Origin of the sequence: Micromonospora sp. NPDC047620 (assembly GCF_043205005.1) — a bacterium.
In the GTDB taxonomy this organism is placed as follows: Bacteria; Actinomycetota; Actinomycetes; order Mycobacteriales; family Micromonosporaceae; genus Micromonospora.
On the sequence record NZ_JBIDDG010000037.1, the window covers coordinates 1 to 57,425 of the forward strand.

Annotated in this window: 51 protein-coding genes and 2 pseudogenes; 32 read left to right on the forward strand and 21 right to left on the reverse strand. The window is 72.4% G+C overall.

The annotated features are described in order from the left end of the window. The first annotated feature begins 371 nt into the window (after positions 1-371). From ACGF5C_RS30080 to ACGF5C_RS30090, 3 genes are all read left to right on the forward strand, one after another. Positions 372-1,264 (forward strand): IS5 family transposase gene (locus ACGF5C_RS30080; RefSeq protein WP_393307064.1). Its coding sequence is split into 2 segments (ribosomal slippage): positions 372-738 and positions 738-1,264, totalling 894 coding nucleotides; the frame shifts between segments, so codons are not numbered across the junction. Between the two features lie 59 nt (positions 1,265-1,323). Continuing rightward, positions 1,324-1,725 (forward strand): PadR family transcriptional regulator, encoded by a 402-nt coding sequence (locus tag ACGF5C_RS30085; protein ID WP_393307066.1) that lies wholly within the window; start codon positions 1,324-1,326, stop codon positions 1,723-1,725. A 185-nt stretch (positions 1,726-1,910) separates the two neighbouring features. Continuing rightward, a complete protein-coding gene (locus tag ACGF5C_RS30090; protein WP_393307068.1) occupies positions 1,911-2,360 on the forward strand; it encodes a hypothetical protein in 450 nt (149 codons plus the stop codon). A gap of 707 nt (positions 2,361-3,067) precedes the next feature. On the opposite strand, the gene ACGF5C_RS30095 is transcribed toward ACGF5C_RS30090, so the two are convergent. The 3 genes from ACGF5C_RS30095 to ACGF5C_RS30105 all read right to left on the reverse strand — a co-directional run bounded on the left by ACGF5C_RS30095 (position 3,068) and on the right by ACGF5C_RS30105 (position 6,032). After that, the gene (locus ACGF5C_RS30095; RefSeq protein ID WP_393307070.1) at positions 3,068-3,958 is read right to left on the reverse strand and encodes a DUF4184 family protein; all 891 of its coding nucleotides are present in this window, start codon (positions 3,956-3,958) and stop codon (positions 3,068-3,070) included. Between the two features lie 627 nt (positions 3,959-4,585). Then, on the reverse strand, positions 4,586-4,999 hold the full coding sequence (locus ACGF5C_RS30100) for a nuclear transport factor 2 family protein (protein ID WP_393307071.1): 414 nt from the start codon (positions 4,997-4,999) through the stop codon (positions 4,586-4,588). Between the two features lie 61 nt (positions 5,000-5,060). Beyond that, entirely contained in the window at positions 5,061-6,032 is a 972-nt protein-coding gene (locus tag ACGF5C_RS30105; protein ID WP_393307073.1) for an NADP-dependent oxidoreductase, read from the reverse strand. 85 nt (positions 6,033-6,117) lie between these two features. Between ACGF5C_RS30105 and ACGF5C_RS30110 the strand changes: the two genes are divergently transcribed. Further along, positions 6,118-7,116 carry a GlxA family transcriptional regulator gene (locus ACGF5C_RS30110; RefSeq protein ID WP_393307075.1) on the forward strand — a complete coding sequence of 333 codons (999 nt, stop codon included), beginning with the start codon at positions 6,118-6,120 and terminating at the stop codon, positions 7,114-7,116. A 133-nt stretch (positions 7,117-7,249) separates the two neighbouring features. Here the strand turns inward: ACGF5C_RS30110 and ACGF5C_RS30115 are convergent, their stop codons facing one another. Next, a complete protein-coding gene (locus tag ACGF5C_RS30115) occupies positions 7,250-7,858 on the reverse strand; it encodes an NAD(P)H-binding protein (protein ID WP_393307077.1) in 609 nt (202 codons plus the stop codon). A gap of 34 nt (positions 7,859-7,892) precedes the next feature. Here ACGF5C_RS30115 and ACGF5C_RS30120 point away from each other — a divergent pair, with 34 nt between their 5' ends. Continuing rightward, on the forward strand, positions 7,893-8,513 hold the full coding sequence (locus ACGF5C_RS30120; protein WP_393307079.1) for an AraC family transcriptional regulator: 621 nt from the start codon (positions 7,893-7,895) through the stop codon (positions 8,511-8,513). A gap of 73 nt (positions 8,514-8,586) precedes the next feature. Beyond that, positions 8,587-9,348 carry a hypothetical protein gene (locus tag ACGF5C_RS30125; protein ID WP_393307081.1) on the forward strand — a complete coding sequence of 254 codons (762 nt, stop codon included), beginning with the start codon at positions 8,587-8,589 and terminating at the stop codon, positions 9,346-9,348. A gap of 83 nt (positions 9,349-9,431) precedes the next feature. On the opposite strand, the gene ACGF5C_RS30130 is transcribed toward ACGF5C_RS30125, so the two are convergent. After that, positions 9,432-9,767 (reverse strand): YnfA family protein, encoded by a 336-nt coding sequence (locus tag ACGF5C_RS30130; RefSeq protein WP_393307083.1) that lies wholly within the window; start codon positions 9,765-9,767, stop codon positions 9,432-9,434. After that, positions 9,764-11,029, reverse strand: a complete 1,266-nt coding sequence (locus ACGF5C_RS30135) for an RNA-guided endonuclease InsQ/TnpB family protein (RefSeq protein WP_393307085.1) — start codon at positions 11,027-11,029, stop codon at positions 9,764-9,766. Before ACGF5C_RS30135 ends, ACGF5C_RS30130 begins: the two co-directional genes overlap by 4 nt. Positions 11,030-11,052: 23 nt before the next feature. Here ACGF5C_RS30135 and tnpA point away from each other — a divergent pair. After that, a pseudogene (tnpA, locus tag ACGF5C_RS30140) lies at positions 11,053-11,452 on the forward strand (IS200/IS605 family transposase); the annotation flags it as partial. Positions 11,453-11,628: 176 nt separating this feature from the next. Here the strand turns inward: tnpA and ACGF5C_RS30145 are convergent. Then, positions 11,629-12,504, reverse strand: a complete 876-nt coding sequence (locus tag ACGF5C_RS30145) for an alpha/beta fold hydrolase (RefSeq protein ID WP_393307086.1) — start codon at positions 12,502-12,504, stop codon at positions 11,629-11,631. Positions 12,505-12,949: 445 nt separating this feature from the next. On the opposite strand from ACGF5C_RS30145, the gene ACGF5C_RS30150 reads away from it, so the two are divergent. Continuing rightward, complete coding sequence (locus ACGF5C_RS30150) at positions 12,950-22,624, forward strand: calcium-binding protein (RefSeq protein WP_393307088.1); 9,675 nt, start codon at positions 12,950-12,952, stop codon at positions 22,622-22,624. 261 nt (positions 22,625-22,885) lie between these two features. Next, complete coding sequence (locus ACGF5C_RS30155; protein ID WP_393307090.1) at positions 22,886-23,392, forward strand: MarR family winged helix-turn-helix transcriptional regulator; 507 nt, start codon at positions 22,886-22,888, stop codon at positions 23,390-23,392. Here ACGF5C_RS30155 and ACGF5C_RS30160 read toward each other — a convergent pair. Genes ACGF5C_RS30160 through ACGF5C_RS30170 form a run of 3 tightly spaced genes read right to left on the reverse strand, consistent with a single transcriptional unit; the run spans position 23,314 to position 26,161 of the window. Then, positions 23,314-24,108, reverse strand: coding sequence for an ABC transporter ATP-binding protein (locus tag ACGF5C_RS30160; protein ID WP_393307092.1), 795 nt, complete (start codon positions 24,106-24,108; stop codon positions 23,314-23,316). The genes ACGF5C_RS30155 and ACGF5C_RS30160 overlap by 79 nt on opposite strands. After that, entirely contained in the window at positions 24,105-25,187 is a 1,083-nt protein-coding gene (locus tag ACGF5C_RS30165) for a FecCD family ABC transporter permease (protein WP_393307094.1), read from the reverse strand. Before ACGF5C_RS30165 ends, ACGF5C_RS30160 begins: the two co-directional genes overlap by 4 nt. Then, a complete protein-coding gene (locus ACGF5C_RS30170; protein WP_393307096.1) occupies positions 25,184-26,161 on the reverse strand; it encodes a FecCD family ABC transporter permease in 978 nt (325 codons plus the stop codon). Before ACGF5C_RS30170 ends, ACGF5C_RS30165 begins: the two co-directional genes overlap by 4 nt. A gap of 184 nt (positions 26,162-26,345) precedes the next feature. Between ACGF5C_RS30170 and ACGF5C_RS30175 the strand changes: the two genes are divergently transcribed. Beyond that, a complete protein-coding gene (locus ACGF5C_RS30175) occupies positions 26,346-27,311 on the forward strand; it encodes an ABC transporter substrate-binding protein (RefSeq protein WP_393307098.1) in 966 nt (321 codons plus the stop codon). Between the two features lie 125 nt (positions 27,312-27,436). Here ACGF5C_RS30175 and ACGF5C_RS30180 read toward each other — a convergent pair whose 3' ends face one another. Together ACGF5C_RS30180 and ACGF5C_RS30185 are read right to left on the reverse strand one after the other, a co-directional pair. After that, positions 27,437-27,814 carry a hypothetical protein gene (locus tag ACGF5C_RS30180; protein ID WP_393307100.1) on the reverse strand — a complete coding sequence of 126 codons (378 nt, stop codon included), beginning with the start codon at positions 27,812-27,814 and terminating at the stop codon, positions 27,437-27,439. Further along, positions 27,811-28,335 carry an alpha/beta hydrolase gene (locus ACGF5C_RS30185; RefSeq protein ID WP_393307101.1) on the reverse strand — a complete coding sequence of 175 codons (525 nt, stop codon included), beginning with the start codon at positions 28,333-28,335 and terminating at the stop codon, positions 27,811-27,813. The genes ACGF5C_RS30180 and ACGF5C_RS30185 overlap by 4 nt, the downstream gene beginning before the upstream one ends. 189 nt (positions 28,336-28,524) lie before the next feature. Between ACGF5C_RS30185 and ACGF5C_RS30190 the strand changes: the two genes are divergently transcribed. The 4 genes and pseudogenes from ACGF5C_RS30190 (at position 28,525) to ACGF5C_RS30205 (ending at position 31,081) form a co-directional block, all read left to right on the forward strand. Then, positions 28,525-29,298: a TetR family transcriptional regulator gene (locus ACGF5C_RS30190; RefSeq protein WP_393307103.1), complete on the forward strand. Its 774-nt coding sequence runs from the start codon at positions 28,525-28,527 to the stop codon at positions 29,296-29,298. A gap of 138 nt (positions 29,299-29,436) precedes the next feature. Beyond that, complete coding sequence (locus tag ACGF5C_RS30195; protein WP_393307104.1) at positions 29,437-30,066, forward strand: DUF899 domain-containing protein; 630 nt, start codon at positions 29,437-29,439, stop codon at positions 30,064-30,066. Next, a pseudogene (locus ACGF5C_RS30200) lies at positions 30,067-30,177 on the forward strand (ionic transporter y4hA); the annotation flags it as partial. Between the two features lie 169 nt (positions 30,178-30,346). Then, positions 30,347-31,081 carry a neutral zinc metallopeptidase gene (locus tag ACGF5C_RS30205; protein WP_393307106.1) on the forward strand — a complete coding sequence of 245 codons (735 nt, stop codon included), beginning with the start codon at positions 30,347-30,349 and terminating at the stop codon, positions 31,079-31,081. A gap of 7 nt (positions 31,082-31,088) precedes the next feature. Here the strand turns inward: ACGF5C_RS30205 and ACGF5C_RS30210 are convergent, their stop codons facing one another. Beyond that, entirely contained in the window at positions 31,089-31,388 is a 300-nt protein-coding gene (locus tag ACGF5C_RS30210) for a hypothetical protein (RefSeq protein WP_393307108.1), read from the reverse strand. 212 nt (positions 31,389-31,600) lie between these two features. On the opposite strand from ACGF5C_RS30210, the gene ACGF5C_RS30215 reads away from it, so the two are divergent. Continuing rightward, positions 31,601-32,254: an HAD family hydrolase gene (locus ACGF5C_RS30215; protein WP_393307109.1), complete on the forward strand. Its 654-nt coding sequence runs from the start codon at positions 31,601-31,603 to the stop codon at positions 32,252-32,254. 50 nt (positions 32,255-32,304) lie between these two features. Here ACGF5C_RS30215 and ACGF5C_RS30220 read toward each other — a convergent pair whose 3' ends face one another. The 5 genes from ACGF5C_RS30220 to ACGF5C_RS30240 all read right to left on the reverse strand — a co-directional run bounded on the left by ACGF5C_RS30220 (position 32,305) and on the right by ACGF5C_RS30240 (position 39,140). Beyond that, positions 32,305-34,854: an ABC transporter permease gene (locus ACGF5C_RS30220; protein WP_393307111.1), complete on the reverse strand. Its 2,550-nt coding sequence runs from the start codon at positions 34,852-34,854 to the stop codon at positions 32,305-32,307. After that, positions 34,854-35,621: an ABC transporter ATP-binding protein gene (locus ACGF5C_RS30225; protein ID WP_350704290.1), complete on the reverse strand. Its 768-nt coding sequence runs from the start codon at positions 35,619-35,621 to the stop codon at positions 34,854-34,856. Before ACGF5C_RS30225 ends, ACGF5C_RS30220 begins: the two co-directional genes overlap by 1 nt. 344 nt (positions 35,622-35,965) lie before the next feature. After that, positions 35,966-36,652: a response regulator transcription factor gene (locus tag ACGF5C_RS30230; protein WP_357697009.1), complete on the reverse strand. Its 687-nt coding sequence runs from the start codon at positions 36,650-36,652 to the stop codon at positions 35,966-35,968. Positions 36,653-36,736: 84 nt separating this feature from the next. Further along, entirely contained in the window at positions 36,737-37,933 is a 1,197-nt protein-coding gene (locus ACGF5C_RS30235) for a sensor histidine kinase (RefSeq protein ID WP_393307113.1), read from the reverse strand. Between the two features lie 295 nt (positions 37,934-38,228). Beyond that, positions 38,229-39,140: a RecB family exonuclease gene (locus ACGF5C_RS30240; RefSeq protein WP_393307115.1), complete on the reverse strand. Its 912-nt coding sequence runs from the start codon at positions 39,138-39,140 to the stop codon at positions 38,229-38,231. An 82-nt stretch (positions 39,141-39,222) separates the two neighbouring features. Here ACGF5C_RS30240 and ACGF5C_RS30245 point away from each other — a divergent pair, with 82 nt between their 5' ends. The 3 genes from ACGF5C_RS30245 to ACGF5C_RS30255 all read left to right on the forward strand — a co-directional run bounded on the left by ACGF5C_RS30245 (position 39,223) and on the right by ACGF5C_RS30255 (position 42,032). Beyond that, positions 39,223-40,374, forward strand: coding sequence for a M50 family metallopeptidase (locus ACGF5C_RS30245; protein ID WP_393307117.1), 1,152 nt, complete (start codon positions 39,223-39,225; stop codon positions 40,372-40,374). Further along, positions 40,371-41,378, forward strand: a complete 1,008-nt coding sequence (locus ACGF5C_RS30250) for a tRNA (adenine-N1)-methyltransferase (RefSeq protein ID WP_393307119.1) — start codon at positions 40,371-40,373, stop codon at positions 41,376-41,378. Before ACGF5C_RS30245 ends, ACGF5C_RS30250 begins: the two co-directional genes overlap by 4 nt. Positions 41,379-41,459: 81 nt before the next feature. Continuing rightward, positions 41,460-42,032, forward strand: a complete 573-nt coding sequence (locus tag ACGF5C_RS30255) for a hypothetical protein (protein ID WP_393307121.1) — start codon at positions 41,460-41,462, stop codon at positions 42,030-42,032. Between the two features lie 52 nt (positions 42,033-42,084). Here the strand turns inward: ACGF5C_RS30255 and ACGF5C_RS30260 are convergent, their stop codons facing one another. Further along, entirely contained in the window at positions 42,085-42,381 is a 297-nt protein-coding gene (locus ACGF5C_RS30260; protein ID WP_393307123.1) for a ferredoxin, read from the reverse strand. 177 nt (positions 42,382-42,558) lie between these two features. Between ACGF5C_RS30260 and arc the strand changes: the two genes are divergently transcribed. The 9 genes from arc to ACGF5C_RS30305 all read left to right on the forward strand — a co-directional run bounded on the left by arc (position 42,559) and on the right by ACGF5C_RS30305 (position 51,352). Further along, complete coding sequence (gene arc, locus ACGF5C_RS30265) at positions 42,559-44,340, forward strand: proteasome ATPase (protein ID WP_350685640.1); 1,782 nt, start codon at positions 42,559-42,561, stop codon at positions 44,338-44,340. Positions 44,341-44,516: 176 nt separating this feature from the next. After that, complete coding sequence (gene dop / locus ACGF5C_RS30270) at positions 44,517-46,034, forward strand: depupylase/deamidase Dop (protein ID WP_393307125.1); 1,518 nt, start codon at positions 44,517-44,519, stop codon at positions 46,032-46,034. A gap of 105 nt (positions 46,035-46,139) precedes the next feature. Further along, entirely contained in the window at positions 46,140-46,355 is a 216-nt protein-coding gene (locus ACGF5C_RS30275; protein WP_067366797.1) for a ubiquitin-like protein Pup, read from the forward strand. Between the two features lie 21 nt (positions 46,356-46,376). Next, entirely contained in the window at positions 46,377-47,063 is a 687-nt protein-coding gene (locus tag ACGF5C_RS30280) for an endonuclease VII domain-containing protein (protein WP_393307127.1), read from the forward strand. Further along, positions 46,982-47,821, forward strand: coding sequence for a proteasome subunit beta (gene prcB / locus ACGF5C_RS30285; protein ID WP_350704275.1), 840 nt, complete (start codon positions 46,982-46,984; stop codon positions 47,819-47,821). The genes ACGF5C_RS30280 and prcB overlap by 82 nt, the downstream gene beginning before the upstream one ends. A 62-nt stretch (positions 47,822-47,883) precedes the next feature. Beyond that, positions 47,884-48,714, forward strand: a complete 831-nt coding sequence (gene prcA / locus ACGF5C_RS30290; RefSeq protein WP_393307129.1) for a proteasome subunit alpha — start codon at positions 47,884-47,886, stop codon at positions 48,712-48,714. A gap of 312 nt (positions 48,715-49,026) precedes the next feature. Next, positions 49,027-50,385, forward strand: coding sequence for a Pup--protein ligase (gene pafA, locus ACGF5C_RS30295; RefSeq protein ID WP_350685647.1), 1,359 nt, complete (start codon positions 49,027-49,029; stop codon positions 50,383-50,385). 69 nt (positions 50,386-50,454) lie between these two features. Next, positions 50,455-50,640, forward strand: coding sequence for a hypothetical protein (locus ACGF5C_RS30300; RefSeq protein WP_350704269.1), 186 nt, complete (start codon positions 50,455-50,457; stop codon positions 50,638-50,640). Positions 50,641-50,803: 163 nt separating this feature from the next. Continuing rightward, a complete protein-coding gene (locus ACGF5C_RS30305) occupies positions 50,804-51,352 on the forward strand; it encodes a carboxymuconolactone decarboxylase family protein (RefSeq protein ID WP_393307142.1) in 549 nt (182 codons plus the stop codon). Positions 51,353-51,412: 60 nt separating this feature from the next. On the opposite strand, the gene ACGF5C_RS30310 is transcribed toward ACGF5C_RS30305, so the two are convergent. Next, positions 51,413-52,498, reverse strand: a complete 1,086-nt coding sequence (locus ACGF5C_RS30310) for a DUF3866 family protein (RefSeq protein ID WP_393307131.1) — start codon at positions 52,496-52,498, stop codon at positions 51,413-51,415. Then, positions 52,471-53,352, reverse strand: coding sequence for a cation diffusion facilitator family transporter (locus ACGF5C_RS30315; RefSeq protein ID WP_393307133.1), 882 nt, complete (start codon positions 53,350-53,352; stop codon positions 52,471-52,473). The genes ACGF5C_RS30310 and ACGF5C_RS30315 overlap by 28 nt, the downstream gene beginning before the upstream one ends. Before the next feature lie 124 nt (positions 53,353-53,476). Here ACGF5C_RS30315 and ACGF5C_RS30320 point away from each other — a divergent pair, with 124 nt between their 5' ends. From ACGF5C_RS30320 to tatC, 5 genes are all read left to right on the forward strand, one after another. Continuing rightward, a complete protein-coding gene (locus ACGF5C_RS30320; protein WP_393307134.1) occupies positions 53,477-54,475 on the forward strand; it encodes a helix-turn-helix transcriptional regulator in 999 nt (332 codons plus the stop codon). Continuing rightward, entirely contained in the window at positions 54,472-55,536 is a 1,065-nt protein-coding gene (locus ACGF5C_RS30325) for a YafY family protein (protein WP_357697036.1), read from the forward strand. The genes ACGF5C_RS30320 and ACGF5C_RS30325 overlap by 4 nt, the downstream gene beginning before the upstream one ends. Positions 55,537-55,546: 10 nt before the next feature. Further along, positions 55,547-55,795 (forward strand): hypothetical protein, encoded by a 249-nt coding sequence (locus tag ACGF5C_RS30330; protein WP_393307136.1) that lies wholly within the window; start codon positions 55,547-55,549, stop codon positions 55,793-55,795. Between the two features lie 198 nt (positions 55,796-55,993). Next, the gene (tatA, locus tag ACGF5C_RS30335; protein WP_393307138.1) at positions 55,994-56,281 is read left to right on the forward strand and encodes a Sec-independent protein translocase subunit TatA; all 288 of its coding nucleotides are present in this window, start codon (positions 55,994-55,996) and stop codon (positions 56,279-56,281) included. Positions 56,282-56,298: 17 nt separating this feature from the next. Beyond that, entirely contained in the window at positions 56,299-57,249 is a 951-nt protein-coding gene (gene tatC / locus ACGF5C_RS30340) for a twin-arginine translocase subunit TatC (protein ID WP_393307140.1), read from the forward strand. The last annotated feature ends 176 nt before the right edge of the window (positions 57,250-57,425 follow it).

Here is a 57,425-nt window from a genome sequence, read left to right on the forward strand (position 1 = left end):
GATCTTCGCCGCGGGCATGCTCTGCGCGGACAGCAGGATCATCTGCGCCCGTCGCCAGGTCACCACCGATCCGGTGCCCCGACGGATGATCCGCAGCAGGCGCTGCCCTTCGTCGTCGTCGATCTCCCGGACGCGTACTCGGTCTATCACCCGGACAGCCTGGCGACACCACGCCGTTCGAGCCAGCATCCGGACGGCGCGTCACGTCACGACAGGGCAAACGTTGCCTGATGCGGCACTAGGGCCTGTGTCGAAGTCGGGGCCAGGGCTTGAGCTGGCTTGAGGATCTTCGCGTGTCGGAGATCGAGATATGGCTAGGTCTCCGGTAGATGGTTTAACGACCAAGAAAACCGGAGACCACCGGAGACCTCGTGGACACCCTAGCGGTGACGAGGCGGCACGACCTGACCGACGCGCAGTGGGCGGTGCTGCAACCGTTGCTGCCGGCGCCGAAGCGGTCGGGTCGACCGTCGTTGTGGAGCAGACGGCAGTTGATCGACGGGATCCGGTGGCGGATCCGGGTGGGCGCCCCGTGGCGGGACGTGCCACCGCAGTACGGGTCCTGGTCGGCGGCGTATGCCGTGTTCCGCAGGTGGCAACGCGACGGAACGTGGCAGCGGGTGCTCACCGCGCTGCAGACCATTGCCGACGCGGCCGGCCGGATCACCTGGGACGTGTCGGTGGATTCGACCAGTGCCCGCGCCCACCAGCACGCTGCTGGGGCGAGGAAAAGGGGGATCTGCAGGTTGAACCACCCGGCGGTGTCATGGTTGAGCCGGCTGATCACGCGCTCGGCCGGTCCCGCGGCGGGTTGACCACGAAGCTGCACCTGGGCTGCGAGCAAGGACAGAAGCCCCTCGCCATCGTGCTGACCGCCGGACACCGCGGCGACAGTCCGCAGTTCATCCCGGTCCTGGACGCCATCCGCGTCCCGCGGCTGAAGACCGGACGCCCGAGGACCCGCCCGGACCGCGTCCTGGCCGACAAGGCGTACACATCGAAAGCCAACCGGGCCTACCTGCGCCGACGCGGAATAGCAGCAACCATCCCGAGCAAGACGGACCAGGACGCTCACCGGCGAGCCAAGGGATCCAAAGGCGGCCGACCACCAGCCTTCGACCCGCACCTCTACCAACAACGTCACGCCGTGGAGTGCGGCATCAACCGACTCAAGCGCAACCGCGCCGTGGCCACCCGCTTCGACAAGCTGGCCGTCCGGTACGAGGCAACCATCCATCTCGCCGCCATCAACGAGTGGCTATGACCGGCTTCTGGCGATGACCTACTAGACGACGCATAGTACCGGGCCGTATTGTGTGGCGCATGATAGCGGCAGCAGGTGGGTCGGATGTCGCTTCCGAGCGGCAGGCCCAGCTACTGCGCGGCTGCCTGGACATGTGCTTGCTTGCGCTGCTTGCCGGCGAGCCGGCGCACGGCTACGAACTCGTTCGCCGACTCGACACCGCCGGATTTGGAACGGTGAGCTACGGCACCGTCTACCCGTTGATCACCCGATTGCACCGCTTGGGACTCATCGCCAACGCGCTGCACCCCAGTCCCAACGGCCCACCCCGCAAGGTCTATCGGCTCACCGATACCGGCCACGATCGACTGCGCGCTTGGCGCGAGCAGTGGGTTCAGTTCGCCAGCGTCGTGAACGCAACACTCGCCGTCCGTCCACCGAACCCAGGAGACGACCATGAGCACGTCGACGTCGGCCGTTGACAACCTCCTCGACGCCGCAGACCGCGAGTGGCGCGCTCTCGGCATTCACCGTCGCGACCGGGTGACTCTGACGGCCGACCTCCGCGCCGAGCTCGAGGCAGCAGCCGCCGACGGGCTCGATCCCGCAGAGCTTCTCGGCGCTGACCCCAATCGAGTTCGCCCTGCGAATCGCCGAAGAAGCCGGCGTGAAGCGCACCCCACCGCGGTACGGCCAGGTACTCGGCGCTGCGACCGCAGGCGCGATGCTCTCCCTCGTCGTGGGCTACATCGTGGTCACTAGCCTGCACCAGGCATTCGTGGCGGCATTCGACCTGCCGCAAAGCATGCGCGTGCCGTTGTGGCTTGCCGCTGGTGTCTTCTACGGCGGCGTCGCAGCGGTTGTCGTCGCCGGCGCCGTCCTCGCCGTACGCATCGCCCTACGAGACGCGCCCCACATCCGACACACTGCGGCGCGAATGACACTGCTGCTGCCGCCCGCGATCGCAGCCGCGATCGCAGCCGCGGCCACATTCGCCTGGTCGCTCAACTTCCCGCTCACCCCATCGGCAATCGCGGCCGAGGCGGCAATTGTCCTCGCTGCCTTTCTTGCAGCAACGGCGCTGGCCCGCCGCTGGTCTGTGACGGCGGCGGGGTAATCCAGCCGGCACAACGGCCATAGTCTGAGCCAATCCTGCGCGTGGCCCCAATAAGAAGTGCTGGGATCGACTTCGACACAGGCCCTAGGTCCAGGCCGTCGGAGGCCGATCGTAAGCGACCAATGACGACCGCTGGTGACGACGTCTGCCCAGGTGACAAGGCCTGGTCGGCCCGCCGACTAGGCCGGCCGGGACCTCCTTACCTGTAGTTGGTGAACTGAAGTGCATGCAGAGCTTGCCGGCTAGGTCTTGTGGGGCCGTGGTCTACTGCAGGCGTGCATTGGCGCCGGCTCGCTTATTTCCTCTCGGCGGTGGCAGGCGGGCTGGTGGCTGCCACTGGACTGGCCTCCACCTGTACTCGTGGACACAGAGCTGGTCCTGGTGGCCATCCTGGTTGGCATTCCCACTGTCCATCGGCGGCGGTTGGCTGTTGGGCATAGGTATCCGGGGCATTCGAAGACTTCGCGGCCACGGCAGCGGACAGGTAAAGGCATGAAGCGGACGAGCAATGGTCATCGCCGACGGATGGGCCAAGCCCGCAAGCGGGCCGCGCCGACCCGACCCCGGTCTGCTGGCGGCCTCCGGCCGGCATCGGCCGGGCCGGCCAGCCACGCTTTGGGCCGCAAGAGCCGTGAGGACCGCGGCGCTCCGCCCCGAACCCCGGCCCTCCTCAGAGATCCGCCATTCACCAGCGCCGGCAGGGCCTGCTACAGCGATGAGGGTGGCGCTTCCGAATGACTCCCACGCGCCACCGTGCGTGTGTCAGCGGGGGCGGTTATAGCGTTCATTGCTTGCACTGCTGCGGCGGCGACGAGCAGCGCCCCGGCCGTGATACACAGCAGCCGCACTGTGGTCGCCCAGGGCAGTTCCTTGGCTGGCAGAAGCGGAGTCAGGGCGTACCCGATGATTGCAGCGGCGCCCGCGAGGGACCAGAAAACCGTCGGGCGGGTGTGGACCGGCGGTGGGTTGCCGTGCCAGGCGCGAAGGAGCCGGCGGCGGCCGACCACGACGGCGACGCCGAGCGTGACCAGCGCGCCCAGGAGGCTGCTGGGAATGTCGGACACGGTCCACCAGGCGACGTCGCTGACCTGGTCCCAGTCGATGCCGAATACGATGCGCAGCCACGCCACGGTGTGGGTGAGGTAGTCCCACGCGATGTGACTGGCCGCGCCGAGCAGCGCCGATCCGGCGGTGATCTGCCAGGGGTGGCGCACTGTGGCGAGCACCCCGTAGTCGCGCAGCGCGAGCGGGCCGAGGTGGGGTAGGTGAGCGGCGAGGGTCGCGACGGTGGCGCGGACGAGCCACGCGCCGAGCAGCGCCACTGGCAGGCACCACCACACCAGCGCGGTGAGGGTGTGGCTCTGCCAGTCCGGTCCGATCCCGAGGAACGCGTATTTGATGTCGGGTGCGACCGCGCCGGTAGTCAGCGCGACACCGTCGAACCATCGGGGTCGCCAGAGCTTGAGCGGGAGTGCCACACCTGGATGCGACGGAAAGGTGAGCGGCATCGGCGCATCTTCCCACATGCGATCAACAGTGGTTGTCTGACCGACGGGCTCGCCGAGGTCACGGACCATGTGCGGACCGATCTTGGCCACGAGGTTGCACGTATGACCCGTTGCGGCAGGTCAGAGGGCCGTTAACTGACTGAGCCAAACTCCATTCCGAGAACCGTGTGCCGCTGGCGTGGCTCTCCGGCCCGGCGTTGGTCCAGCTGTTCCGGACGTTAGGCTTCGAGCCGTGAGGTTCGCTGCCGGACCACCGACCCGCTGGGTCGTTGAGCTGCACTCTGGCGCGGTCGTCGAGTTGGCGGCCGATGGGTACAGCCGGACGGACGGCGACCTCGTGTTCTCCATCCTGGCTGACGCAACCCTCGCTGAGCAGGCCGAAGTGCGCGTGCTCGGACGGGCACCGGCTGACCCCGAGCGGGTGATGGTTCTCGTGGCACGGATCCCGGAACGCGAAGTGGCCGGTCTTCATGGCGGAGAGCCCTGGCCGGCTGCACGGCAGGGAAGGACAGCAGCCGAGCCAGCCGCAAGGGAGCAAACAGAGCCGGGTGCTGCTACTTAAGCGTGTACCGGATCGCTACCGGGCTGCGTCGATCGCACGGCGGTGCGGATCTCGCTGCTCGGCAACGGGTGGTGAGGCACAGCGTGCGGTGATCGGGATCCGGACAGTCGATTCCGATCACCGCACGGCTCAACCGTGGTCAGCTCGTCCGCGGCTCACGCGGCGAACGCGGCGTCGATCGCATAGGTGTCTTCGTACATGTGATAGGTCGTGATCTTGCCCTTCTTGACCCCGATGTGCAGCGCGAAGTGGTTGGTGAACGTCTTCCCCGTCGCGAGGACCTCGAACTTGTTGTGCCCGAGCACGACCGCGTTCTCCCCGTCGACGACCGTCGCCGTGACGTTGTACTCCTGAGCCGGTCCGAGTACGCGTCCGAACGAGCCGAAGAAGTCCGGCAGCTCGGCCGGGGCGGAGCGCTGCCCGGACCAGGGGATGTTGGGGGTCCCGTTGACCGCGAAGTTGAACGTGTCGGCGAAGAGGTCGACGAGTCCGGGTACATCACCGGCGCTGAATCGCGCGAAGAAGGATTCGACGACGGCGGCCGTGCTGGAAGGTGTCGCGTTGCCCATGCGGATGGAACTCCTTCAGTGAGTGACGTGGTTGGAACAGCGTTGCGTGCGAGGGCGGGCCTCAGGCGACGACGGAAAGGACGATCTTCCCGGTGGTGCTGTTGGTCTCGCCGCGCTCGTGGGCCTGGGCCGCCTCCCTCAGCGGGAGCGTGGTGTCGACGAGTGGCCGCAGCTGCCCACGAGTGACGAGATCCGCGACCGCTCTCATGCCCGCATGGTCGGGCTCGACGAGGATTCGGGTGGCGCGGACGTCGAGTTCCTCGGCAAGGTCGGCGGGGAAGTCCGGGGCCATGGGCAGAAGCGAGATGAGGATCCCGCCCCTGCGCAGGGTCCGGAGTGAGCGCGGGGTGTAGTCCCCGCCGACGGTGTCGAGCACGACATCGATGTCTCGGAGGATGCCGAAGTCCTCCGTCGTGTAGTCGATCAACTCGTCCGCGCCCAGCCCGCGAAGAAGGTCGTGCTTGCCGGCACTCGCGGTGCCGACGACCCATGCGCCGCGCGCCTTGGCGATCTGCACCGCCAGGTGCCCGACTCCGCCGGCGGCGGCATGGACGAGGACGCGCTGGCCCGGCTGGATGTCGGCGGTGTCGACGAGAGCCTGCCACGCGGTCAGGGACGCCAGAGGCAACGCCGCGGCGGTCGTGTGGTCGATGTTTGTCGGTTTACGGCAGAAGTGCCGGGCGGGGGCGGTCACGAACTCCGCGTACGCGCCCGCCGGATGCGGGAAGCGCGGCATGCCGAACACCTCGTCGCCCGGCGCGAACAGGGTCACCCCGGGCCCCACCTCTTCGACCACCCCGGAGACGTCGAAGCCCAGGACGAACGGAGGGAGCGCGCCGGTGGCGAACTGGCCGCGAGCGCGGGTCTTCCAGTCGGTGGGGTTCACCCCCGCGGCGTGGACGCGGACGAGGATCTCGCCGAGTGTGGGGACCGGTCGCTGCGTCTCGACGATCTTCAGGACGTCGGGTGCCCCGGCCACGTCTTGGCTGACGGCGAGCATCCGGTGCGGCACTCGCCCTGAGCTGGTTGTCACTGTGCTCCTCACCTGTCGTGCCGCCGCATCAGGCGGCCGCGCCCGTCCAGCATCTCCGGAGGGGCAGGGCCGCTACAGTGGCCAGATGGACAACATGTGTCAGGATCTGGCCATGCATCGCGTCGTTGTGCTCGCGCTTCCCGGCGTCGTCCCCTTCGAGCTGGCCATCCCCTCGCGGCTCTTCGGCGCCGCCCTCGATTCCGACGGCAAGCCGCTGTACTCGGTGACCACCTGCTCGCTCGACGGCGGCCCCGTCGACACCTCGGCCGACTTCGCGATCGCCGTGGACCACGACCACACGGCGCTGGCCCAGGCGGACACCCTGGTGATCCCTCCCTCCGCGAGCGGGCGGGAGTGGGGCGAAGAGAAGGCACTTCCTGCGCCGCTGCGTGACGCTCTGGGGCTTGTCCGCCCCGGCGCGCGCGTGATGGCGATCTGTACGGGTTCCTTCGTCCTGGCGGCGGCGGGCATCCTCGACGGCCGCCGGGTGACCACTCACTGGCGTGAGTCCGACCACCTTCAGAGCCTCTACCCGGACCTTATGGTCGATGCCGATGTTCTCTTCATCGACGACGGTAGCGTTCTCACCTCGGCGGGCGTCTCGGCGGGAATCGATCTGTGTCTGCACGTGATCCGACGGGACCATGGCAGTGAGATCGCCAACGAGGCGGCGCGTTCCTGCGTCGTCCCACCCTGGCGCGACGGGGGTCAGGCCCAGTACATCCGGCGGCCCGTGGTCGAAGCGGACTCGACGACGACGGCACAGGCCCGAGCGTGGGCGCTCGAACACCTTGATCGCCCGCTGGTCCTGGCTGAGCTTGCCGCCCGGTCGAACATGAGCGTGCGGACGTTCAGCAGGCGGTTCCAGGACGAAGTGGGGGTGAGCCCGATGACCTGGCTCACCCAGCAGCGGGTCGAACGCGCCCGGGAACTGCTCGAGAGCACGGACCTCCCGGTGGACAGGATCGCGGAGCAGGCCGGGTTCGGATCGGGTGGTTCGCTCCGGCAGCACCTGTTGGCCGCCACCGGGGTGTCGCCGCGTGCCTATCGGCGAACGTTCCGCGCGGCGCCGGTGGGCGACTAGCGCGCGCGACGACCGGTCTCGCCGGGCTCCAGGTGTCGCCCACAGGAGGCAGCCCGGGATCGCTGTGTCGACGGGCGTCGTCCCACGGGCGATCCCGGGCTGGCCTACCAGATCGGTTGCTGTCCCGGCTGCGTCACGACCATGCGCCGGCCGCGGCAGCCCTCGCGGCGTAGTTGTCGAAGTCGATCGGGTCGCGCCCGAGGAGTCGCCGCACCGCGTCGGTCGGCTCGGCGAGATACCCGGCGCGCATCCCCGCGAACATGGCGTTGAGCGTCGTCGCGTCGGCCGTCGAGTAACCCTCGGCGAGCAGTTCGGCCCGGTACTCCTCCGGCGTCAACTCCACGTACCGGATGGATCGACCGGCCGCCTTGGCGATCGTCGTCACCGCCTCGGCGAAGGTGAGCGCGTGGCGGCCTGACAGCTCGTACACCTGCCCGTGATGGCCGTCCTCGGTCAGCAGGGTCGCGGCGACGTCGGCGATGTCCTGGGCGTCGATGAAGGGCTCCGGCGTGGCGTCCATCGGCAGGGCTAGACGGCCGTCGGCCAACGGTTGGTGCCACAGGTCCTCGTCGAAGTTCTGGTTGAAGTTGTTCGGCCGGATGATCGTCCACTCCACGCCGGAGTCGCGCACGGCCTGCTCCGCGGCCACCATGCCCGGCGAGAAATCCCCGTCGATCTTGTCGATCCCGCGTCCGGAGAGCGCCACGAACCGGCCGACGCCCGACTTCACCGCCCGCGACACGAAGTCGTCAGCCCTCTCGGAGTCCGCCGGACCGGTGCTGGTCGTACCGGATGATCATGACTGTTTATCGCTCCGCGACTATCTGGACTTCCAGCTCGGCGGGTGCCGCCCGGGTCGGCAGATCGTGCTGGATCGTCTGCTGGACTGGCTGCTGGTCTGTACGATCCGGGGCTGGTTCGACCAGCCGGGCGCCGAGGCTCCTCGTTGGTATCGGGCGCTGAGCGACGGCACGGTGGGCCCGGCGCTCCGCGCCATGCACGACGCCCCGGGTGAGCCGTGGACGCTCGCCTCCCTGGCCGCCCGGGCCAGGGTGTCCCGCACGACGCTGGCGAAACGGTTCACCGAACTGGTGGGTGAGCCACCGCTGACCTACCTGACCGACTGGCGAATGACACTCGCCGCCGACATGCTGGCCGAGACCACCGAGACGGTCGCCGCCGTGGCGCGCCGGCTCGGGTACGCGGACGCCTTCGGCTTCAGCGCGGCCTTCAAGCGGATCCACGGCGTGAGCCCCGGCAAGCACCGCACGCTCGCACAATCCCCGGCGACGAGCGGTCAGCCGCCCCGGGACAGGTCCCTGGACAAACCTCTCCCGCTGGCGCCCACGAACAGCCGCCCCTCTTGGCGGACGCTGACCAGTCCACCACGCCGCTGACCCCGTTCGGGATGCCGCTCGTGCCGTCCCTATAGTCCTCTTGGTGGCGACTCCATCAGTGTTGCACGAGTCTTTGCACGATCCGGTGTTCTGGGCGCGGTACACGTTCGCCCACGAGGAGGGACCCGGGGCGGATCGGCTCGGTGACCTCGAAGGCCTGCTGGACGACGACGATGATGACGACGATGACGATGCGGATGAGGACGCCGCCGACTCGTCGCTCGACGTGGCCTTCGAGGTCGGCGAAGGCCACCACGTCGTACTGAGCATCGACGCCTCGGCCGACTCCTACAGCCTGGAGGTCACCACCCCTGACTCGGCAGAGCCGGCCGAGCTCGGATGGGACGATCTCGCACACTGGCACCCGTACGCGTTGCGCTGGTCCGAACTCGACCTGATCTGCCGGGCGATCGCCGCGTGGGATCCGCAGCTGCAGCACCCCGGGGCGCCGTTGGCCCTGCTGTGCCGATTCGCCGCCGTCTTCGACGATGACGACGTGGACCAGGCCGTCGCCGCCGTTGACGAGGCATACGCCGCATTGCGCCCTCCGCAGTGGGAGGGTTACTGGCCGTGCGGCGCCGACTGGCTCGAACGCGCCGACTTCCGTGGTCAGAACGTCATCTGGCAGCGGGACGAGGCCGGCAACCTGTGGGCCCGTCAGGACGACCGCCACGACGAGCCCTTCTACAGCACCCGGCTAGGGCCGGACACCGGCACGGGCGAGGGGTTCCCACACGCGCCGCTCCGGGCCGTGCTGGACGCTGCCACGGCGACGGTGGGCGACGCGCGGCCCGCGGTGCCAGACGCACCCGTTGATCCACCTGGTCACGGGTAGGGGCCGGGCGGGTGCCGACCGCCGTTGCCGCTGGTCGCGGGTAGCGACTCCTGGTTCCCGTTCGGGTTGCGGAGGGCCAGGGATCAGCCGCTGCGAGGGGCGTACATGATGACGGCGACGCCGACGAGGCAGATGGCTGCGCCGATGATGTCGTAGCGGTCGGGGCGGAACTTGTCGACGACCATGCCCCAGGCGAGGGAGCCGGCGACGAAGACGCCGCCGTAGGCGGCAAGGACGCGGCCGAAGTTCGGGTCGGGTTGGAAGGTGGCGACGAAGCCGTAGAACCCGAGCGCGATGACTCCGGCCGCGATCCACAGCAGCCCTCGGTGCTCGCGCCAGCCCTGCCACACCAGCCACGCGCCACCGATCTCGGCGAGCGCGGCGAGCAGGAACAGCAGGATCGAGCGGGCGACCGTCATGCGTCGGACCTTGACGTTCTCTCCGCCCTAAGGACGGAGATTCCCTCCGCGCTGTGCGCGGAACCGCGCGCGGCGCCTGGGTGGATTCCTGCTTCACGGCGCTGCGCCGGCACGGGTGCCGGTCTTACCTGCGCTCCACAGGCGTTTGAGTTGTCCCAGCGTCCCTGGGCCAACACGTTGATCGCCGCGTTGACGTCCCGGTCGTGGACCGCGCCGCATAGGCAGGTCCACGACCGGACGTTCAGCGGTTTGGGTCCGTCGATCCGGCCACAGGTCGAGCACGTCTGCGACGTCGGCGCGAACCGATTGATCTTTCCGAAGGTGCGTCCGTATCGGGCGGCCTTGTACTCCAGCATCGCGGTGAAGCTGGCCCACCCGGCATCGTGCACCGATTTGGCCAGTCGAGTCCGTCCGAGACCGGTCACGCACAGGTCCTCGACATACACCGCTTGGTTGTCGCGGACGATCCGCGTCGAGATCTTGTGCTGCCAGTCCCGCCGGGTGTCGGCCACCTCGGCATACGCCTTCGCCACCCTGACGACGGCCTTCTTACGGTTGTTGCTGCCCCGCTGCTTACGGGACAGACTCTGCTGCAACCGGCGCAGCTTACGGGCGGCCCGACGCAGGAACTTCGGCGCCGCCACCTTCGTGCCGTCGGACAGGACCGCGAAGTGAGTCAGCCCCAGGTCGATACCGACCTCGGACTCGACCGGCGGCAACGGCTCGTCGGTGGAGATCACCACAAACGAGGCGAAGTACCTGCCAGCCGCGTCCTTGATGATCGTGACCGAACTGGGCTCTGCCGGCAGGGCCCGAGACCACCGCACCGGCACGTCACCGATCTTCGGCAGTCGCAGCCGACCGTTGTCCAAAACCTTGAACCTGGCGTTCGCGGTAAACCGAATGGCCTGCCGGTTGTCCTTGCGAGACCGGAACCGCGGCGGGGCGACCCTGCGCCCCCCGCGCGTGCCGGATAGCGAGCCGAAAAAGTTGCGGTACGCGGTGCTCAGGTCTGCCAGGGACTGCTGAAGCACCACCGCGGACACCTCGCCGAGCCACGCACGCTCCGGCGTCAGCTTGGCCTCAGTGATCAGCCGCTTCGACAGCTCCCCATCCGAGACGTACGGCAGCCCGGCCTTTCGGGCTTCCTGCCGCACGCGCAGCCCGTCGTTGAACACCACCCGCGCGCACCCGAACGCCCTTGCCAGCGCTTCCTGCTGGCCCGGCGTCGGGTAGACGCGGTAGTTGTACCGAAGCTGCACATCAAACAACCTAGCAACGGCCTATGACAGATTCTCCGGACGTTCACACCGCCAGGCACCGGGTTTTCGCCCTACACACCCACTTGGTCTTCGCGACAAAACTCTCGGCACAAGATGTTCGCCGACCGGCACCTGACCCGACAGGAAATCATGCGAGCCGTGTGCGCCGACTTCGACAGCGAACTGGTCGAGTTCAACGGCGAGGGCGAGCATGTGCACCTGCTGGTCAACTTCCCGCCAAAGGTTGCCCTGTCGAAGCTGGTGAACAGCCTCAAGGGCGTGTCCTCGCGACGGATCCGGCAGGAGTTCCCCGACCTGGTTCGTCACTACTACCGCGCCAACAGGCTGCGGTCCGCTTCGTACTTCGCCGGGTCCCTCGCCGGCGCACCCATGACTGTCCTACGCCAGTACATCGAGCAGCAAACCAGCCGGCTCACAACACGCTCGGGCCTTAACGGCCCTCCCGCACGGGCCTTCACCCCCGCCCTGAAGGGCGGAGCACTGGCCCGCATTCCGGTAGCGGAGGCACCTTCCGGTCAGCAGGACGACCCACTCCGCCGGGCCGGCCGGGCGGGGTGCGGCGTGCGGCCGCGCGGTGGTCAGGGATGGACCCGCCCGAGGAAGTCGCGTACGAGTGGGACCACCTCGTCGAGGTGCGTCTCCAGCAGCCAGTGCCCGCCGTCTAGCAGGTGCAGTTCCGCGTCGGGCAGGTCGCGCAGATAGGCGCGCGCGGCACCCTCGGGCATGTAGCCGTCGTGTGGTCCCCAGACGATCAGCGTCGGCGGCTGGTGGTCGCGCAGGTACGCCTGCTGCCGGGGGAACCAGGCGACGGTGCTGCCCTGGTCGGCGAGGAGGCGGACCAGATTGGCGCGGCGCTGCGGGGTGGCGGCGGAAGCCGCGGCGAGCCGCCACAGGTCGGGGCTCACCCGGTCCCTGAGCCGGTCGGGCAGTTCGCCCAGGAACTCGCTGCGGAAGCCCTCCTCGCCGACCGCCGCGGCGAGGCGCTCCCGGCCCTCGTCGGTGGGGCTGCGCCAGAACTGCTTGAGCGGCTCGTACTTGGGGCCGTGCTGGTCGGGATAGATGTCGCCGTTCTGGACGACCAGGCCGGCGACCCGCTCCGGCGCGGACATCGCGAGGCGCAGCCCGAACTGGCTGCCGTAGTCCTGGAGGTAGATGACGTACCGGGTCAGGTCCAGCGTCTCGGCGAACCGGCGGAGCAGTTCGGCGTGGGCGTCGAAGGTGTACGCGAACCGGGCCGGGTCGGGTGCGTCGCTGTGTCCGAAGCCGGGCTGGTCCGGCGCGATCGCCCGCCACCTGTCGCCGAGGGCGGGCAGGAGGTGACGGAACTGGAACGACGACGCGGGGTAGCCGTGCGGCAGCAGCACCACCGGCGCCTCCGCCGGCCCGGTCTCCCGGTAGAAGATCGTGATCCCGTCGACGTCGACGGTCCTGTGGTGCACGGCGGCGTGGCCCACCATCGTCTCCTCACCGGGCGGTACGGGCGGCTCCTCTGACGGTGCCAGAAAACGATCCCGCGCGCGGGCGAGCCGGCGTCAGAGCGACAGCTTCTGCCGGTCCAGGTCGCCGGAGTCACCGAACGCCGCGTCGCGTGCCCCCAACCGCCAGGTGCCGTATGCGGAGGTGGCGAGCAGGGCCACGCCGGCGAGCGCGGTGACGACGGCGGGGATCCGACGTGGCGCAGGGCTTCCATCAGTGCGGGCGGGGACGGGCGCGACATGGCCCGGGCGGTACGGCCCGCAGCACAGTCTTCTTTGCCACCCGGTCCGGCGGTGTCGACCGTTCGGATCGACGCACTGTCACCATGCCGACACACGAGTTGTGAGCATTTCCCGCGATCGATGTGCTGGCGCCGGACCAGCGCCGTCGGTGACGGCCATCGGACGAACGAGGTGGCTCATGGTGGCTCTACGACGGCTGCTCGCCGTGGCGATCGTGACGGCGGTGACCGCCGCGATGGGGTTGGTGTGGACGGCGGCCCCCGCCCAGGCCGACGAGGCGTGGGAGAGCGCGTTCAAGAACCTGATGTCCCGCACGGCCACCTGGGCCGACGACGGACTGTCCCAGCTGGGGCTGCTCGGCCAGCCGCTGCCTCTGCTCGGCGTCAGCCCCGGCGCGCTCGTCGACGCCGACACGCTCGTGGACAAGGCGTCCGACGCGTTGGCCAGCGGCCTGACCAGGGACGACGTCGACCTCGGCGGCGGCACCCGGCTCACCAGCTCGGTGAGCATCAGCGGCGGCGACCACCTGCTGGACGTGCTGCTGACCACGAAGCGCGAGGTGGTCGACAAGGACCTCACCCTGGCCGGGGTGACGCTGGACAAGGCGGTCGGCGTCACCGGCTGGGCCACCCTCCACCTGCGGGCCCGGCACACCGCCGCCGGGGAGACCTACCTGGTGCGCGACGGGGACACCCCGCGCATCGACATCGACGCGGCGGCGCGGCTGCGCGCCGACCTCGACCAGGCCACCGCCTCGGTCGGCATCCTCGGGGTCACGCTGACCGCCGGCAGCACCCTCACCGCGCGTACCCACCTCAAGGTCACCGTGACCGACCCCAACGGCGACGGCCGGCTCGCCTTCGACACGGCTGCCGGCACGAACAGCGGCGAACTCGGCGCGGCGGGCTCCCTCGCCGGCCTGGTGCAGGTGGCCCTCGACAACTCCGGCGGTGGGAAGATCTCCGACACCGACACCGAGACCGAGCCCGGCCCCGGCTCGGTGCACGGCGTGGTCAAGCTCGGCGCGGCCGTCTCCGGCGCGCCCTTCGCGCTGCCCGCCGTGGCGGCGACCGTGAACGTCGACTGGAACGACATCTCCGTCGGCACCCCCACGGTGACCACCACCGGCCTGGACGAGACGATCGCCAAGTTCCGCAACATGAGCCCGCTGGACCTGGCCTCCGGGCTCGCGCAGCTCGCCACCCTGCTCAGCGGCGTGCAACAGAGCGGCCCGGCCGGCAACCTCAACCTGCCCTTCCTGCGTGGCACGTTCGCCGACGCGGTGAAGGTCAACGAGAAGCTCACCGACTTCCTCCGCAAGTACGTCCACCCGCGGCCGGACGACCCGCAGTTCGACCCGGACTCCGACGACCCGGCCCTGGCCGGGCAGCCGAAGTTCAGCTCCATCCAGCAGTTGCTCGCCCTGCTCGCCGCCGAGGGGCTGCCGGTGGACAACCTCTCCTTCGACAACGACAAGCTGGTGTTCCGGGTCAAGCTGGAGCGGGAGTCCACGGTGGAGGTTCCGCTCGACCCGGGTGCCGCGGAGCTGTCCGGGCGCGGGGCGACCTTCACCGCCAAGGGCTTCAGCGTCAGCGGCAGCCGGTTCACGCCCGGCCAGCTGGTCGGCCAGCGGGTGGTGGCCGGCACCTCCGCCGGCACCGTCGCCGCCAACACGGCCAACTCCGTCACCCTCACCCAGGACTGGATCGGCGGGCAGCCGCCGAACGACAGCGTGTGGGTGATCAGCGGCTCCAGCCCGAACATCGGCGCCGTCGAGCTGGCCGGCACCCTCGCCAAGCCGGTCGGCGACGACGAGCGGGTCGGCCTGCGGGCGGCGAACGCGCAGGCCAGCTTCGCCAAGGTCAAGCCCCGCTACAGCGCGTCCGTCACGCTCGTGCTCGACCTGCGCGACGGCATCACCGACCCGAAGGCGAACGTCGACCGGGTGCTGCTGCGCACCGACCCGGCGACGCCGCTGTTCGCCGCCGACTTCCCGATCACCACTGGGGTGGACTTCTTCGCCACCGCCGGCTTCCTCAAGGTCAAGCTGGCCGGCGACCTCGCCGTCGGGCCGGCCGCCGCCGGCGAGCGGATGCTCCAGGTCAGCTTCAAGCAGGCGCAGGAGGTCAGCCTCGGCACGCTCTTCGAGCGGTTGAAGTCCGACCCGGGGAACCTGCTGGCCGTGTCGTCGTCGGTGAAGACGACCGGCCGGGTCACGGTCAGCGTGCCCGGCGCCACCGGCGCCCTCGGCGAGGGCATCGGCGTCGACGTGAGCTGGACGGCCGGTGGGCAGCCGGTGGTCGACACCTCGGCGCTTTCCGGGCTGTTCGCCGTCGACTTCAACCCCGACGACCCGAAGGCGCTCTTCGCGGTGGTCGTCGAGGCGCTGCGGCTGATCAACGCCGCGCTGTCCCAGCCCGGCGGCGGCAGCGGCCCGCTGGACAAGGAGATCCCGCTGCTCGGCCGCTCCGCTCGGCAGCTGCTCGGCGCCGACGAGAGCGGCGTCGGCAAGGACGTCACGTTCGTCGCCGACGGGGCGAACTTCCTGCTCAAGGACGCCTCCCGCGACGGCGACTCCGGCTTCGGCGCACGGCTCGAGGGCCGGACGGTCGTGATCGGCAGCAAGGCGTACCGGGTACTGAAGCAGATCGACGGGCAGATCCTGCGCGTCGAGGCGGCCGGTACGCCGAAGCCGGCCGACGGCACCGCGTACGCCCTGCGCCCGGAGCTGGCCGACGCGCTGGACAAGCTGCTCGCCTCGCCCCCCGACAATCTCCAGGACGCCCTGGACATGCTCAACGGGGCCATCGGCGAGGACAGCGGGATCAGCTTCACGCTGGACGAGCGCGCGGGCGGGCCGTTCCTGCGGCTCGGGCTGGACTGGAAGCGCAAGTTCCACACCGGTGGGCCGCTCAACTTCGCCTGGGACGCCCACCGCGAGCTGATCACCCTGGACAGCTCCGGCACCTTCGCGGTCGACGTCGACGCCCGGGCCCAGCTCGGCCTGCTGCTGCCCCTGCGACTGAACGCCGCGCCGCTGCTGGACCACAGCTCCTCGGCCAGCGTCACCGTCGCGGGCGGCGTCACCGACGCGGCGATCGCGGCGCGCGTCGGGCCGCTCGCCCTCGACCTCGGCAAGGACCCGGACTTCGCGACCGTGAAGGCCAATCTGAGCGTCGGCCTCGACGGCCTGACCGAGGACGGGCCGATCACCGGCCTGCTCGGATTGACGCCGACGTTCACCACCGCCGGCGTCGACTGCGGCGACGGGGTCGGCGGCGCGGAGGTGCCGCTCTGCGCGAAGGCGCCGCTGTTCGTCAACAACTGCGACCCGGCCGACGACACGAACCTGCTCACCTTCACCGTCGGCCTGGACCTGACGCCGACGGCCGGCACCCCGAACCTCGACTCCTGCTTCGCCAACCTGTCGCTCAAGCTCACCGACTTCAACGTCGGAATCGACGGGTACCTGGCCAAGGTCGAGGAGGCGCTGCGCCTGGCCAGCTTCGACGGCAAGCTGCCCCTGGTCGGCGACGACCTGCAGCAGGGCCAGCGCTTCGTCGCGCAACTGCGCGAGGACGTCAAGGCCGCGATCGGGCCGGTGCTGGCCAACGCCACGCTCGACAGCGCGGGTGTGCAGGCGGCCCTCAACGAGGTGCTCGCCGACCTGGACCCGGGCGTGAGCGCGGTGGTCAGCTGCCGCAGCGGCGTCACGGCGCCCTGCGCGCCCGAGGACTTCCAGGCGATCCGGATCAAGCTCACCACCTCCAAGGGCGCGCCCTCCGCAGCCGACGGGTGTAAGGACGCGAGCGCGTCCGACGAGTGCCTCAAGCTCAACGTGCCGCTCGACCTGGGCATCCCCGGCCTGTCGCTGAAGGCGAAGAAGGGCGCCCCGGACGGCATCCAGGCCAAGCTGGGCTGGAAGCTGCACCTGGACCTGGTCCTGGACCGGGACGAGGGCTTCTACGTCCCCACCCACGACGGGGACACCTCGCCAGAGGTGCAGGTCGGCGCCCAGTTCGACATGACCGGCGACCTGGCCGCCCAGCTCGCCTTCATCCAGGTGAAGGCGACGAAGCGGGCCACCGACCCGCTGGTGAAGGCGTACTTCGGCATCGACCTGAAGGGCTCACCGGGGGAGAAGAGCTGCTTCGACCCCACCGTCACCGCCGACTGCACGGCCAACCCGGACGACCGGCTGACCCTGGCCGAGTTCGCCGACCTGGGTTCGCTGCTCGCCACCGACCTCACCGCCGAGGTCAAGATCGACTGGAAGCTGGCTGCGGCGGTGGACACCGGCGGCGAGGACTCCGCGCTGCCGGGCATCAGCGCCACCTTCGGCCTACGGTGGGGCCTGACGCACAAGCGGGGCGGCCTCACCGCCACGGGCGACGGCGTCACCACACCACTGAAGGTGACGTTCACCGACATCGCCCTGGACGCCGGCGCCTTCTTCGACAAGATCCTCAAGCCGGTGGTGGAGAAGCTCAAGGCCGTCACCGGGCCGCTGCAACCGGTCATTGACACCCTGTACGCGCCGATCCCGGTGCTGTCGGACCTGTCGAAGGCCACCGGCGGCCCCGACATCACCCTGGTCTGGCTCGCCAAGACCTTCAGCACCCTCAACGGTGGTCCGAAGCTCGACTTCATCGACACCGTCCGCGCCGTGGTCACGTTCATCAACCGGATACCCGACTGCGACTCCGGCTGCTCCATCCCGCTCGGCGGGTTCAAGATGGACAGCGACAAGGCGCTGACCACGGAGGTCTCGCCGGCCTCGGCCGAGAGTCTGATCGACCGCACCTCCGAGTACAACCCGGCCTCCGGCGCGCAGGTGAAGGCGCGCGTCGACGACGCCGCGGGCGACGACGGCGAGAAGCTGTTCACCCCGGCCGCCGACGGCAGGAGCAACGCCCAGAAGACGGGCTTCAGCTTCCCGATCTTCGACAACCCGGGCTCGCTGTTCGGGCTGCTGCTCGGCCAGGACGTCGAGCTGATCAGCTTCGACTCGGGCCCGCTGGCGCTGGGCTTCAGCTGGCGGCAGTCGTTCGGCCCGGTCTACGCGCCGCCGCCGGTCTTCGTCACGCTGTCCGGCAGTGCCTCGGTGACCGCCCGGTTCATCGCCGGCCTGGACACCGCCGGAATCCGGCACGCCGTCGAGGCGGCCACCGACGGCACGGCCGTCGACGCGGTGAGCCTGCTCGACGGGCTGTACTTCAAGACCGCCGACAGCAGCGGCAAGCCCGTCCCGGTGGTCACCCTGCGCGGTGAGATCGCCGCCGGGGCCGAAGTGAGCGTGCTGATCGTCAAGGTCGGCATCGAGGGCGGCATCCAGCTCACCGTCGGCTTCAGCTGGAACGACCCGAACAACGACGGGAAGTTCCGCACCAGCGAGTTCCTCCAGGCGCTCCTGGTCAACCCGATCTGCCTGTTCACCACCAGCGGGCGGCTCTCGGTCTTCCTGCGGGTTTACGTCACCATCGACCTGTTCCTGTTCAAGAAGAAATTCGCCTTCACCCTGGTCGACGCGACCCTGCTCGACTTCCGGGCCCAACCGGACTGCTCCCCGCCGCCACCGGAACTCGCCGGCACCGTCGGGGACACCCTGGTCGTCTTCGCCGGCAAGTTCGGCACCAAGGACCAGCGCGGCGACAAGGCGTGGGACAACGGCGCCGACACCTACGCCGGTGACGTGGTCAAGGTGTACGCGCTGCACTACGCCGACGCGGGCACCCCGGGCGCCACGGACGACTTCGACGGCTTCGCGGTGGAGGCCCTGGGCCGCCGGCAGGAGTTCCTCGACCCGGCCCTGACCCGGGTGGTCGTCGACGGGCGCGGCTACGAGGTCGCCGACCCGGACAAGACGTCCCTGTCGGTGCTGCTCCTCGGTGACGGCGACACCAGCGGCGACGGCACGAGGACCTCCGCGTTCGAGAAGACCGCGGTGGTGCTCGGCTCCGACGGCAAGGACCGGATCCGCACCGGGACCGGGCCGGCGTACGTGGACGGCCGCGGCGGCGACGACGTGATCGTTACCGCCGAGGCGGCCGGCACGGTCAGCCGGGTCGCCGGCGGCGCCGGGATCGACAGCATCACCACCGGCGACGGCGACAACGTGGTCGCCGGTGACAGCGGCCTCGGCGGCACCGACCGGGGCGCCACCACCGTGCGCACCGGGGCCGGCGACAAGACCCTCAACGGGCTGGTCGACTGGACGACCTTGGGCGCCCCCACCGGCGACCACGCCGGCGCGGACGACCACGTCACCGTCGGGCACGGCGCCAGCACCGTCTACGGCAACGGTGGCGACGACGTGCTCGGCGCCATCGTCGACGACCGGACCAACGGCGGAAACACGCTGGTCGGCGGTCCCGGCGCGGACACCGTCAACGGCGGCCGGGGCGACGACACCATCCACACGTACGACACCGATGTCCCCGCCGACGCGGACCAGGCCGGCACCGGAGACGCCGGGCTGGTCAACCAGGTCGACACCGGCGCCGGCCAGGACGTCGTGCACGGCAGCGCCGGCGTGGACCTGGTCGTCTCGCACTCGGCGAACGGCCAGACGGGCCGCGTCTACGGCTACGGCGGCGACGACGTGCTGGTCGGCGGCTACGGCACCGACGAGCTGTTCGGCGGCCCCGACGAGGACTACGTGATCGCCGAGCCCTCCCGGGTCGGCGAGCCGGACGGGTCGGACGGCTACGGTCCGTTCCGCCAGGTCACCCACGAGCCGCTGCCGGCGGGCACGCAGTCGCAGGCCAAGCTGCTCGTCGGTGGACTCGGCAGCGACCACGTGATCGGCGGCGACGGCGGCGCGACGGTCTTCGGTGACCGGCACCTGCCCGCCGAGACCTGCGCCGACGCCACCCTCGCCGACGCACAGCCGGCCCCCGCCGACCAGGGCGCCGCCGACCTCGTCCTCGGCGGCGCCGGGGTCGAGGTGGTCTCGGCCGGTGGCGGCGATGACCGGGCCGACCTCGGCGGCGGCGACGACCGCGCCTGCGGGCAGCTCGGCGACGACACCCTGCACCTGGGTGGCGGAGCCGACCGGGCCTGGGGCGCGGCGGGCGTCGACCAGCTGCACGGCGACGACGGCGACGACCTGCTCTTCGGCAACGCCGGCGACGACGGCCTCTTCGGCGGCGCCGGCGTGGACACCGCCGAGGGTAACGCCGGCGGCGACCAGGTCTTCGGCGGTCGGGACGGCGACGTGCTGTACGGCGGTGGGCGCACCGCCGGCGCGGCCGACGGTGGAGACCGCCTCTACGGCGAGGAGGGGTCGGACCGGATCGTCGGCGACAACGGCACCCCGCGCGTCGGCGACGTCGGGCCCTACCCGCTGGACCTGGCCGGCGACGTGGCCGGGGCGGGCGCCGGGGACGTGATCTCCGGCGGCGGGGACGACGACCTCGCCTACGGCGGGCTCGGTGACGACCGGATCAACGGCGACGTCGGGCACGACCAGCTGGAGGGCAACAACGGCGCCGACCTCGTCCACGGCGACCACGGCCGGGACGAGATCGTCGGCGGCTCCGCGCAGGAGCCGGCCGCCGGCACGGGCCGGCCCGACGTCGGCGACCAGCTCCACGGTGACGGCGACAGCGACCTGATCGCCGGGGACAACGCCCGCTTCGCGCCGGCGGACGCCGACGCGACCCGGGTGACCCAGGGCCGGGCCGGCCCGCCGCGCAAGGTGACCCTGCTCGACCTCGGCTTCACCCCGGCGGCCGGCACCAGCGGCGGCGACCTGATCTTCGGTGGGGACTCCGACGACGTCATCTTCGGCCAGGGCGGGCCCGACCGGGTGCACGCCGACGGCGGCGCCGACTTCGCCGAGGGTGGCCCTGGCGCCGACTGGGTCGAGGGCAACCACGGCGACGACGACCTCGTGGGCGGTTCCAGCACCGCGTACGACGGAACCGGAGCGGCCACCACGGGCCAGCCGGACACCGCCGACGCGGTCTTCGGCGGCCCCGGGTCCGACGCCGTCATCGGCGACAACGGTGCGGTGCTGCGCCCGCTCGCCGGCGAGCAGCCGACGTCGGTGACCGTCCGGGTCGGTGCCGGCGGCACCCTCTTCGGTCCGCGGATCGTGGTGCTGCTGGACCGGGCGGCGGCCACGGCCGGCCGGTACGGCGACGACCGGATCAGCGGCGGCGACGGCGTCGACACGCTCTGGGGTCAGGACGGCGACGACGCCCTGACCGGTGACGGTGACGGCGACTACCTGGAAGGCAACGGCGGGGCGGACGTCCTGCGTGGGGACAGCGCCCTCGGCGCGGCGGGACGGGCCACGGTCGCCCCGCTGCCCGACCCGGGCTGGCCGGGCGACCCGGCGGCCGCGGCCGACCTCGTCGGCGACGGCGCGCCGGCCGGCCAGGACGACCTGATCGGCGGCAGCTCGGCCCCGGGCTTCCGGGACACCGGGGACGTGGTGGAGGGCAACGGCGCCGACGACGTGCTCCTCGGCGACAACGGGTCGCTGCTGCGGACCGTGACCCTGGTCGACGGCAGCCCGGCCGAGCGGGTCTACACCGAGCGGTACCCGACCGGCGCCGTGCCGGCCGACGCCACCCGGGCCCGTACCCACGATCCGGCCCTGCCCGGCCCGTCCACCCGGTTCTGCACCACCGCCCAGGCCACCTGCGAGCCGGCCGGCGCGTTCGGCGGCGACCAGCTCTACGGCGACGCCGGCAACGACGGCGTCTGGGGCCAGGACGGCGACGACACGATCCGCGGCGGCGACGGCGACGACGACCTCCTCGGTGAGCTCGGCGCCGACACCCTGTACGGCGACGACGGCCGGGACGCCATCCTCGGCGACCGGGGCGGCGTGGTGAGCCAGTACCTCAACCCCGACGACGTGGCGGCGCTGGGCTTCACCACCACGCTGTCGTCGGTGCCGCAGGAGACGTACACCGGATTCCGGGCCGGCGGCTACGACCGGCGTGTGGATCTGCTGCACGACACCGACGGGGACGCCTGGATCGGCAGCTCCACCTCGGCGCCGATGCCGCACTCCGGGTTGACCGCCGGATCGGCGGACCGCGTCCGGGGCGGTGCCGGGGCGGACAACATCCACACCGGGTTCGGTGACGACGTCGCCAACGGCGACAGCGGCGGCGACGAGCTGTTCGGGTCGGAGGGGTCGGACGTGCTGTGGGGCGGCAAGGGCTGCGACCCGATGCTCGACGCGGCCAACCCGCAGTGCCAGGTGGACGGCGTCTTCAGCGCCGCCGCCCGGGGCGACAGCGACCAGTACGTCGACCACCTCTTCGGCGGCGCCGGGGCGACCGGCGGCCCGGCCGTGGCCGCGGTGCTCAGTTCCGACCTGCTGGACTTCCGCCCCCGCGGGTCGTACCCGGACAACTGCGCGGCCGGGGCCTGGCCGGTGGACCTGGCGTCGGGCACGGTCGACCCGTGCCTGTGGTTCGAGATGACGAACCTGGACGACGACGCCGTGGCCGACAACCAGCACCACCACGGCACCGACTGGATGTACGGCGGCTGGGACCGGGACGTGCTGCAGGGTGACGTGACGGCGAACGGCCCGAACAACGGCGACCGGCTCTTCGACTGGAACGGCGCCTACAACCTGTTCACCCACTGCAACTCGGCCTACGGCGGGTTCAACGACGTGCGCCAGCACAGCCCGGCCATGCAGGAGTTCCTGACCCAGCTGGCCTGGGCGTCCGGCGCCGGTCGCAGCGCGACCGACGTGACCACGGCCGGCACCTCGGCGTTCCTCGAGTTGTCGTACGTCTACCCACGCGACAACCGCGAGCAGGGCGCCGGGGTGGCGTTCCCCGGCACCCCGGGGCACTTCGACCAGCCGTCCTGCACGGACTGACCGTCCGATCGGATCGGGCCCGGCTCTCCCACGGGAGGGTCGGGCCCCGCTCGTCGCCGGTCCTTGGGCCGGCCGGACGATCCGTCGTCGCCACCGTCCTTCAGGGCCGACGCCGGCGATGCCGTCCGCGCCGCGGCGGGCATCGTCAGCGCGCCGTCGGTAGGGTCGTTCCGTGCATCGTCATCCCGCGTCCCTCGCCGGGCGCGCGCCAGAACCGGCGACCCGTCCGTGACCGGCCCGCACGGCGACGACGCTGTGTCGTTGGCCCGTCAGTTACCCGTGTTCGGCGCGGTCGCCCGAGCGGCCCGCCGGGCGGTGCGTCGGCAGGTGGACGTGCCGAGGCTGGCCGAGGCGCAGGTCGAGGTCCTGCGGACCGTCGAGGCGAACCCGGGCGTCGGCATCCGGTCGGTGGCCGAGCGTCTCCAACTGGTGCCGAACACGGTGTCGACCATCGTCGGCGAGCTGGTCGGCGCGGGCCTGCTGGTCCGCGAGCGCGACGAGGCGGACCGCCGCGCCGCGCGGCTGCGGCTCACGCCGGCGGCCGTCGAGCGCCTGGCGTCGTGGGGCGCCGCCCGGGAGGAGGTGCTGTCGGCCGCGCTGCTGCGCCTCGACGACGCCGACCGCCGGGCGATCGGGCAGGCTGTGCCGGCGGTCCGCCGGCTGCTGGCCGTCCTGGAGGAAACGGCCGGTCAGGACGCCAGCCGCAGGGGCACCACGACCGGGCAGTCGGTGGCCGGGTCGCGCAGCACGGCGGACTCGACCCCGTAGAGCCGGCGCACCAGCTCGGTGGTGACGACCGCGTCCGGCGCACCCTCGGCGACCACCCGGCCGGCGTGCATGGCCACGAGGTGGTCGGCGTAGCGGCAGGCGGAGGTCAGGTCGTGGACCACGACCACGACCGTGCGGCCGGCGGCGGCCAGCTCGCGGAGCAGCTCGAAGACCTCGAGTTGGTGGCCCAGGTCGAGGGCCGCGGTGGGTTCGTCGAGCAGCAGTACGGGCGTGTCCTGCGCGACCGCCATCGCGATCCAGGCCCGCTGCCGCTGCCCACCCGACAGGGTCTCCAGGGGCCGGTCGGCCAGCTCGGCGACGTTGGCGGCGGCGAGTGCCCGGTGCACGGCCTCCTGGTCCTGCGCGGACCACTGCCGCAGCAACCCCTGGTGCGGCTGCCGCCCGAAGCGCACGAGATCGGTAACGGTGAGCCCGTCCGGGGCCTCGGCCGACTGCGGCAGCAGGCCGATCGCGCGGGCCGCCTCGCGGGCCGGCAGCTTCGCCAGCACGCGCCCGTCGAGCAGAACGGCGCCGCCCCTCGGCCGGTGCTGCCGGCTGAGCCCGCCGAGCAGCGTGCTCTTGCCGCAGCCGTTCGGCCCGACGACGGCGGTGAGGCGGCCGGGCGGCAGGGTCAGCCGTACGGCGTCGACGACGACGGTGCGCTCGTACGCCAGGGTCAGGTCGTCGGCGTGCAGGACGGCGGCGGGTGTGGTCACGGGACTCTCCGGGGGCGTGAGCTGAGCAGGAGCCAGATGAGGTAGGGGCCGCCGACGACGGCGGTGACGAGCCCGACCGGCACCTCGACCGGGGCGGCGACCGTGCGCCCGAGGGTGTCGGCGAGCAGCACCAGCGCGGCGCCGGCGAGGGCGCTGCCGAGGACGGGGACGCCGCGCGGGCCGCAGATGCGGCGTGCGGCCTCGGGGGCGACGAGCGCGACGAGGCCGAGGGGGCCGCCGACAGCGACCGCCAGCCCCGCCAACGTCACGCAGACCGCCAACGCGGCGAGCCGGACGACGCGGACCCGCACACCGAGCCCGGCGGCCACCGCGTCGGGGAACCGCAGCGCCGCGAGCTGCCGCCCCACCAGCATCCCGGCCGGCAGGCACAGCAGGAGGCCGACGGCGAGCAGGGTGACCGGCAGGACGGGCCGGGCGTTCAGCGTGCCGACCGACCAGGGGAACGCGGCGTTGGCGGCGTCGATCGACGCGCGGACGAGCATCAGGTTGGTCACCGCGCCGAGCACCGCCCCCACGCCCAGTCCCACCACGACGAACCGGTAGCCGGAGGTCCCGGCGCCGCCGGCGAGCCCCAGGGCCAGCGCGGCCGCGGTGGCCGCGCCGACGAGCGCCATGCCCGAGGGGGCGTACGTGGTGGCGACGCCGACGACGGAGGCGACGGCGAACGCGGTGGCGCCGTCGTCGATGCCGACCGTGCCGGGGGTGGCGAGCCGGTTGCGCGCCAGGGTCTGCATGAGGCACCCGGAGGCGCCGAGCGCGGCGCCGACGAGCAGGCCGGCGACCAGGCGCGGCAGCCGGAGCCGCTGTACGACGAGGACGTCGGCGGCGTCGCCGACGCCCACGATGGCGGGCAGCGACCGCAGTGGACCCATGGACACCGTGCCGACCGCCAGGGCGGCGCTGACGGCGAGCACGAGCAGCACGACGAGGACGGCGCAGCCGACCGCGGCGCGTACCGGCAGCAGCACGGACATCCGACCGAGCCGCAGCAGGCGGGTGCCGCGCGGGCCACGCGGGCCGGCGGGGACGGTGACCGGCACGGCGGGGGAGGCGCTCACAGCGCGGGCACCCGTCGGGCGCGTACCACGGCGACGAGGACCGGGGCGCCGAGCAGCGCGGTGACCACGCCGAGCGGCATCTCGTAGGGCCGCACGAGCAGTCGGGACAGCACGTCGGCGGCCAGCACGACGGCCGGCCCCAGCAGCAGCGACGGCCCCAGCACGCGACGCAGGTCCGGCCCCACCAGCGCCCGGGCGGCGAAGGGCACCACCAGACCGACGAACGCGATCGGGCCGGCGACGGCGGTGGCCGCGCCGACCAGCAGTGCCACGGCGACCACCGCGCCGAGCCGGACGCGCCCCGGGCGGTGACCCAGACCGGCGGCCACCTGCTCGCCGAGGGCGAGGGCGGCGAGCGGGCGGGCCACCAGGACGACCAGCAGGCCACCGAGCAGCAACGCCGGGACGACCGACGCCAGCACGCCGAGGTCCCGGCCGGCGACCGCGCCGACGGTCCAGAACCGGACCTCGTCGGCGCTGCGCTGGTCGACGAGCAGCAGCACGGAGGTGAAGGAACCCAGCAGACCGCTCAACGCCGCCCCGGCGAGCACCAGCCGCACCGGGTCGTTGCCGACCCCGCGCAGCCGTGCGGCGCCGAGCGCGGCCAGGCACCCGAGCAGGGCGCCGAGCACGGCGACGTACGGGCCGAGCGTCGCGACGCTGCCGCCGAACGCGATGACCAGCACGACGGCGGTGGACGCGCCGGCGCTGACGCCCAACAGGCCGGGCTCGGCGAGCGGGTTGCGGGCGGCGGCCTGGAGCACGGCGCCCGCGATGCCCAGCGCCGCTCCGACGACCACGGCGACGACCGTCCGGTCCCAGCGCAGCTGCCACACCGCGAAGGCCGCCTCGGCGTCACCCGCGCCCACGAGCGCCCGCAGCGCCCGCCCGGGGCCCACCTGACCGCTGCCGAACAGCAGCGACGCGACGACGGCCAGCGCCAGCACGGCGAGCGGCACGACAATCCCCGCCACCCGGGGCCGGGACGGGCCTGCCGTTTCCGCCTGCCGTGCCGGGGGGCGGGGCACGGCCCGCCGGCGTTCCTGGACGACCACGCGTGCCCTCCGAGCTGTTCGCGCCCCGCCGGGCGGATGTGGTTAGGTAAGGCATACCATACCTCTCCCACAGAGGTTTCTTTCGAGCACCTTCGGAGCATCCATGAACGTCTCCCGCACCCGACTGTCCCGCCGGCGTCTCGCCGCCGGGCTCGCCGCACTGCCGCTGATCCTGCTGACCGCCTGCGGCGGGTCGTCCGACCCGGCGCCCGCCTCGGCGGGCGGATCGCAGGGCGGGGCCACCGTGGAGACCACGTTCGGCTCCGTCCAGGTGCCGGCCGCGCCGAAGCGGGTCGTGGCGCTGGGCGACACGCCCCTGGACAGCGCGCTCGCGCTCGGCGTCGTGCCGGTCGGCACGCTGTCGAGCCGGGGTGGCACGGGCGTGGCCGCCTACCTGGCCGACCGGGTTCCCGGCATTACGCTGGTCGGCACCGTGCGGGAGATCAACCTGGAGGCCGTCGTCGCGGCCAAGCCCGACCTCGTGCTGGCCGCGTCCAGCACGACGCAGGAGCAGTACGACGCGCTCAAGGCGATCGCGCCGACCGTCGTCCCGAAACCGCAGGCGTTCGGCAACTGGGAGAGCGAGACCCGTACCATCGCCGCCGCGCTCGGCAAGCAGGCCGAGGGCGACAAGCTCATCGCCGACATCGAGCAGCGCGCCAAGGACCTCGCGGCCAAGCGGACCGATGCCGGCACCGCCGCCGTCGTCCGGTGGATGCCCACCGGCCCGCTCATCATGTCCTCGTCCCTGATGGCCGGGCGGCTCGTCGAGCTGACCGGCGACACCCTGCCGGCGGTCGCGGACTTCACCGACAAGCCGCACACCGACCCGCTCAGCCTGGAGAACCTCGGCCAGCTCGACGCCGACTTCATCTACGTCGCCACCCTCAACGCCGACGGCGAGAAGGCCCTCGCGGCGGCCAGGGCGCAGCCCGCGTTCGCCCGCCTCGAAGCCGCCCGCAACAACCGGGTCGCGGCCGTCGACGGCAGCGTGTGGAGCAGCGGGGCCGGACCCATCGCCGCCGGCAAGGTGCTCGACGACATCGAGCGACTGCGCGCCGCCGCCTGATCCCACCGGGCCGGCTCCGGGCGCCCGGCACCCGGAGCCGGCCCACGGCACGACGACCCGCCCGGCTGCACACCCCGGACGACAGTTGGCTCCAGCGACCCAGGACGCTCCCACCGCGTCAGAGGTCAGTGCACCCGGCGCTGGAGGTGTTCCTGGAGGAAGGCGATCTGACCGGCGAGCACCCGTTCCCGCATCGTCGGGTCGGTGTAGAAGTCGAAGTGGGTGGCCGGGTAGCGTCGCAGCGTGCCCCGTGGTGCCCGTTCGGCGAGCTGCCGGGTCGTGTGCTCCGGCGTCTCCCGGTCCTCGGTCGCGATGCAGACCAGCAGGGGCGCGGCCAGCCGGGCGGCGTACTCGGCGGGGTGGAACCGCATCATCCCGAGGAGCCCACGCGGTGCCACCTGGTTACGCCACAGCGTGCGCTCCCCGGCCCCGGCCAGTAGCTCCAGGTGACGTTGGGCGTCGGGCGTGGCGACCACCGCGAGCTGACCCGGACTTCCGATCATCGGGAGTAGGCGGGGGACAGCCCCAGCTTGCCGCGCAGGGCGTCCCACAGGATCGCCCCGAGAAGTCGGACGGCGTGCCTCGACTGGCCGGGCGCGGCCTTCGGGAAGCCGTTGAACGGGATCTGCGCCACCACCGCGGCGATCGCCGGGTCGTCGGCCGCCACCGCGATCACGTGAGCACCGCCGAGCGAGTTGCCCCACAGCGCCACCCGGTCGGCGGCGATGCCCTCCTGCGCCCGTAGCCAGGCGACCGCGGCGCGCAGATCGTCCTGCTGGCCCGCCACATCGACGACCTGGCGCGGCTCGCCGCCGCTCTCGCCGAAGCTGCGGTAGTCGAAGACCAGCGTGGCGAATCCCGCATCGGCGAACCGCTCGGCGTGCGGGAAGAGACGGTCCATCGTCCCGCTGAAGCCGTGCGCGAGCACGACGGCCGGTGCCGGCGACGTGGTGCCGGCCGGCCGGTACAGGTATCCCGCACAGGTGGTGTCGCCACCCGACGTGAAGGTCACGCGTTGTCGCATCCGGCAGCCCCTTCCGATCTACTTACCGGCGGTCAGGACGCTAGCATCGTTGCTTACCGGAGGTAAAGAATGCGCGAGGGAAATGACGCCGCATCCCCGGGGCGACGGGGACGGTCCGCGCCCGGTCGTCGGACGGCCGGCGAATCGGCCGGCACCGAGGCGGGCGCCCGTAGCCGGACAGGAGCTGCGGTGCGGGGGACCCGCGAGCAGATCCTCGACGCGGCCAGCACGCTCTTCTCGGTCAACGGCTACCGCGCCACGTCGATGCGGCGGATCGCCGAAGAGGTGGGCACCACCAAGGCCGCCCTCTACTACCACTTTCCCGGTAAGGAGGACATCCTGGCGCGGCTCACCGAGCCGCTCCTCGACGAACTCGACGACGCGCTGACCGGGGCGGAGAGGTACCACGACCCGGCGGCCGTCCGGTGGCGGGTTGTCGAGGGGATGCTGGACGTCTTCCTTCGACACCGACGGACCCTGCTCATGCTGGTGCGGGACATGACACTGCTGGCCCAGGCGCCGGTCGCGGAGCGGTTCCGCGCGGTGATGGCGCTCGCCAACGACCTCGTCGCCGGGCCTGACCGGTCACTCGGGCAGCGGGTGCGCGCCGCGCAGGCGGTGGCCGGGCTGGGTGACGCGGTCGTCCTCTTCGCCGACGAACCGCCGGATCAGGTACGCCGGCACGTGCTGGACGGTGTTCGAGCCCTGCTCGCCCCGCCGGCCGTCGCCCCGCCGCAGTCCGGCGTCGCCTCAGCGTCCACTCGGGAGGCCGCCGCCGGGCGGCCGGACGCGCTCCGCCGACCCCGGGGCAGGGCCGGTGGGCGGCCCGCCGCGTTGGGCCCGGACCAGGTGGAGCAGGCGCGACAGAGGTACCGGTCGGGAGAGCCCGTCGACAGGATCGCCGACCTGCTCGGGGTGTCCCGCGCCACCGTCTACCGTTGTCTCAAAACCGCCGCCGGCTGATTCTGTGACTTTGATTCTGATACGCGGTGGCCGCTGTCCGATGCGGGTACGACGCGCCGGTCTCGGCGAGACAGCCGCTGGGCCGCCGGCGGCGCGTCGCACCGGCGCGTCGTCGGGACCGATGGGCACAATCGCCTCATGGAGAAGCCCCGGACAGTGTCGGCCGACGAGTGGCAGCAGGCCCGTGACGACCTGCTGAAAGCAGAGAAGGAGCTGACTCGCGCGCAGGACGCGCTCGCCGCCCGGCGTCGTCGCCTCCCGATGGTCAAGTTCGACAACGGTTACCGCTTCGACACGCCCACCGGCCCGGCCACCCTGCTCGACCTGTTCGAGGGGCGGGGCCAGCTCGTGGTCTACCAGTTCATGGACAACGGCCCCGACCACCACTGCCCCGGGTGCACCTGGTTCACCGACAGCGTTCCGGTGACGGGGCTGGCGCGGCTGGCGGAGCGGGGGATCAGCTGGGCGACCGTGTCGGACATGCCGCTGGCGCAGATCGAGGCGTACAAGGCGCGTCGCGGCTGGACCCTGCCGTTCGTGTCGTCGCACGGCACGTCGTTCGCGGCGGACTGCGGGGCGGGGCGCGGCTTCATGCTCAGCGTCTTCCTGCGTGACGGCGCGGACGTCTACCGGACGTACAACACGACGGCGCGCGGCGTCGACCGGCTCGTCTTCGTCCACAGCATCCTCGACCTCACCCCGTACGGCCGGCAGGAGGACTGGGAGGACTCCCCGCCCGGCTGGCCGCAGCAGCCCACGTATGGCTGATCCGTTGTCACCGGCGTGCTGACCGTGGTGCCGGGCCGGACCACCGTGCTCCAGGGTGGCGTGCACCTGGTGCTGCTCGCCGCGTTCGTGTTCCTCGCCGCCCGCCCCTGACCGCACCCGCCCGATCGGCTGACCGCGCCGGGCGGCGGCGTGCGAAGCGGCCAACAGCGGCCAGACGCGCACCGCCGCCGCCCCGACCGGCGCCGTTGTCCGCGGCCGGGCATGACCCGCGGACTGCCGGGGTACTACAGGCGGCATCGCCGACGCGGGGGAGGACACTGTGACGACGCGCGTGGGACGCCGGCCGCGAAGCGCGCTCGCCGGCCTCGCGCTGGCTCTCGTCGTGGCGGTCGGGTGCGTGGTCGGGGGGACGTCCGAGCCCGCGGGGCAGGAGCCCGGCGGGACGGCCCCGCCCGGCGCCGTGCAGACCCGCGCCGACGGCACCACCAGCGTCGAGGAGTTCCAGCAGGACGTTACGGACGCGCGGCGCATCGCCGAGCGGTACTGGGCCGACCGGTTCCGCGCCTCCGGGGAGCGGTTCCGCCCGATCCGGCAGGTCATCCCGTACCAGCGTGACGGCGAGGTGTCCTGCGGCGGCCAGGGCCTGCCACGCAACAACGCGGTCTACTGCTCGGCCGGCGACTTCATCGCCTACGACGTGAACTGGTCGGTCGGGGCGTTCCGCCAGGTCGGCGACGCGTTCGTGTTCTACCTGCTCGGCCACGAGTACGCCCACGGCATCCAGACCCGGCTCGGCGTCCAGTACCGCTTCACCATCGAGCAGGAACTCCAGGCCGACTGCATGGCCGGGGCGTACCTCGGCGACTCGGTGCGCTCGGGGGCGCTGCAGCTCGACGAGGGCGACCTGGAGGAGTTCCGCGAGGGGCTGCTCGCCGTCGGCGACGACCCCGGTCAGCCGTGGTTCGCCGAGGGCTCGCACGGCACCGCCGAGCAGCGCACCCAGTCGTTCTTCCGGGGCTACGAGCAGTCCCTGGCCGCCTGCGGCCTCGGCTGAGCGGGGCTCACAGCTCGCCCCACCACTGGCTCACCCGCACCGACGCGCCGCCGCCGTTGTCGCCGAGGTTCGGGTCGTAGTAGGAGAAGATGAGCTGCGGGGGCACCCCGGCGTGGTAGTAGAGCATGCAGCCGCTGTCCGTGCCGACCGGGAACCACCGACCCGGGCCGTAAAACAGCCCCGTCTTCAGCACCAGCATGGACCCGTTGGTCACCTTGGCGATCAGCGCGTACCGACGCGCGCCCGGCGCCGGCCAGCCGCTGCCGGCCAGAGCGCGACGCCGGCGGCGAACAGCGCCACGGTGCACCAGGAGAGAAGGGAACGGGCGCGCATGGCGACCTCCAGGCGACGGGCCCGCCGTGACGGCGGTTGGGCACCGTCCAGTCTCGCCGCCGCCCGCAACCCGTCGGCCAGGTCACGCCGGCGGCACCTGGGCGCGCTGGCGGCGTCCCGGCTGAGAGGATCCCCGGGGTACGCCACCCGAGGGAGGATGTCCTGAGCAGCCACCACCCCGCCGCCGTGCTCTTCGACATGGACGGCACCCTGGTCGACAGCGAGAAACTGTGGGACGTCGCGCTGCGCGAGTTGGCGGCCGAGTACGGCGCCACCCTTTCCGAGGCGGCCCGCAAGGCGATGGTCGGCACCAGCATGGCCGTGTCGATGCGCATCCTGCACGACGACCTGGGCCAGCCGCACCGCGATCCCGACGTCAGCGCGGCATGGATCGACGCCCGGATCCTGGAGCTGTTCCGCACCGGGCTGCGCTGGCGCCCCGGCGCCCTGACGCTGCTGCGGGCGGTCCGCGCGGCGGGCATCCCGACGGCACTGGTGACCTCCAGCGTGCGGCCCCTGGTGGAGGTCGCGCTGGACACCCTCGGGCGGGACAGCTTCGACGCGGTGGTCTGCGGCGACGAGGTCGACGCGGCCAAGCCGCACCCGGAGCCGTACCTGACCGCCGCCCGGCTGCTCGGCGTGCCGATCGCCCGCTGCGTGGCGATCGAGGACTCGCCGACCGGGGTGGCCAGCGCGCTCGCCGCCGGCGCGGCGGTGCTGGCCGTGCCGGCGGAGGTGCCGATCGGGCCGCTGGACGGCGTACACCAGGTGGAGAGCCTGACCGGCGCGGACCTGGAGTTGCTGGCGGCCCTGCTCGGCGCGCCACCGGCCGGCGTCTGACGCGAGAGGGGCCCCGCCGGTCGGCGGGACCCCTCGTCGTGCCTGGTGGGTCAGTCGTGGGCGATGGCGCCCAGGACGTTGATCCGGGCGGCCCGGACCGCCGGCAGCACCGCGGCGATGACCCCGATGATCGCGGCCAGGCCGAGGAAGACCCCCATCTGGGACCAGGGCAGCACCAGGTCGGTGATCCCCTCGTCCCGCAGCGCCTCGACCACGGCCGCGCCGAGACCGGCGCCGACGGCGACGCCGAGCAGCGCGCCGAAGACCGAGATCACCACCGCCTCCACGGTGACCATCCGCATGGTCTGCGCCCGGCGCAGGCCGATGGCCCGCAGCAGACCCAGCTCCCGGGTGCGTTCCAGCACCGACAGCGCCAGGGTGTTGATGATGCCGAGTACGGCGATCACGATGGCCAGCGCCAGCAGGATCTGGATCATCGTGAGCAGCCCGTCGAGCTGGCCGGCCTGCTGGTCGATGAACGCCTCCCGGTCGGCCACCGACACCTCGGGGGAGTCGGCCAGCAACGCCTCGATCTGCGGCTGCACGTCGGCGACCTGGACGCCCGGGGCCAGTTGGATGAAGCCCTGGATCGGCTGCGGGATGGCGAAGTCGCGCGCCGCCTCCGGCGGCAGCACCACCTGGTTGGTCAGCTCGGAGCTGGCGTAGATGCCGGTCACCGTGTAGGTCCGCGCCTCGCCCCGGGCCAGCTGCACCGGTACCCGGGAGCCGACGGAGAGCCCGCGCGACTTAGCGGTGTCCGAGCTGACCAGCATCTCGTCCGGCGCGAGCCGGTCGATGTTCCCGGCGGTGGCCTCGGCGCCGAAGATCTGCCGCAGCGCGGCGACGTTGCTGCTCGCCCCCACCCAGGTGCGTTTGCCGCCGACCACCGCCATGTCGCCGTACTCGCCGCCGGCGAGGCGCACCCCGGGGATCGCCGCGGCCTTCTCCAGCACCCCCGAGTCGAAGCTCGGCGGCCGGGGCCCGCTCTGTGCCCCGGAGATCACCAGCTCCGCCTTGAGCGTGTCCTGGGTGAGCGCGCTGATGCTGCTCTTTGCCGAGTCGAGGATCACGGTCACGCCGGTGACCAGGGCGATGCCCACCATCAGCGCCGCGGCGGTGATGGCGGTGCGGCGCGGGTTGCGGCCGGAGTTGAGCCGGCCCAGCTTGCCGGGCACCGACCAGGCGAAGATCGCGCCGAGCAGGCTCACCACCGGGCGGCTGATCAGCGGGGTCAGCAGCGCCACGCCGATGAAGGCGAACAGCACCCCGCCGAGGATGGTGGCCAGGGTGTTGCCCCCGGCATTGCCGGTGAGGCCCAGGGCCAGCAGCCCGGCGCCGACGGCGGTGACGATCCCGCCGGCCACCGTGACCTTGGTCAGCGGGCGGTCCGGGTTGGCCACGTCCTGCATCGCCGCGATCGGTGGGATCCGGGACGCCCGCAGGGCCGGCAGCAGCGCGGCGACCACGGTGATCACCAGGCCGACGGCGAACGCGCCGATCACCGCGGACAGCGGCACACCGACCCCGGCCAGGGTCAGCCCGCCGGCGAAGGTGCTGAACAGGTACGCCAGCAGCGCGCCGATACCGATGCCCGCGCCGAGGCCGAGCACCGAGGCGATCAGCCCCACCGCGACGGCCTCCAGCACCACCGACCCGATGATCTGCCTGCCGCTGGCCCCGATGGCGCGCATCAGCGCCAGCTCGCGGGTGCGCTGCGCCACGATGATCGAGAACGTGTTGAGGATCAGGAAGGTGCCGACCAGCAGCGCCACCGCGGCGAAGCCGAGCAGGATCCGGTTGAAGAAGGACAGCGCCTCCTTCATGCTGGCCGCCGCCTCCTCGGAGAGTTGCTCGCCGGTCTTGACCTCGTAGTCGGTGCCGACCGCGGCGGCCACGGCGTCGCGCAGCGCCTCGTCGGACACCCCGCCGGCGGCGGTGACCGTGATGCTGCTGAAGGTGTCCGGCGCGCCGAGCATCAGCCGTTGCGCGACGGGCGTGGTGAACATGATCTCGTTGGCGCCGCCGATGGAGTCCCGGCCACCGCTGTAGCCGAAGACGCCGACGATGGTGAACTCCTGCTTCGGCTGGAGGGTCAGCACCCCGACCCGGTCGCCGACCTTCACCTTGCCGGCCGTGGCCAGCGCCTTGTTGACCACGATCTCGTCGTCGGCCTGCGGCGCCCGTCCCTCGCGCAGTTGCACGAGGTCGTTCTCGCCGGTCCAGTTCTCGCCCAACTGCGGCGGGCCGAACGAGGCGACGACCTTGCCGTTGCTGCCGATCAGCCGCGCCCCGTCGACGCCGACCACGCCGGTCGCCTTGGCCACGCCGGGCACCGCCCGGACCTTGTCGAGGGTGGTCGCCGGCAGCGGCGGGGGCACCTGCATGCCCTCGGTCTCCGCCACGTCGATCTTCGGCTTGGCGGCGACGTTGACGTCGACTCCTTCGTACGCGTCGGCGAAGATCGCGTCGAACGAGCGGCCGAGGGTGTCGGTGAGCACGAACGCGCCGGAGACGAACATGACGCCCAGCACCACGGCCAGGCCGGAGAGGATCAGCCGGACCTTGCGGGCCAACAGGCTCTTCAGGGTCGCCCGGAACATCAGCGGGCCACCTCGGTGGGGGTGTCCAGCTTCTTCATGGTGTCGAGCACGGTGTCGGCGGTCGGCTCGATCAGCTCGGAGACGATCTGCCCGTCGGCGAGGAAGACCACCCGGTCGGCGTACGCGGCGGCGGTCGGGTCGTGGGTGACCATCACGATCGTCTGCCCGTGCTCGCGCACCGAGTTGCGCAGGAAGTTGAGCACCTCCGCGCCGGAGCGGGAGTCGAGGTTGCCCGTCGGCTCGTCGGCGAAGATCACCTCGGGGCGGGAGACCAGCGCGCGGGCGCAGGCCACCCGCTGCTGCTGCCCGCCGGAGAGCTGCGCCGGGCGGTGGCCCAGCCGGTCCTGCAGCCCCACCGTGGCGATGACCGTGTCGTACCAGGCCGGGTCCGGCTTGCGCCCGGCGATCGACAGCGGCAGCAGGATGTTCTCCTTCGCGGTCAGGGTCGGCAGCAGGTTGAACTGCTGGAAGATGAAGCCGACCTTGTCCCGGCGCAGCTTGGTCAGGCCCGCGTCGCCCAGGCCCGTGACGGTGGTGTCGCCGATCGACACGGTGCCGCGGGTGACCGAGTCGAGGCCGGCGAGGCAGTGCATCAGCGTCGACTTCCCCGAGCCTGAAGGGCCCATGATCGCCGTGAACCGGCCCCGCTCGAATTCCGCGCTGACCCCCCGCAGCGCGATGACCTGCGCCTCGCCGCTGCCGTACACCTTCCACACGTCGTTCGCCCGGGCCGCGGCCTGCGCCTGCTGGCCTACCGTCGCGGTCACGTCATCTACCTCTTCCGTCTGTTTTTGATCCGCGCCGCCCCCGCTGGTCCGGCGCGGCAGTCTCCATCATCGGTGCTCGTCGGCGCCGATCCGTCCGACTCCGGGCGGAGCCGGTGCCTATTTCGCGGTGCGGGTGCCCCCGACCCTGGCTCAGGGTTGCCCCTGACCCGGCGCCCGGTCGATCGCATTTCCCGCCCGTCGGGGACCGATCCTGCACAGTGACGCCACGTCAGGGTCAACCGCGCCGCGCCATCTCCGGTCACGGTAGGTGACGACGGCAACGGCGCTTCCCGGCCACGGGGAATCTTCGGGTACGCCTGCGAAAACAGCCAGGGCGGGCGCCGCTACGCCCGGGGGCGGACCAGACCCGACTCGTACGCCAACACCACGGCCTGCACCCGGTCGCGCAGCCCCAGCTTGGTGAGCACGTGCCCCACGTGGGTCTTGATGGTGGTCTCGCTGACCGACAGCGCCCGGGCGATCTCGGCGTTGGACAGCCCCCGGGCCACCTGCACCAGCACCTCCCGTTCCCGCTCGGTCAGCGCGCCGAGGCCCTTGGGCGGGGCCGCCGCCGGGTCCGGCAGCACGTCGGCGAACCGGTCCAGCAGCCGCTTGAGGATCCGGGGCGCCACCACCGCGTCCCCGGCCGCCACGGTGCGGATCGCGGTGACCAGGTCGTCGGCCGGCACGTCCTTGGCCAGAAAGCCGCTCGCCCCGGCCCGCAGCGCCCCCACCACGTACTCGTCCAGGTCGAAGGTGGTCAGGATCAGCACCCGCACCGGCAGCCGGGCGTCGACGATCGCCCGGGTCGCCGCGACCCCGTCCATCCGCGGCATCCGGATGTCCATCAGCACCACGTCGGGCAGCAGCCGGCGCGACAGGTCCACCGCCTCGACGCCGTCCCCGGCCTCGGCCACGATGTCCAGGTCGTCCTCCGTGCCGAGCACCATCCGAAAGCCGGTACGCAGCAACGGCTGGTCGTCGGCGAGCAGGATGCGCACCGGCCGCGCCGGCACCGTCGCCTCTGTCACCTGATGCCCCGTCCCTGATCCCCGGTCACGCCGTCCCCCCGTTCCGCGGCCCGGCCGCAATTCTCCCGTACGCCCCCGAGCCGGTCACGCCGCCACCGCGCCACGACCCTCCACCGGGATCCGCGCGGAAACCCGGAAGCCGCCACCGGGACGTGCCCCGGTGCGCAGGACCCCACCGTAGAGGGCGACCCGTTCCCGCATCCCGACCAGGCCGTGCCCGATCCGGTCGCCACCCGGCCCCGGGCCGCGCCCGGTGTCGGCCACCTCGACGCCGACCGCGCCCTCGTCGAAGGTCAGCCGCACCTCCGCCGTGGCCGTGCCGGCGTGCTTGAGCGCGTTGGTCAGCGCCTCCTGGGCGATCCGGTAGAGGGTCAGCGCCACCCCCTCCTCCAGCGCCCCCGGGGTGCCCTCGATCCGCAGCGTCACCGGCAGGCCGGCCTCGCGCACCTGGTCGACCAGGGCCTCGATGCCGGCGAGTCCCGGCTGCGGGGCCAGGTCGGCGGCCGGCTCGGCGTCGGTACGCAGCACGTCCAGCAGCCGGCGCATCTCCCGCAGGGTGGCCCGGCTGGTCGCCTCGATGGTGGCGATCGCCTCGTCGGCCGCGTCCGGGTCCTTCGGCAGCACCCGGCGGGCGCCGGTGGCCAGCACCCCCATCACGCTGACGTGGTGTGCGACGACGTCGTGCAGCTCCCGGGCGATGCGGCGGCGCTCGTCGGCGACCGCCTGCTCGGCGACTGAACGCTGATTCTCCTCGGCGGCCCGGGCCCGCTCCCGCAGCGCCTCCGTGGCGGCCCGGCGCCCGTGCACGGCCCGGCCCACCGAGTACGACACCGCCCCCGTCAGCAGGTTGTTCACCACCAGGTACGCGGAGCTGACGCCCTCCACCACCCCGTCCAGGGGTGCGATCGTGTTCGCCACCGCGGCTGGCAGCCAGAGCGCCAGGGCCGCCGCGACCGCCGTCCGGAGCGGCCGGGTCGCGGCCACCGTGTAGGTGAGCACCAGGAAGGTCAGACCCTGCGCGGCCGGCGTCAGGTCGAGCAGGACGGGCAGCGCCAGCGTCGCCACCGCCGCGGCGACGGCGGGCCACGGCGCGACCCGGCGCAGCGCCACCGGCGCGGCGCAGACCGGGCTCCAGGCCAGCGCCGCCAGCAGGTGCGGCGGCCAGTACTCGCGGGGGGTGAGGAAGGCGAACACGATCTCCGCCCCGACGAGCCCGACGGCGAGGAGAGCGTCCGCGGCGAGCGGGTGCCGGCGCAGCCACGCCTTCGGGCCCGAAGTCATACCGCGACGCTAGCCGCCCCCACGCCGGATTGATCGTCGCCGACGGTGAGCCCGGCCTCATCCCTGAGGAGGAGACTGCCTCCACCGCGCCAGGGCCCGCCCGCCGGCCCCCTCCGGGTCCGGGCACCCGGACGGCTCGCTGGCCCTCGCGCCCGCCGGCTCCCCGGGCCGGGCGCCCGGTGCTTCGCCGGCCCGCGCATCCGGTGGCTCACCGGTCCGTGCGGTCGCTGCGCCACCGGCCGACCGTGGGCATCCCGTTGGCGACGCGGGGCCGCGGTCGCGCGCGGCGGCGGCGTCACTCGTCGGCGCCGGGGGCCGCCGGGCGGGACCGGGCGTCGCGCAGCGGATCCGTCGCCACCTGCGCCGGAAACGGCGGCGGGGTGCCGCCGAAGCTCGGGCAGAGGGCCTGATGGCTGCACCAGTCGCAGAGCCGGCTCGGCCGGGGACGGAAGTCCTGGCGGGCGGTCGCCTGCTCGATCGCCCGCCACAGTGCCACCACCGTGCGCTCGAAGCGGAGCAGCTCCTCGGCGTCCGGGGCGTAGTCGCAGACCTCCGCGTCCTTGAGGTAGAGCAGCCGCAGCACCCGGGGGACCACGCCCCGGGTGCGCCACAGCACCAGCGCGTAGAACTTGAGCTGGAACAGCGCCCGCGCCTCGAACGCCTCCCGCGGCGCGCCGCCGGTCTTGTAGTCGACCACCCGCAGCGCGCCGTCCGGCGCCACGTCGAGCCGGTCGACGTAGCCCCGGATCAGCAGCTCCTCGTCGACCACCGCCGAGATCAGGCTCTCCCGCTCGGCCGGCTCCAGCCGCTGCGGGTCCTCCACCGCGAAGTAGCCCTCCAGCAGCGCGGCGGCCGAGCGGAGGAACTCGGCCGCGGCCGGGGTGTCGCCGTCGGCGAACAGCCCCGCCAGCTCCGGCTGCTCGGTGACCAGCCGGTCCCACTGCGGGGCCACCAGGTCGCCCGCCGCCGTCGGGGTGCGCCCGCCGGCGGGCAGGTCGAACAGCCGCTCCAGCACGGCGTGCACCAGCGTGCCCCGGGCCTGCTCGACGGTTGGCCGCTCCGGCAGCCGGTCGACGCTGCGGAACCGGTAGAGCAGCGGGCAGGTCTTGAAATCCGCCGCCCGTGACGGCGACAGCGAGGCCCGCACCGTCGCCGGCACCTCGGCCGGGGTCGCGGGCTGCTGCGTGGTCACCGGTTCCGCCGTCATGCCCGGAAGGTTAGGGCACCGGTGTGACACCTCCGCCGTCGCCGCTCCGGCGCATGATCTCCCGCCGCGTAGCATCGGTCCGATGGAGCAGACGAGGCAACCGCGGCGCCGGTCCGACCCGCGGCCCGGCCTGACCGTGGGCCGGGTCTTCGGGGTGCCGCTGCACCTCAACGGCTCGATGGTGCTGCTCACCCTGCTGGTGACCGTGTTGTACGCGGAGTTCGCCCGCCGCCAGCTCGACCTGTCCCAGCTCGCCGGCTACCTGATCGGCTTCGGCTTCGTGGTCTCCCTGCTCGGCTCGGTGCTTCTGCACGAGCTCGGCCACGCCCTGACCGCCCGCCGGTACGGCATCGGTGTGCGCGGCATCACCCTGGAGCTGCTCGGCGGCTACACCGAGATGGACCGCGACGCCCCGTCTCCCCGCGTCGACCTGCTGGTGTCGCTCGCCGGTCCCGCCGTCTCCGCCGTGCTCGGCGCGGTCGCCGTCGCCGCCACCCTCGCCCTGCCCGACCGCACCCTGGCCAACCAGCTCGCGTTCCAGCTGGCGGTGAGCAACGTCATCGTCGCGGTGTTCAACATCCTGCCGGGGCTGCCCCTCGACGGCGGCCGGGCGCTGCGGGCGGCGGTCTGGGCGGTGACCCACGACCGGCACCGGGGCACCGAGGTCGCCGGGTGGGTGGGGCGCGCCGTCGCGGTCGGCACCGCCGCGCTGGTCATCCTGTTCACCCTCACCGGCCACCTGGCGCCGCTGGCGCTGCCGCTGATGCTGCTCGTCGCGTTCACCCTCTGGCGCGGCGCCGGGCAGTCGATCCGGATGGCGCGGATCAGCCGCCGCTTCCCGCTGATCGACCTCTCCCGGCTGTCCCGGCCGGTGCTCGCCGTGCCCACCGGCACGCCGCTGGCCGAGGCGCAGCGCCGGGCCGCCGGCGCCACGCCCGGCGCCGCGCTCCTGGTCACCGACTCCGCCGGCCGGCCGGTCGCCCTGGTCGACCCCGCCGAGGCGGAGGCCGTGCCAGCGGAACGCCGCCCCTGGCTGGCCGTCGACGCGGTCGCCCGGTCCCTGGCCGACCTGCCCGCCATGCCGGTCGGGCTCGACGGGGAGCGGGTGATGGAGGCGGTACAGACCCACCCGGGCGCGCAGTACGTGGTGACCTCAGGCGAAGATGTCGTCGGCATCCTGCACATCGCGGATCTGGCTCAGCTCCTCGAACCTCAACGGAAGATGAACACGTGACCGCAACTCCCCCCGCCGCCCCGGCCGACCAGGGCACCCCGGTGCCCGCCGACACCCGGGCGCTGCCCCCCGTGCACCGCGGGCCGTTCCGGCCCGGCGACCGGGTGCAGCTGACCGACCCCAAGGGGCGCATGCACACGGTCACCCTGGAGCCGGGCAAGGCGTTCCACACCCACCGGGGCATCCTGGAGCACGACACGCTGATCGGCCTGCCCGACGGCAGCGTGGTCACCACCTCCGGCGGTGGCACCGCGTTCCTGGCCCTGCGCCCGCTGCTGTCGGACTACGTGCTCTCCATGCCGCGCGGCGCGCAGGTGATCTACCCGAAGGACTCCGCCCAGATCGTCGCGATGGGCGACATCTTCCCGGGCGCCAAGGTCCTGGAGGCCGGGGCCGGCTCCGGGGCGCTGTCCTGCTCGCTGCTGCGCGCCGTCGGCACCGAGGGCGAGCTGCACTCGTTCGAGGTGCGCGACGACTTCGCCCAGATCGCCAAGCGCAACGTCGAGGCGTTCTTCAACGGGCCGCACCCGGCGTGGCACCTGCACGTCGGCGACGTCGCCACCTGCACCGAGACGGGCTTCGACCGGATCATCCTCGACATGCTTACCCCGTGGGAGACCCTCGACATGGTCGAGCGGGCCCTGGTGCCCGGCGGCGTGTTCATCGGTTACGTCGCCACCACCCCGCAGTTGTCCGAGCTGGTCGAGGCACTGCGCGAGCGCGGCGGCTGGACCGAGCCGCGCGCCTGGGAGTCGCTGGTGCGCGACTGGCACGCCGAAGGGCTGGCGGTGCGCCCGGACCACCGCATGATCGCGCACACCGCGTTCCTGGTGTCCGCGCGTAAGCTCGCTCCGGGCGTCACCGCGCCGCCGCGGCGCCGCAAGCCCAGCAAGGGCGCCGAGGCGTACGCCGAACGCCGGCAGGCGCTGCGCGAGGCGGAGGCGGCCCGGCAGGCCGCCGCCGCAGCGGAGCCGGCCGCGGCCGGGGACACGACGCAGCCGTGACCGTGGAACCGGGCGGCTGGGAGTGAGCGGACGGAACCTGCCGGCCGGTGCGGGCCGGTGGCACGGCTACGGGGAGGTGGCATGAACCGGCCGGGTTTCGGCGGCGCTGACCTGCCGGCGGTGTTCCCGGACTGGTCGCCCTACCAGGACCTCGAATCGGCGGCCCGCGCCTACCTGCGCGACCCCGACGTCGCCCTGGAGGCGCTGGGCGGGGTGCTGCGCGGGGCGTCGGTGCTCGGCTTCACCCTGGAACGCTTCGTCAACGAGGTCAACGGGGTGTGGCAGGAGGTCGTGGTCTGCGACGGCAGCCGGCTTGTCCTCTGGCACGGCGAGGACGTGCCGCCGGGGGAGGGGCCACCCGGGTCGATGACGTCCTCGCTGCGGGTGGTGCCGGTCTCCACCGTCACCGAGGTCGGCTGCCGGCGCCGGCTCACCCGCGACGACAACGGCGGGATCCGCGTCGACAGCATCGACGTCTACCTGCTGCTGACCTCGCTGGACGAGGCGCCGCCCAGCGACGAGGCGGTGGGCGCGCCCCGGCACGACGCGCTGCGCTTCGGCAAGACCCTCGACGACGGTGGCGCGGGGCAGATCGCCCGGCTGGAGGAGTTCGCCCGCCTGGTCGCCTCGGTGGTCGGCCGCCCGATGCTCTGAGGCGTACGCCCGGCAGCCCTCCCGCCCCCGGCGGCGCGGGAGGGCGGGGCGCTCAGTCCTCCTCGGCCTCCGGGCCGGCGACCTCGACGCCGTCGCTGCCGCGTACGACGTGGATGCACTCGCCCGGGCACTCCTTCGCCGAGTCGATCACCTCGAGGCGCAGGTGCTCGGGCACGTCGACCCGGCTGCCCGGCGCGAGCCGCAGCTCACCGTCGGAACCCTTGACGTAGGCGAGCCCGTCGACGTCGAACTCGAAGACCTCGGGCGCGTACTGCACGCAGAGCCCGTCGCCCGTGCAGAGATCCTGGTCCACCCAGACCTGCAGCTGGTCGGTCATGACCTCCGCCACGGCGCACCCCCCATGTTCTCCCGTCCCACGCCCCGACGGTACCCGAACGCCCGGACCGGCCCTCGGGGCCACCCTTGGCGATCAAGGTTCGGTGACGAGCGCGTTGCGTGGGACCGAATCGGCCTCATAGCGGCTAGTGTTAGGGCAGAACGTTCAAGCCCCCCGGGGAGGTGGGACGTGGCACGCAGCGACGACGCGGACTCGCGCGCCGCACGGTGGGAGAAGGAGGCCCACGATCTCTCCACGCAGGTCGCGTTCCTTCAAGAGGAACTCGCTCTGGTGCGGCGCAAGTTGACCGAAAGCCCCCGACACGTCCGGCAGCTCGAAGAGCGGCTGGCGGCCACCCAGGCACAGTTGGCGCGGCTGACCGAGAACAACGACCGGCTCGTGAGCACCCTCAAGGAGGCTCGCGCGCAGATCGTGACGCTCAAGGAGGAGATCGACCGCCTCGCGCAGCCACCGAGTGGCTACGGCGTCTTCCTCGCGCGGCACGACGACGGCACGGTGGACGTGTTCACCGGCGGGCGCAAGCTCCGGGTCGCCGTCTCGCCCTCGCTGGACGTCGCCGAGCTGCGGCGCGGCCAGGAGGTCCTGCTCAACGACGCGCTCAACATCGTCGACGCGTTCGGCTACGAGCGGGTCGGCGAGGTGGTCATGCTCAAGGAGATCCTCGCGGGTCCCGACGGCAGCCCGGGTGACCGGGCGCTGGTGGTCTCGCACTCCGACGAGGAGCGGATCGTGCACCTCGCCGAGACCCTGATCGGCTCGCCGATCCGGGCCGGCGACTCGCTCATGATCGAGCCCCGCTCGGCGTACGCCTACGAGCGGATCCCGAAGAGCGAGGTCGAGGAGCTGGTCCTGGAGGAGGTGCCCGACGTCGACTACACCGACATCGGTGGCCTCCACGCCCAGATCGAGCAGATCCGCGACGCGGTGGAGCTGCCCTTCCTGCACGCCGATCTGTTCCGGGAGCATCAGCTCCGCCCGCCGAAGGGCATCCTGCTCTACGGCCCGCCCGGCTGCGGCAAGACGCTGATCGCCAAGGCGGTGGCCAACTCGCTGGCGAAGAAGATCGCCGAGCGGGAGGGCAAGGAGCGGCACACCAGCTTCTTCCTCAACATCAAGGGCCCGGAGCTGCTCAACAAGTACGTCGGCGAGACCGAGCGGCACATCCGGCTGATCTTCCAGCGGGCCCGCGAGAAGGCCGGCGAGGGCACCCCGGTCATCGTGTTCTTCGACGAGATGGACTCGGTGTTCCGGACCCGGGGCTCCGGTGTCTCCTCCGACGTGGAGAACACGATCGTCCCGCAGTTGCTCAGCGAGATCGACGGCGTGGAGGGCCTGGAGAACGTCATCGTCATCGGCGCCTCCAACCGGGAAGACATGATCGACCCGGCGATCCTGCGTCCCGGCCGGCTCGACGTGAAAATCAAGATCGAGCGGCCGGACGCCGAGGCGGCCAAGGACATCTTCTCCAAGTACATCCTCTCCGGGCTGCCCCTGCACCCGGACGACCTGGCCGAGCACGGCGGCGACCCCCAGGCCACCGTCGCGGCCATGATCGACGCGGTCGTGCTGCGGATGTACTCGGAGACCGAGGAGAACCGCTTCCTCGAGGTCACCTACGCCAACGGCGACAAGGAAGTCCTCTACTTCAAGGACTTCAACTCCGGCGCGATGATCCAGAACATCGTCGACCGGGGCAAGAAGATGGCCATCAAGGAGTTCCTCACCTCCGGCCGCAAGGGCCTGCGCCTGCAGCACCTCCTCGACGCCTGCGTCGACGAGTTCCGGGAGAACGAGGACCTGCCCAACACCACCAACCCCGACGACTGGGCCCGCATCTCCGGCAAGAAGGGCGAGCGGATCGTCTACATCCGCACGCTCGTCTCCGGCGGCAAGGGCGCGGAGGCCGGCCGGTCGATAGAGACCGCCAGCAACACCGGTCAGTACCTCTGACCCACACCCGCACGGGGCCCGCGGCGCGATGCGCCGCGGGCCCCGTCCCGTCCGGACCCACCGTCCCCGTCCGGCCCGCGCCTGCCGCCCCGGTCCGGCGCGCCCCCATCCGCCGCGCGGCCGACTACGCTCGACGTGACGGGGGACCGGGTCGGGCGAGCGAAGCAGGTAGGTCGATGAGCGTAAGACGGATCATGGGCACCGAGGTCGAGTACGGCATCTCCGTGCCCGGCCAGGCCGGCGCCAACCCCATGGTCACCTCCTCCCAGGTGGTCAACGCCTACGGGGCGCGCCCGGAACTCAACCGGGGCGGCCGGGCCCGCTGGGACTACGAGGAGGAGTCGCCGCTGCGGGACGCGCGCGGCTTCACCTACTCCGGCGCCGCGTACGACCCGGCCGAGGCGCTCGCCGACGAGGACCTCGGGCTGGCCAACGTGATACTCACCAACGGCGCGCGGCTCTACGTCGACCACGCCCACCCGGAATACTCCACACCCGAGGTGACCAACCCGCGGGACCTGGTGCGCTGGGACAAGGCGGGGGAACGGGTGATGGCCGAGGCGGCCCGCCGCGCCGCCACCATCCCCGGCACCCAGCCCATCCACCTCTACAAGAACAACACGGACAACAAGGGCGCCAGCTACGGCTCCCACGAGAACTACCTGATGCGCCGCCAGACGGCCTTCGCCGACATCGTGGCCTACCTGACGCCGTTCTTCGTGACCCGGCAGATCGTCTGTGGCGCCGGCCGCGTCGGCATCGGGCAGGACGGCGGGCAGACCGGCTTCCAGATCTCCCAGCGCGCCGACTTCTTCGAGGTCGAGGTCGGCCTGGAGACCACCCTCAAGCGGCCGATCATCAACACCCGCGACGAGCCGCACGCCGACGCCGACAAGTACCGGCGGCTGCACGTCATCATCGGCGACGCGAACCTGTCGGAGATCTCCACCTACCTCAAGGTCGGCACCACCGCGCTGATCCTCACCATGATCGAGGCGAAGGCGCTCGGCTCCGACCTGGGCATCGCCGACCCGGTCAGCGAGCTGCGCGCGGTCAGCCACGACCCGTCGCTCACCCACCTGATGCGGCTGCGCGACGGGCGGCGGCTCACCGCCCTGGACGTGCAGTGGGCGTACTACGAGCGGGTGCGGTCCTTCGTGGACGACCGCTACGGCGCCGACGCCGACGAGCAGACCCTGGACGTGCTCGCCCGCTGGGAGAGCGTGCTGGATCGGCTGGGCCGCGACGTCATGCTCTGCGCCGACGAACTGGACTGGGTGGCGAAGCTGCGGCTGCTGGAGGGCTACCGGGAGCGCGAGAAGCTCGGCTGGGGCTCGCACAAGCTCCAGTTGGTCGACCTGCAGTACTCGGACGTCCGCCCGGAGAAGGGCCTCTACCACCGGCTGGTCTCCCGGGGCGCGATGAAGACCCTGCTCGACGACGAGCAGACCCGCACCGCGATGACCGAGCCGCCGGAGGACACCCGCGCCTACTTCCGCGGCCGCTGCCTGGCCCAGTACGCCTCCGAGGTCGTCGCGGCCAGCTGGGACTCGGTCATCTTCGACGTGGGCCGGGAGTCGCTGGTGCGGGTGCCGATGATGGAGCCCGAGCGCGGCACCCGTAAGCACGTCGGCGCGCTCTTCGACCGCTGCCCCAGCGCGAAGGACCTGCTCGAGACCCTCACCGGCGGCTGATCGGCGTGGACGGATTCCCGCCGCGTGCCGAAGCCGGCGCGCGGCGGGCTTTTCGTCGCCTCCGCGAGGTAAGTTGATCGCAGGGCGATCGTGGAGGAGGCAGCAATGGCCACTCGTGACAGCGGCGGGCAGTCGCAGTCGGGCAAGTCCCGGCAGGGCGAGGAGATCGAGGACGTCACCACCGAGGCGAACCCGGAGGTCGCCGAGCGGCACGCCGAGATCACCGAGGACGTCGACGACCTGCTCGACGAGATCGACTCCGTTCTGGAGGAGAACGCCGAGGAATTCGTCCGCGGTTACGTACAAAAAGGGGGCCAATAGGCATTCTGGGGTAAAACGGACATGCCACTCCCTCTTGATGACCGGGACGGTCTGCGGCGCTGCCGTGACTGTGGGGAATGGAAGCTGATCGACGAGTTCTGTTCGAGCAGCAAGCGACCCAGCGGTCGCGGCAGCTACTGCAAGCCGTGCTTCAACCAGCGGTCCAAGGCGAGCTATGCCAAACGGGTGCGGGAGACGCGCGGGCGGGAGGTCAAACCAGCTCGGGAACTTCCGCTGGGGCATCGCTTCTGCGCTGACTGCGGGTCGGTCAAGCCGATGACCGACTTTCCGCGCAACCGGTCGGACAGCACCGGCTACGGCACGTACTGCAAGCCGTGCCACAACGCCAGAACCCGCGACACGAAGCAGCGTCTCTACGGCGGCAGTCGCGAGTACCACCTGCGGCGGCGCTACGGGGTGGGGCAGAAGGAGTTCGACGAGCTCCTGGCCGAGCAGGGTGGCGTCTGCGCGATCTGCGGCACGCCGGACCCCCAACATCTGGACCACGATCATCGCACCGGCTGGGTGCGCGGGATATTGTGCTTCAACTGCAACGGTGGTCTCGGCCAGTTCCGTGACGATCAGTCGCGGCTGGCCGGGGCGATCACATATCTGAGAGGAACCACGTGGCAGCGGGTTTTGATCCATCCGGGCGTCTACCAGATGTGTTCACCAACGCGGGGACGTCCTCCTTCACCTCGTTCCTGAGCAAGGTGGCCCCCGAGATGCTGCCCGGCCGACGGCCGCTGCCGCCGGGCATGGCCGCCGACATGGCGCCACACGCGACGACCATCGTGGCCATCTCGGCCGTCGGCGGCGTCGTGATGGCGGGCGACCGGCGGGCCACCATGGGCAACCTGATCGCCCAGCGCGACATCGAGAAAGTGCACCCGGCCGACGCGTACTCCCTGGTGGGCATCGCGGGCACGGCGGGCATCGGCATCGAGCTGATGCGACTGTTCCAGGTGGAGCTGGAGCACTACGAGAAGATCGAGGGCGCGATGCTCTCGCTCGACGGCAAGGCCAACCGGCTCGCCTCGATGATCCGCGGCAACCTGGGCGCCGCCATGCAGGGCCTGGCGGTGATCCCGCTCTTCGCCGGCTTCGACCTGGCCGCGAAGGACCCGGCGCGGGCCGGCCGCATCTTCAGCTTCGACGTCACCGGCGGCCCGTACGAGGAGACCGGCTACGACGCGATCGGCTCCGGTTCGCTCTTCGCCCGCTCGGCGCTGAAGAAGCGCTTCCAGCCGGGTCTCTCGATCGACGAGGCGGTCCGGCTCGCGGTCGAGGCGCTCTACGACGCGGCCGACGACGACACCGCCACCGGCGGGCCGGATCTGATCCGCCGGATCTACCCGGTGGTGATGACGGCGACGGCGGAGGGCACCCACCGGCTCACCGACGAGGAGATGTCGGCGATCGCCGAGAGCGTGGTCTCCGGCCGGATGGAGAACCCGGGCGGTTGATCCGCTCCCGCCCGCACCAGTCAGCAGCCGTCAGCACAGCGCCCTGAAGGAGAACCGCCGCCGTGGCCATGCAGTTCTACGCCTCGCCCGAGCAGATCATGCGCGACCGCTCCGAGCTGGCCCGCAAGGGCATCGCCCGGGGCCGCAGCGCGGTCGTCCTGAGCTACGAGGGCGGGGTGCTCTTCGTCGCCGAGAACCTCTCCAGCGCCCTGCACAAGGTCAGTGAGATCTACGACCGGATCGGCTTCGCCGCCGTCGGTCGCTACAACGAGTTCGAGAACCTGCGCCGCGCCGGCGTGCGGATGGCCGACCTGAACGGCCTGAGCTACGACCGGCGCGACGTCACCGGCCGGGCCCTGGCGAACGCGTTCGCGCAGACCCTGGGCGCCATCTTCACCGAGCAGTCGAAGCCGTTCGAGGTGGAGATCTGCGTGGCCGAGGTCGGCACCACCGCCGAGGACGACGAGCTCTACCGGCTCACCTACGACGGCTCCGTCAACGACGAGCCGGGCCGGATGGCGATGGGCGGGCAGGCCGAGGCGATCACCGGCGTGCTGAAGTCCCACCACCGTCCGGACATGTCGCTGGGCGAGGCGGTGAAGGTCGCGGTGCAGGCGCTGGGCAGCGTCGGGGGCGAGGGCGGCGCGTCCCGCACCATCGCCGCGAACCAGCTGGAGGTGGCGGTCCTGGACCGGCGCCGGGTGGGACGGACGTTCCGCCGCATCACCGGGGCGGCGCTGACCGCCCTGCTGGACGGCGGCAAGGCCGAGGAGCCGGCCGTGCCGGCCCGTCCGGAGACCCCGACCGCGCCGACCGAGGAGGCGGGGAAGCCCACCACGTCGGCCGGCTCGGCGGACCTGGAGGGCCAGCAGCCGGAGGCCCCCGAGGCGTAGCGGAGTCGGTCGCGCGGGCGTCGGGGCCGTGGGCCCGGGCGCCCGCGCGGCCGTCGTACGCCCGCAGGTCGACGGTCCGGCCGCGGCGGGCCGGTCCCGACCGACCCGCGTGGCTCGACCGGGCCGGACGACGCCCGCCCCGGCGCGACGCCGTCCCTTCGTGCCGGTGCGCCCCGTGCGGCGGCACGGTCCACCTGGGACGCGCCGGCGGGGCGTACGGCGAGGTGTGCCCGGGTGACGGCGGGCGTCCCCGGCGCGAGACGACGTGGTGAGCGCTGCCCATCTGGGGCCTCGGGCGGCTAATGTCTCATCATGGAGCGGCGAATCTTCGGCCTTGAGACCGAGTACGGCGTCACCTGCACCTACCGAGGGCAGCGGCGGCTGTCCCCCGACGAGGTCGCCCGGTACCTCTTCCGCCGAGTGGTGTCCTGGGGCCGGTCGAGCAACGTCTTCCTGCGCAACGGCGCCCGGCTCTACCTCGACGTCGGCTCGCACCCGGAGTACGCCACCCCGGAGTGCGACTCGGTGGTGGACCTGGTCGCGCACGACCGGGCCGGCGAGCGGATCCTGGAGGGGCTGCTGGTCGACGCGGAGAAGCGGTTGCACGACGAGGGCATCGCGGGCGAGATCTACCTGTTCAAGAACAACACCGACTCGGCCGGAAACTCGTACGGCTGCCACGAGAACTACCTGGTCTCCCGGCACGGGGAGTTCGGTCGGCTGGCCGACGTGCTGATCCCGTTCCTGGTCACGCGGCAGTTGATCTGCGGCGCGGGCAAGGTGTTGCAGACGCCGCGCGGGGCGGTCTACTGCCTGTCGCAGCGGGCCGAGCACATCTGGGAGGGCGTCTCGTCGGCGACCACCCGGAGCCGGCCGATCATCAACACGCGTGACGAGCCGCACGCGGACGCGGAGCGCTACCGCCGGCTGCACGTGATCGTCGGCGACTCCAACATGAACGAGGTCACCACGCTGCTCAAGGTCGGCACCGCCGACATCGTGCTGCGGATGATCGAGGCCGGGGTGGTGATGCGGGACCTGACGCTGGAGAACCCGATCCGGGCGATCCGCGAGGTGTCGCACGACATCACAGGCAGGCGCAAGGTGCGGCTGTCCTCCGGTAAGGAGGTCAGCGCGCTGGAGATCCAGCAGGAATATCTGGCGAAGGCGACCGAGTTCGTGGAGCGGCGCGGCGGCGACCAGACCGCCAAGCGGGTGGTGGAGTTGTGGGGTCGGGTGCTGCGCGCGGTGGAGACCGGCGACCTGGAGCCGGTGGCCCGGGAGATCGACTGGGTGACCAAGCTGCGGCTGATCGAGCGCTACCAGCGCAAGCACGACCTGCCGCTGTCGCACCCGCGGGTCGCCCAGATGGATCTCGCCTACCACGACCTGCGCCGGGGCCGGGGCCTCTACGGGCTGCTGGAGCGGCGCGGCGAGGTGGACCGGGTGGCCACCGACCCGGAGATCTTCGAGGCGAAGGAGACTCCGCCGCAGACGACCCGGGCCCGGCTGCGCGGCGAGTTCATCCGGCACGCCCAGGAGAAGCGGCGTGACTTCACCGTCGACTGGGTGCACCTGAAGCTGAACGACCAGGCGCAGCGCACGGTGCTCTGCAAGGATCCGTTCCGGGCGTACGACGAGCGGGTGGAGCGGCTGATCGCCAGCATGTGACGGTGCGGGCCGGCCCGGTGTGGTGGTGACCGCCTGCCGGGTCGGCCGGCCCGGTAGGCTGACCGCGCCATGACGACTTCCGAACCTCCCGACAGCGGCCGGGCGCGGCAGAACTGGGTCGAGCGCCGCCGCGAGAAGATCCGCGCCGAGATCGAGCGTAACCGGCGCGGCGAGTACACGGTGCCCACCTGGGTGCTGGCGCTCGCGCTGGTGCTGATCGTGGGCGCCTGGCTCACCCTGATCTTCATGGCCTGACCGGGTCTCGAGCGGCGCTGGTCGTCACGGCCTGACCCGGCCCCGGCGGCACCGCAAACTCGAAGTGGCCTCGGCGCGGCGGCGCTGGGACGATCGTCCCGTTCGGCGTTGTCGGTCCGTGGACCGGGCACGCCCTGCCGCGGCGGCAAGGGATGGTGACGTCATCGCACACATCGACCTCGGTATCGACGAGCGGGAGCATCCGGGCATCCGGGGCCCGATGCGGTTCCGGCCGGAGACGGCCAAGCCCCTCAACGCGCTGGCGGAGGCGCTGCTGCGCGCCCCGCACCCGACGCTGACGCCTGGGGAGCGGGAGCTGATCGCGGCGTACGTGTCGGGGCTCAACGAGTGCCGGTTCTGCTGCGCGACGCACTCCGCCTTCGCGGCGGCGCAACTCCCCTCCGGCATGCCGCTGGTGGACCGGGTCCTCGCCGATCCGGTGGACGCGGAGGTCAGCGACAAGCTGCGGGCGCTGCTGCGTATCGCCGAGGCCGTGCAGCGTAGCGGCCGGGACGTGACGGTGGACCTGGTGGAGGCCGCCCGGGGTGCCGGCGCGACGGACCTGGAGATCCACGACACGGTCCTGATCGCGGCGGCGTTCTGCATGTACAACCGCTACGTGGACGGGCTGGGCACCCTGGTCCCGGACGACCCGGCGGCGTACGAGAAGGCCGCCGAGCGCATCGTGCGGCAGGGCTACCTGGCGACCTGAAGCTCGCCGCCGGGCATGTCGGTCGTCCGGCGTCCGGGTCGGCCTCGGGTTCGGGCCGGGTCAGGTCAGCCGGCGGGCGGCGTGCCGGCCGGCCGCGGCGGCGGCCAGGAAGTACGCGTGGTCGGCGTCGAGGCCCCGGCCCATGGTGGACAGCGGCACCGGCGTCGCCCGCAGCGCGGCGTCGAGCCCGTCGGTGGGCACCCGGACGACGGTGTGCCGCGCCGCGAGAGGGGCCAGCGCGGCGTCCACCTCGCGGGCCAGCGCCGGGTCCAGTCCGTCGGGCACCACCAGCTCGGCGGGGGCGAGGGCCACCCGGCCGTACGCGGTGAGGCTGTGGTGCGACACGCCCCGGTGCCGGGGCCGGGGGTCGGCGTCGGAGATCCGCAGCGACCCGACCGGGCGCCCGCCCAGCGTGGCGACGGCGTTGACGGCCTCGCCGACGCCCACCCCGGAGAAGCCCCACCGGGTGCCGGTGCCGAGGTTGCCGGGCCCCTGGGCGACGATCGCCACGTCGGCGCGCAGGACGTGGCGGGCGGCCAGCAGGCCGCTGTGCACGGTGCTCGCCTCCAGGTCGCCGCCGAACGCCTGGCCGACGCTGACCGTGCCGGCGAGGTGGTCGCGCAGCCCGGCGAGGGTGCGGGAGAACCAGGCGGGCAGCGCCCCGCCGTCGGTCAGCACGTACGCGACCCGGGCGTCCGGGGCGTCGGCGTGGATGCCGGCCAGGACCGCCGGCAGCGCGGAGTGCAGGTCGGCGGTGACGACCGGCAGGCCGCCCAGGTCGTCGGCGGCGGCCAGGACCTCGCGGTGCGGGGACGCCTCCTCGTCGACGCCGAGCAGGATCGGCTGCAGCGGGGTGTAGCGGGCCTTGACGAGGTGACCGGCGTCGCGGCTGTCGAGGGCCTGTGGCGGGTCCGGCGGCAGCCGGTCGGGCAGTGCCACGACCAGGGCGTACCCGCCGGTGCCGAGGCCCATCAGCAGCGCGCCGGCGTTGAGCAGCACCCGGTCACCGGGCTCGGGTCGGCCGACCAACTCGGGGTAGGCCAGGGCGCGGACCGTGGCGCCGTCGGGCAGGTCGACGTCGAGCTCCACCGCCCCGGTCCACTGCCGCCGCAGCGCCGTCACCGTTCCGGACCGCCATCGCACCATGCCCGGCACGCTAGCGTCGCCGCCCCGGCCGGCCGCGCCCGGGGGCGGCCGGGCAATGCCGCCGGGCGGGACGGCTGGAGCAAGGCAGGGTGGCCCGGCCCGGGAGAGCAGGCCCCGGCCCGGGAGGGCAGGGCCGCCCCGGAGGGGAGAGCAGGGCGGGGCGGCCGGGGAGGGGCGGGGCGGTCAGCCGGCGGGTCGTCCGGCCGCCGGGCGCCGCCGCGTGGGGTGCCGGTGGGGTCGAGGAAGACGTACCGGATCTGTGAGTAGCGGGCGGTGAGGCGGCGCTCGGCCTCGTCGGCAACAGCCTCGATGGTCGCGCCGCTCGCCTCGTCGTCGAAGTCCAGCTTCGCAGCGACCAGGACGTCGGCCGGGCCGAGCTGCATGGTCAGCAGCGTGTCGAGTCGGCGCACGGTGGCCAGCCCGGCGAGTTCGGCGGCGATCTCGCGGTGCACCCGTTCCGGCACCGCCCGACCGACCAGCAGCGAGATGTTGCTGCGGGCCAGAACGGTGGCGACCACGAGCAGCAGCACCCCGATCAGGATGGAGGCCAGGCCGTCCCACAGCTCCTCGCCGGTGAGCTGGGACAGGGCCAACCCGACGGCGGCCAGCACCAACCCGATCAGGGCCGCGGCGTCCTCGAAGAACACCGCCTTGACGGCGGGGTCGGCGGTCAGCCGCAGGAACCGGCGTGGTGTGGTGTGCAACTGCAGGGACTCGGTGCGGATCTGGCGTACGGCGCGGGCCAACGAGACCGACTCGATGGCGAACGACACGGCCAGCACGACGTAGGCGGCCAGGTAGTCGTTCCTGTGCTCGTGGCCGACGCTCTCCGTCTTGACCTCCGGCCGCGCCACGAGGTCACTGTATGACCGCCGGACGTGCCGTGCGGGCGGACCGGACGCGGGGCCGGTGCGACGCGACCCACGTGGTGCCCGCGTGGGTGCACGTGCCCGGCGCGCGGGCTGCTAGCGTCTACCCGTGTCGCGGACCCGCACCGAACGCCTGGTCAACCTGGTGATCTGCCTGCTGTCCACGCGACGGTTCCTGACCGCCGCGCAGATCGCCGCGACCGTGCCCGGCTACGAGCACGATCCGGAGGACGCGCGCGACCACGAGGCGTTCCAGCGCAAGTTCGAGCGGGACAAGGCCGAGTTGCGTGAGCTGGGCGTACCGCTGGAGACCGGGACGGCGAGCGTCTTCGACGCGGAGCCCGGCTACCGGATCGCCCACCGCGAGTACGCGCTGCCGGACATCCCCCTCGAGCCGGACGAGGCCGCCGCGGTGGGCATCGCCGCGCGGCTGTGGCAGCACGCCGGGCTGGCCGCCGCCGCCTCCTCGGGGCTGGCGAAGCTGCGCGCCGCCGGCGTCGACGTGGACCCGCAGGCCACGCTGGGCCTGGAGCCGATGGTGACGGTGGACCCGGCGTTCGCGCCGCTCACCGCCGCCGCCCGGGACCGGCGGGAGGTCACCTTCGACTACCGGGTGCCCGACCGCGACGAGCCGAACCGCCGCCGGTTGCAGCCGTGGGGTGTGGTCTGCTGGCGGGGCCGGTGGTACGTGGTCGGCCACGACCTCGACCGCGAGGCGACCCGCTGCTTCCGGCTGTCGCGGGTGGTCGGGGCGGTCCGGGCGACGGGCACGCCGGGCGGCTACGAGCCGCCGGCCGGGGTCGACCTGATCAGCCACGTGGCCCGCTGGTCGGGCCCGGTGGAGCGCACCGGGCGGGCCACCGTGCTGGCCGCCCCGGGCCGCGCCGCCGGGCTGCGCCGCTGGGCGGTCGGCGTCACCGCCGGGCCCGACGGCGACCGGCTCGTCCTGCCGTACGCCGACGTGGACGTCCTCGCCGGCCAGCTCGTCGGCTACGGTCCGGACGTGCGGGTGCTCGACCCGCCCGAGGTGCGGGAGGCGGTCATCCAGCGGCTCAAGGAGATCGCGGCTCGGCACGACGACCTCGCCGTCGTCGGGGGTGCCCGGTGACCCGGCCGGCCGCCCGTGGCGGCTCCCGCGCGTCGGCCGACCGGCTGGCCCGGCTGCTGAACCTGGTGCCCTACCTGCTCGCCCGGCCCGGCATCGAGATCGCCGAGGCCGCCGGTGACCTGGGCGTCACCGAGCGGCAGCTGCGCGAGGACCTGGAACTGCTGTGGGTGTGCGGGCTGCCCGGCTACGGCCCGGGCGACCTGATCGACATGGCCTTCGACGGCGACCGGGTGACCATCACCTACGACGCCGGCATCGACCGGCCGCTGCGGCTCACCCCCGACGAGGCCCTCGCGCTGGTGGTGGCGCTGCGGATGCTCGCCGAGACGCCCGGGGTGGCCAACCGGGAGGCCGTGGAGCGGGCCCTCGCCAAGATCGAGAATGCGGCCGGTGATCTGGTGGCCGCGCCCGTCGAGGTCCGGCTGCCCGCCGACACCCGCCGGGTGCAGGAGCTGCGGGCCGCCGTCGAGAGCGGCCGGGCGCTGCGCATCACCTACTACACGGCGGCGCGGGACGAGACCACGGACCGCGTCGTCGATCCGCTGCGGATGCTGATGGTCGGTGGCCGGGCGTACGTGGAGGCGTGGTGCCGCCGGGCGGAGGCGGTGCGGCTGTTCCGGGTCGACCGGATCGACGCGGTCACCGAGTTGGACGAGCCGGCGATGGTGCCGCCGCAGGCCCGCCCGCACGACCTCACCGACGGCGTGTTCCGGCCCTCGCCGGACCTGCCGTTGATCACCCTGCGGGTCGGCCGGGGCGAGCGGTGGATCACCGAGTACTACCCGTGCGAGCGGGTCGAGGCCGGTGGCGGCGACCAGTGGCTGGTCTCGCTGCGGGTCACCGACCTGGGCTGGGCCCGCCGCTTCGTGCTGGGGCTGGGGCCGGACGTCGCCGTGGTCGCCCCGGCCGAGCTGGCCGAGCAGGTCCGGGCCGCGGCGACCGCCGCGCTCGACGCGTACGCGACGCCGACCCCGGCCGCGCCCCGGCGCCCGGCGGACGGGTCGGACACGCCGCCGGCGGTGCCCTCGGCCGACCCGGCGGTGACCGCGGGCACCCAGTAGGCTGGCCGCCGTGGTGAAGTGGATCGTGCTCGCGGTGGTGCTGTTCGCGCTCGTGGTGTTGGCCCTGGCCGTCCGGCCGGTGCTGGCGCGGCTGCCCCGGCTGCGCCGCGCGGCCGTCGCCCTGCAACGCCGGGCGACCGAGGCGGAGGCGCTGCGGGACACCGCGGAGGCCCTCCAGAAGCGGGCCGAGGCTCTCCAGCAGCAGCTCGACGTTACCCACCGGCGAGTCGAGCTGATCAAGGCCAAGCGCGGCGGTTGATCGATCGGTGTCGCGTCCCTGCGCGATCCGGTCCGGTACCGCGCAGGAACGATCCGTCGGGGGAGTGTTGACGGGACATCCCGGGTTGGTCAAGACTTCACCGGCCGGGACGAACCCGGCGGGTGGCAACGGCCGTCGGCGCACGTACGATGGCTTCGGTACACCCCTCACGACGACACAGAGCGACTGGAGCTTCCCATGGGTGCCCTCAAGCCGTGGCACATCGCCGTACTCGTGGTCGTGCTGATCCTGCTCTTCGGCGCGAAGCGGCTCCCCGACGCGGCCCGTTCGCTGGGCCGCTCGCTGCGGATCATCAAGGCCGAGACCAAGAGCCTGCACGACGACGACCGCGACCTCGCCGAGAAGGCCGACGCGCAGGCCGGCTACCAGCCGCTCCCGCCGCACGCCGGTCAGCAGGCCCCTCACCAGGCCCCGCCGCAGCAGCAGCCGGTCGTTGACCCGGTGCACCGCGTCCGCGACAACTGACAGAGGGCCCGAACACCGTGGCCTTCGCTCTCCGTAAGCGCGGTCCGAGCAACTTCGAGCGGGCCGCCGACGGCTCGATGACGCTGGTCGAGCACATCCGCGAGCTGCGCAACCGGCTGTTCAAGGCGTCTCTGGCGATCCTGGTCGGGTTTGGTTTCGGCATCTGGCTCGCCGGGCCGGTGCTGAACGTGCTCAAGCGGCCGTACTGTGACCTGGAGCAGGCGCAGACGCCGGACGGCGCGTGCAACTTCGTCCAGCTCGGCCCGGCCGACCTGTTCCTGCTGAACCTGAAGATCGGCCTGTGGGTCGGGCTGATCATCGCCGCGCCGGTCTGGCTCTACCAGCTCTGGGCGTTCATCGCGCCGGGCCTGCACCGGCACGAGCGGCGCTACGCGTACGTCTTCACCGGGCTGGCGGCGCCGCTGTTCGCCGCCGGCGCGGTCCTGGCGTACTTCGTGACCGCGAAGGGCCTGGAGTTCCTACTGGAGATCTCCGGCAGCGACATCAACACGACCCTGGACATCACCCGGTACGTCTCGTTCGTCACGAACCTGATCCTGCTGTTCGGGGTGGCGTTCGAGTTCCCGCTGCTGGTGTTGATGCTGAACTTCGTCGGCATCGCCAGCGCGAAGCGGCTGCTGGGCTGGTGGCGGATCGCGGTGTTCGTCTTCTTCGCCTTCTCCGCGGTGGTCACCCCGACGCCCGACCCGTTCGGGATGACCGCGCTGGCGATCTGCCTCTGCGCGCTCTACTTCGCCGCGGTCGGTGTCGCGTTTCTCAACGACAAGCGCAAGGGACGCGGCCGGGAGGTCTACGCCGGCATCGGTGACGACGAGGTGTCGCCGCTGGAGTTCGACCCGGATCCGGTCGAGGCCGGGCAACGGGTCGCCGCCACCGCACCGGTCGAGGCTCCGGAGCCGGTCGCCGCGCCGGCGCCGATCGACCGTCGCTACGACGACATGACCTGATCGCGGCCGACGGCACCACCCGCGTCCGACGCAAGCCCCCTTCGCCGGGGGCTTGTGTCGTTTCCGGCCGGGCGCCGCGCGCCTAGCCCGTGTTTCATAAGGCTCGGAGCCACTGGTTGATGATGGCGATGGTGACGGTGGCTTCGAAGCGGACGGCGAGTTTGTCGTAGCGGGTG

Bases quoted from the DNA above. Each gene is read 5' to 3' on its own strand.
- ACGF5C_RS30085 (WP_393307066.1), top strand. From the start codon at position 1,324: ATGATAGCGGCAGCAGGTGGGTCGGATGTCGCTTCCGAGCGGCAGGCC.
- ACGF5C_RS30100 (WP_393307071.1), bottom strand. From the start codon at position 4,999: ATGGGCAACGCGACACCTTCCAGCACGGCCGCCGTCGTCGAATCCTTC.
- ACGF5C_RS30110 (WP_393307075.1), top strand. From the start codon at position 6,118: ATGGACAACATGTGTCAGGATCTGGCCATGCATCGCGTCGTTGTGCTC.
- ACGF5C_RS30130 (WP_393307083.1), bottom strand. From the start codon at position 9,767: ATGACGGTCGCCCGCTCGATCCTGCTGTTCCTGCTCGCCGCGCTCGCC.
- ACGF5C_RS30175 (WP_393307098.1), top strand. From the start codon at position 26,346: ATGAACGTCTCCCGCACCCGACTGTCCCGCCGGCGTCTCGCCGCCGGG.
- ACGF5C_RS30180 (WP_393307100.1), bottom strand. From the start codon at position 27,814: ATGATCGGAAGTCCGGGTCAGCTCGCGGTGGTCGCCACGCCCGACGCC.
- ACGF5C_RS30185 (WP_393307101.1), bottom strand. From the start codon at position 28,335: ATGCGACAACGCGTGACCTTCACGTCGGGTGGCGACACCACCTGTGCG.
- ACGF5C_RS30195 (WP_393307104.1), top strand. From the start codon at position 29,437: ATGGAGAAGCCCCGGACAGTGTCGGCCGACGAGTGGCAGCAGGCCCGT.
- ACGF5C_RS30220 (WP_393307111.1), bottom strand. From the start codon at position 34,854: ATGTTCCGGGCGACCCTGAAGAGCCTGTTGGCCCGCAAGGTCCGGCTG.
- ACGF5C_RS30235 (WP_393307113.1), bottom strand. From the start codon at position 37,933: ATGACTTCGGGCCCGAAGGCGTGGCTGCGCCGGCACCCGCTCGCCGCG.
- ACGF5C_RS30240 (WP_393307115.1), bottom strand. From the start codon at position 39,140: ATGACGGCGGAACCGGTGACCACGCAGCAGCCCGCGACCCCGGCCGAG.
- ACGF5C_RS30245 (WP_393307117.1), top strand. From the start codon at position 39,223: ATGGAGCAGACGAGGCAACCGCGGCGCCGGTCCGACCCGCGGCCCGGC.
- ACGF5C_RS30255 (WP_393307121.1), top strand. From the start codon at position 41,460: ATGAACCGGCCGGGTTTCGGCGGCGCTGACCTGCCGGCGGTGTTCCCG.
- dop (WP_393307125.1), top strand. From the start codon at position 44,517: ATGAGCGTAAGACGGATCATGGGCACCGAGGTCGAGTACGGCATCTCC.
- ACGF5C_RS30275 (WP_067366797.1), top strand. From the start codon at position 46,140: ATGGCCACTCGTGACAGCGGCGGGCAGTCGCAGTCGGGCAAGTCCCGG.
- ACGF5C_RS30280 (WP_393307127.1), top strand. From the start codon at position 46,377: ATGCCACTCCCTCTTGATGACCGGGACGGTCTGCGGCGCTGCCGTGAC.
- pafA (WP_350685647.1), top strand. From the start codon at position 49,027: ATGGAGCGGCGAATCTTCGGCCTTGAGACCGAGTACGGCGTCACCTGC.
- ACGF5C_RS30300 (WP_350704269.1), top strand. From the start codon at position 50,455: ATGACGACTTCCGAACCTCCCGACAGCGGCCGGGCGCGGCAGAACTGG.
- ACGF5C_RS30310 (WP_393307131.1), bottom strand. From the start codon at position 52,498: ATGGTGCGATGGCGGTCCGGAACGGTGACGGCGCTGCGGCGGCAGTGG.
- tatA (WP_393307138.1), top strand. From the start codon at position 55,994: ATGGGTGCCCTCAAGCCGTGGCACATCGCCGTACTCGTGGTCGTGCTG.